At 43.2% G+C, this 45,680-nt stretch carries 26 protein-coding genes and 1 pseudogene; 2 read left to right on the forward strand and 25 right to left on the reverse strand.

All coding sequences use genetic code 11. From position 1 onward, the window contains the following. From Q0502_RS04230 to Q0502_RS04260, 7 genes are all read right to left on the reverse strand, one after another. Positions 1–584 (reverse strand): endo-1,4-beta-xylanase (locus tag Q0502_RS04230; protein WP_298647533.1); only part of this gene is annotated, 584 nt, incomplete at its 3' end. A gap of 105 nt (positions 585–689) precedes the next feature. Further along, positions 690–1,937 carry an MFS transporter gene (locus Q0502_RS04235; protein WP_298647536.1) on the reverse strand — a complete coding sequence of 416 codons (1,248 nt, stop codon included), beginning with the start codon at positions 1,935–1,937 and terminating at the stop codon, positions 690–692. Positions 1,938–1,994: 57 nt separating this feature from the next. After that, on the reverse strand, positions 1,995–2,975 hold the full coding sequence (locus tag Q0502_RS04240) for an Ig-like domain-containing protein (protein ID WP_298647539.1): 981 nt from the start codon (positions 2,973–2,975) through the stop codon (positions 1,995–1,997). Positions 2,976–3,181: 206 nt separating this feature from the next. After that, positions 3,182–4,099 carry a DUF1735 domain-containing protein gene (locus tag Q0502_RS04245; RefSeq protein WP_298647542.1) on the reverse strand — a complete coding sequence of 306 codons (918 nt, stop codon included), beginning with the start codon at positions 4,097–4,099 and terminating at the stop codon, positions 3,182–3,184. Positions 4,100–4,132: 33 nt separating this feature from the next. After that, entirely contained in the window at positions 4,133–6,178 is a 2,046-nt protein-coding gene (locus Q0502_RS04250) for a RagB/SusD family nutrient uptake outer membrane protein (RefSeq protein ID WP_298647544.1), read from the reverse strand. An 18-nt stretch (positions 6,179–6,196) separates the two neighbouring features. Further along, complete coding sequence (locus Q0502_RS04255) at positions 6,197–9,316, reverse strand: TonB-dependent receptor (RefSeq protein WP_298647547.1); 3,120 nt, start codon at positions 9,314–9,316, stop codon at positions 6,197–6,199. 33 nt (positions 9,317–9,349) lie between these two features. Further along, positions 9,350–10,654: an IPT/TIG domain-containing protein gene (locus Q0502_RS04260; protein WP_298647550.1), complete on the reverse strand. Its 1,305-nt coding sequence runs from the start codon at positions 10,652–10,654 to the stop codon at positions 9,350–9,352. A 578-nt stretch (positions 10,655–11,232) separates the two neighbouring features. Between Q0502_RS04260 and Q0502_RS04265 the strand changes: the two genes are divergently transcribed. Both Q0502_RS04265 and Q0502_RS04270 read left to right on the forward strand, forming a co-directional pair. After that, on the forward strand, positions 11,233–11,973 hold the full coding sequence (locus tag Q0502_RS04265; protein ID WP_298647553.1) for a helix-turn-helix domain-containing protein: 741 nt from the start codon (positions 11,233–11,235) through the stop codon (positions 11,971–11,973). Between the two features lie 73 nt (positions 11,974–12,046). Beyond that, on the forward strand, positions 12,047–12,145 hold the full coding sequence (locus Q0502_RS04270; RefSeq protein WP_298647598.1) for a hypothetical protein: 99 nt from the start codon (positions 12,047–12,049) through the stop codon (positions 12,143–12,145). Positions 12,146–12,220: 75 nt separating this feature from the next. Here Q0502_RS04270 and Q0502_RS04275 read toward each other — a convergent pair whose 3' ends face one another. The 18 genes and pseudogenes from Q0502_RS04275 to Q0502_RS04360 form a co-directional block, all read right to left on the reverse strand. After that, a complete protein-coding gene (locus Q0502_RS04275; RefSeq protein ID WP_298647556.1) occupies positions 12,221–13,375 on the reverse strand; it encodes an aldose epimerase family protein in 1,155 nt (384 codons plus the stop codon). 83 nt (positions 13,376–13,458) lie between these two features. After that, positions 13,459–15,477: a hypothetical protein gene (locus Q0502_RS04280; RefSeq protein WP_298647558.1), complete on the reverse strand. Its 2,019-nt coding sequence runs from the start codon at positions 15,475–15,477 to the stop codon at positions 13,459–13,461. Positions 15,478–15,564: 87 nt separating this feature from the next. Further along, positions 15,565–16,557, reverse strand: a complete 993-nt coding sequence (locus tag Q0502_RS04285; RefSeq protein ID WP_298647599.1) for a family 43 glycosylhydrolase — start codon at positions 16,555–16,557, stop codon at positions 15,565–15,567. An 86-nt stretch (positions 16,558–16,643) separates the two neighbouring features. Further along, positions 16,644–17,585, reverse strand: a complete 942-nt coding sequence (locus tag Q0502_RS04290; RefSeq protein ID WP_298647561.1) for a sialidase family protein — start codon at positions 17,583–17,585, stop codon at positions 16,644–16,646. A 191-nt stretch (positions 17,586–17,776) separates the two neighbouring features. After that, positions 17,777–19,588 carry a sugar-binding domain-containing protein gene (locus Q0502_RS04295; RefSeq protein WP_298647564.1) on the reverse strand — a complete coding sequence of 604 codons (1,812 nt, stop codon included), beginning with the start codon at positions 19,586–19,588 and terminating at the stop codon, positions 17,777–17,779. Between the two features lie 166 nt (positions 19,589–19,754). Continuing rightward, positions 19,755–23,771 carry a two-component regulator propeller domain-containing protein gene (locus tag Q0502_RS04300; protein ID WP_298647567.1) on the reverse strand — a complete coding sequence of 1,339 codons (4,017 nt, stop codon included), beginning with the start codon at positions 23,769–23,771 and terminating at the stop codon, positions 19,755–19,757. 415 nt (positions 23,772–24,186) lie between these two features. After that, the gene (locus tag Q0502_RS04305; RefSeq protein WP_298647570.1) at positions 24,187–24,861 is read right to left on the reverse strand and encodes a DUF3823 domain-containing protein; all 675 of its coding nucleotides are present in this window, start codon (positions 24,859–24,861) and stop codon (positions 24,187–24,189) included. A gap of 35 nt (positions 24,862–24,896) precedes the next feature. After that, positions 24,897–26,738 (reverse strand): RagB/SusD family nutrient uptake outer membrane protein, encoded by a 1,842-nt coding sequence (locus Q0502_RS04310; protein WP_298647573.1) that lies wholly within the window; start codon positions 26,736–26,738, stop codon positions 24,897–24,899. A 5-nt stretch (positions 26,739–26,743) separates the two neighbouring features. Then, entirely contained in the window at positions 26,744–29,854 is a 3,111-nt protein-coding gene (locus Q0502_RS04315; RefSeq protein WP_298647601.1) for a TonB-dependent receptor, read from the reverse strand. 566 nt (positions 29,855–30,420) lie between these two features. Next, positions 30,421–31,830 (reverse strand): sulfatase, encoded by a 1,410-nt coding sequence (locus tag Q0502_RS04320; protein WP_298647576.1) that lies wholly within the window; start codon positions 31,828–31,830, stop codon positions 30,421–30,423. 44 nt (positions 31,831–31,874) lie between these two features. Beyond that, the gene (locus tag Q0502_RS04325; protein WP_298647579.1) at positions 31,875–34,115 is read right to left on the reverse strand and encodes a sugar-binding domain-containing protein; all 2,241 of its coding nucleotides are present in this window, start codon (positions 34,113–34,115) and stop codon (positions 31,875–31,877) included. Positions 34,116–34,213: 98 nt separating this feature from the next. Beyond that, positions 34,214–35,638 (reverse strand): arylsulfatase, encoded by a 1,425-nt coding sequence (locus Q0502_RS04330; protein ID WP_298647582.1) that lies wholly within the window; start codon positions 35,636–35,638, stop codon positions 34,214–34,216. 104 nt (positions 35,639–35,742) lie between these two features. Further along, on the reverse strand, positions 35,743–37,428 hold the full coding sequence (locus Q0502_RS04335) for an arylsulfatase (protein WP_298647585.1): 1,686 nt from the start codon (positions 37,426–37,428) through the stop codon (positions 35,743–35,745). Beyond that, entirely contained in the window at positions 37,428–38,360 is a 933-nt protein-coding gene (locus Q0502_RS04340) for a DUF1735 domain-containing protein (RefSeq protein WP_298647588.1), read from the reverse strand. Before Q0502_RS04340 ends, Q0502_RS04335 begins: the two co-directional genes overlap by 1 nt. A 52-nt stretch (positions 38,361–38,412) precedes the next feature. Then, on the reverse strand, positions 38,413–40,215 hold the full coding sequence (locus tag Q0502_RS04345; protein ID WP_298647591.1) for a RagB/SusD family nutrient uptake outer membrane protein: 1,803 nt from the start codon (positions 40,213–40,215) through the stop codon (positions 38,413–38,415). Positions 40,216–40,230: 15 nt separating this feature from the next. Next, complete coding sequence (locus Q0502_RS04350) at positions 40,231–43,233, reverse strand: SusC/RagA family TonB-linked outer membrane protein (protein WP_298647593.1); 3,003 nt, start codon at positions 43,231–43,233, stop codon at positions 40,231–40,233. 33 nt (positions 43,234–43,266) lie between these two features. Continuing rightward, a complete protein-coding gene (locus Q0502_RS04355) occupies positions 43,267–45,042 on the reverse strand; it encodes a RagB/SusD family nutrient uptake outer membrane protein (RefSeq protein ID WP_298647596.1) in 1,776 nt (591 codons plus the stop codon). Positions 45,043–45,064: 22 nt separating this feature from the next. Further along, positions 45,065–45,680 (reverse strand): annotated as a pseudogene (locus tag Q0502_RS04360) (hypothetical protein); the annotation flags it as partial.

Consider the following 45,680-nt stretch of genomic DNA (forward strand, 5'->3'; position numbering starts at 1 on the left):
TCTGCATATTTTTCACTATCCAGATAATTATCCAAATCTCCATACTCCACGATCAGCTCATCCATTTTCGCCTTTTCTTCAGGAATCATACAGTTTTGTATGATCCAGTTCGGATTATGCCATTTTCGGTTTCCCCAGATAATCGGATGTCCATGGATACGTATACCTTTCTTCTCGCAGAATTCTATAACGGGATCCGATGCCGGACGCCGCCAATGTGGCTCTTTTTTCGGTTCCGCTATGTTGTTCCAATACGATTCTGTATCCCAATACTCTTCCTTGTAACGCGGACGATTAGGTTGCATTTCAAACGTTTTCCAATAAAATGCAACCGTAGCCGAATTGAAGAGTGTGCCGTATAATTCTTTATATCGGTCGTTATACTCTGTTTTCCCTAACTGGTTATAGTTGAAAATATGAGCTCCGAATATAAAATCATGCGAGATTTGTTCTATCTTCACTTCTGTACCCGGAGCGATATCCGTCAGTGTCAGTTCACCATCCGCTTTCCTGTGTTTTTCAATATCTCGGTCGATTTGTCTCTGTACCTCCGGATTCCATATTTTCCAATAGGCTTCACTCATAATTTTCCCTCTGTCTTCTTTTGCACTTTTTGGAAAAGATGTTTGTGCTTGTAAGAATGCACAAAATAATATCACAAATAATGTGCTCAATAGATTTTTCATTGTTTAATTGTTTATCGAATTTTCATTATAATAGTTCTTATTAAAGAAGAATTTCAATCCTATAAAAATAAGTATCGCTCCCAAAAGATAAAAGCCGGCCAAAAGCATAATTCCAGTTTCAAGGTTAGCTACGGTTTTAATTTGACCCAAAATAACAGGGGCCAATGCACCTACAATAAATGCAAACGCCAGCATAATACCCATTGATGAAGCCCGGTAACGAGGCTCAATTACGTCGAACAGAGCTGCAAACAGGTTGGAGTCATATATACCCCTGAATACCCCAAACAAACCCATAGCCACGTAACACCAAAGTTTACTATCGGCCAGACCTATCCAGTAAATAAAGGGGGCGCCGAGCAATAAGCCGATGATCTCTATTTCCATGCGTATCTGTTTCCGTTTGAGCGCCAACCGGTCTGAAATACGGGCACCAAGCATTACCCCGAAAAATGCAAAAAGAAAATGGTACAAAGTAGAGTGTAAACCGGCAGCAGATAACGACATATTGAACCCTTCATGAAGATAAGTGGGCATCCATGTAAGGTAACCGACATTGACAAAGCACATACACCCGAATGCCAGACTAAGGAAATAGACAGTTTTCCGGGAGAAAACCGCTTTAATAATCTCGGTAAAAGAAGGTTTCTCCTCGTTTTCATTCAATTCGTCTTTTGGCATTGGCGTATCCTTGACTCGCCAGAATACAACGAAAGCCCACAATATACCCACCAATCCGAACGATAAAAACGCCATACGCCAACCGTAATTTTCACCGATATACCCCGCGATAAAACCACTTGCGACAATCCCGACGTATAAGGACGTCTGATGAATGGACATCGCCATTGCCCTCGTTTTTTTGTGAAATTGCCCTATTAACGAAGTAGCTGCCGGATAATAAAAAGCCTCCCCTCCACCGGTTGTAATACTGCGAAACACGATCAATAAAACAATACCACCGGAAAAACCTGTAAATAAAGTACCGATACTAAATACCAGTAAGCTGAAAAAGATAATCCATTTACGACGGAACAAATCACCTGCAAATCCTGCTACCGGAACCAAGATCCCGTAAGCGAGAGTAAACAGTGTGGCAACTAGCCCGATTTGTACATCATCAAGCATGAAATCAGCCTTAATCAAGGGTATTACCACATTAAATATCTGTCGGTCGCCCTGATTCAGGAAATAGGCAACCCAAAGTATTATGATTAATTCCCATTTGTATGGAATTAGTCTTCTATTCACTTTCTGCTTTTTAACATTAACGACACCTTTTTGCATATTTAGCCGATCGTTTTTATATTATTCATACACTTTTGCGTTTACCCGCATTTCATACATCCTGACAATGCCGTCAAGGCTCCCTTTGGTGAAGTAGAGCCGTACTTTATTTGCCATCGTCGCCTCAAAAGTTCTGGAATAAACAGCATTGGCATTACCGATTTGAGAAAAAATATCCTCCCACTCACCATTTACCTCTTTCTGGAACTGAAAATCAATGCTTGGATAACCTGATTGTACCCAAAATTCAAGTGAGTGTATTTCATATTCAGCGCCCAGGTCTACCTCTATCCATTGAGGCCCACTATTCGTTGATTGACAAAGCCATCTGTTACTACTATCAGAGGTATTCAGAATACCATCAACTGCATTTTCCCCGACATACTGGGCAGCGTAAACACTACTGACCCTCACGGGTTTTTGCAAAGCGACATTCATATTTCTAAATACTTTTACCTCAATTGTCCTACTGATTTCACCACCTTTAACGGTAATATTAGCTACACCGGGTGAAACAGCTGTAATTTGTCCCATTAAATCCACCACAACAACATTCTCATTGTCTGACGACCAAAAGAACCGGCTAAAGTCATTGGCATTACCGGGGACCGGCAATGCTGCAAGTGTTGATTTACCGCCTATTGCTAATTCTATTGCCGATTCAGCAAATTCTATGTTTTCCAACCGTATTCTCTGACTTACCGCTACCGGAACCTTTATCTGGATGTCACTATAATAAGCGATAATATTAGTAGAACCCTCTCCCATCGCTTCTACCAAACCGGAAGAGTTTACTGTGGCTACCGTGGGGTCTTCGCTAACCCAATTGTAGATTACTTCAGTAGGACTGGCCGTTAACTGCATCTGATCACCCACGAGCATGTTCAACGATTGATGATTCACGTAAATAGATTGTTCCACTGCAGTGCGCTCATAGGGATCGCACCCCGAAAAGCAGCCGATCAGAAACAAATATGCAACAGTTTTTACTATTTTATTCATATGATTAAAATATTTATTTTCAAAGGTATCCTATGGAACTCGCTTTAACCATCTTCTTGTGTGAACTTTTTCGTTAAGCTAAATGAGTAGAGGATAAGCTTGCTTGGACTATACCATAGCGAGAAAAAGTCTAACTTTAGTGAAAATAATTATCATGCTCGTTTCATATTAAAATCTTTTATTCTGAGTAGTTAACTTTTAATTGATTACTGTTCATCCTCATTTTCAGGGTCGAACTGAAGCCGCAATTCCTCGCTCATCCGGTAAGTGTTATCACCTATTGTGAAATCGTAGCGGAGCAGGAACGTTTTGTAATACCGATACCCATCATAATTTACTTTAAAAATATTTGGATATTCAGGATCATCATCTATCTGATTTACTTGTATATCACCATAGGGAATAATATGCACCTTACCTTCTTCACTTATCTCCAAGACTAAAGCATATTTTTTATGCACCTCAATATCTGCTAAATAAGCTTCTGTCCCGGCCATTATACGCACCTTATTTCCACCGAGCGGATGCATGATCTTTGTTCCGAAAATAGACCTTTCCTGCTCTTTTCCTACCAGGTTATATGTAGTTCCATTGGCTTTAGCATAGAAGTTCTTTATACGAATTTCAAAAAGCACGTAGCTTTTTTCAGGATTGGCTTCATAGCTATCATGTAAATCGATTCTCAGCGGAATGAAGTAGGTAGAATCAGGGGAAAGTCCCTCGGGTCTAATTCGGATAGGTAATGAAGATTTGATTTCTCCTGCCGGTATCCTGAGATGATACGAATCAATATCGTATCTGCTTTTAGACAAAGCATGAGCATACTTATTGTATTCCACATCGAAATTGGTTTTATTATAAGCCTCGATAAGCAAGGGATCTTCTACTAAAGAGATATTAATGTCTTTTTTTGTCGGATTAGTACCCCCGCATGAGGCCGACAAATAACCTACTGATTCCGGTTCCCTTAAATCATAAAACTTCGAGTAAATGTTATCTGTCTCACTGATCAATGCAAATACATTTTTATACTGCTCCATTTCGAATATCTCATCGTTATCGCATGACAGCATACCCATTAGTAAAATGATTAAAACAACAAGGATATTATTAATATTTTTCATATTTTTATTTCTTGATTATTAACTTTAGTTTAGCTAGTCTCTCCAACCCGGGTTTTGATCGAGAGAAGGTAATCTTCGTACTTCGCTTAACGGTAACGGCAAGAACACCATCCGTTTATTGACCATACGTTCCCCTATTCGTGATGTATTGGGTACCACTCTCCTGTAAAAACCGTCCCTGGGACTCTCGATATTCATCCCTATGATCGTTTCGTTTTCAGTTTTCTCATAGATTCCCCAACGACGAACATCATAATAGCGTTGGTTTTCTCCTACAAACTCTATCATTCGTTCTTGTTCAAGTAGTTCCTGCACCTTAAAAGCATCTGCTAATTCACTGTCGGACAATCCCGGCATCCCGGATCGATGCCGTACCTGATTGAAAGCCCTCTTAATTTCGTCGGCATCGCGTTCTAAAATATAAGTTTGTCCTCCCAATTCAACAATATGACTTGTAGTGAGGTTATTGAGCGATTCTGCATACCAAAGTAGCACGTCGGCATAGCGGATCATTGCAAAGGCCTTGCTCATCGTCCTCGCGTTCGTGCCTTGCAAGGCATCACTCGGATGGATAAACTTCTTTAACACGTACCCGGTTACCGGAACCATTCGTCCCGTCTCGTTTCCGGTTTTACCATTGGGTGAATCGTAATAATATGTTATGGTTTGATTATAATTTCCCACCTGGGTGGACGAAGACATAGGCCAATAACACTCGCTGAAGCCTATAGAGGCATAGAACCGCATTTCACGATTAACATACATATTATACACGTCAGCGTTAAGACGGTAGCCCGAAAAAGTGTTCACACTCGTGGTAAAACCAGTTTCTGAATAGGGGTATTCAACACTGGAATTATAAATGTCCCGTCCATCGATCATCGAGTAGGCGTCAATCACTTTTTGGGTTATGGCAAGCGTGTTAAATCCCCCGTTCGATACAGGAAATACCAAACTGAAATCCAGATTACTTGCTGTTACATTACGCGCCCAAACATATTCAGGGTTGGCGGCAATGACCGACTCTCCGGTGAACATATCGGCGTAGGAATGAAAATGATCAATCCCGGCAGCGCCCCCCTCATCCCAACTCTTGTAATAGTCAGGGTCTGAGATCACTCCTGTTGGGAGTTCAGGTGTTAACGAATTAGCATCGATCGTATGCAGCCGGTAGAGTCCCATGTCCATCACTCTCTTCGCGGCGGCGGCCGCTAAGGCCCAACGGGCTTCGTCAGAGTTTTGCGATACGTAGGCCTCATTATCCACGGAGCGTTTCCAAGTACCAAAGTAAGTGCGAGCTGCATTTCCACCATTGAACAAAGGACTGGCATGAAGAAGTCTTAACTTTGCTATCAATCCGCAGGCAGCCCCCTTGGTGGGCCGTCCAAATTCCATCAGCGGCAAGCTTTCCGGTAACCAATCAGATATCTCTTCCAACTCGCTACAAATATAATCCACCGTTTCATCATATGTTCCACGAGGACGATCATAATATGATAACTCTTCATTGGAGTTGATCACCTCATCCCCCAATAGAATCGGAGGGCCCCAATCGAGCAGCAGCCGGCAATAAGCATATGCCCTGGTAAAACGTGTATTCCCGATAATCGAAAACCGGTCGATCGTGGTCATATCTTTCGCTTCGTCTATTCGATTCAGAATGGTATTGCACTTGCGGATGATTTTATAATATGTAGAATACCAGTCAGAGAAGGTTCCTAAATTATTTTCAGAAATTGAACCTAAGACAAAATCAAGCCCATGATACCCACTTGCAGTAGCTAATGTAAACGCTTCGTCAGTAGCTAAAGGACCAGGTGTGTAACCGCTTCGATATAAATTTGCTTCATTAGGAAACATACTGGCCGTTTGCCACATGTACGCTTCTATATACCGCTTCGACGCGAAAACAGAATCCAGCTTCAACTCGTCGGTAAAATAATTATCCACGCTAAGATAATTACATGAGGTTAAAACGGTTGTAAAAGTAAATATAAAGAATAAATTTCCGACAAGCAATGATTTGAATCTTCCGGTATAATTGGCCTTTTTGTTCGTGTAATTCATATTTAATGTCATATATTTAATTATTAAATGTTACATGTTGATATAAATCTGGATAGCATAAGTGGTTGGAATGGGATAGACTCTACCATTGTAGTGTGCTTGTTCAGGATCGAATAACTTCACTTTATCCCACACATATAGATTATTCCCCACCAATTGAAGATCGATCGATGAAACGTTAATAGCCTGTAACATCCGATGTTTGAAATTATAATTTAGTGTAACCTCCTGTAATCTCAGGTAACGGGAATCACCCTTCCAAAAATCGGACAATTGCGAGTTATTGTTATTGTATCCGTAATAAAGCCTGGGAAAACGAGTATCGGGATTTTCTGCCAAAGCCGGGTCAATGCCATTATTAATTGCATATTCTTTCGGTATCCAGCGATTTTTCGGATCATTTACTATCGATAAAACATTTCCTGAGTTGGATCCATGGAAAGGCACATACCCCATGCCATTATTATAGGTGTTACCTCCGTGTGTCACTGATTGTCCCACGTGAAAGAAATCGGTCTTACCGGTTCCTTTAAAGAGGACTCCTAAAGTAATGTCTTTATATTTTAATTCGCCTCCGAAACCATACATCAGCAGGGGGTAGGTGCTATATGAAAGAGGCACCCTGTCATCGGCGTCGATCATCCCATCTCCATTCACATCACGGTATTTAATATCCCCGGGCATCACGGTTCCAAAAGTTTGTATCGGACTGGTATCAATGTCGTGTTGGTCTTTAAACAGTCCCTCGGAAATATAACCCCGTATCACTCCATATGGATATCCGGATATTTCCTGGTAAGGGTACTTTGGATTCGCTTCCTCCCAGTTGCGTACATTATTACGCGAGTAGGTAAAGTTGCCTCTCATAGTAATCTTCATATCTTTACTTAAATCACGCGAATACTCAATGTTCCCGTCCGTTCCGTAGCTCGTCATCTTCCCGACATTACCGAAAGGCATTGTTACCAACCCAACATATGTCGGAACTTGTACACGTTGCTGGAAAATGCCATCCCGTCGGTCCTGAAAAACGTCCACGACGAATGATAGTCGGTTATTCAATAAACGGCCTTCAACACCTATATTGGCCTTCACTGCTTTTTCCCATTCTAGGTTATCCGCACCGATGACTGATTCGTTTACACCTTCCACGGAAGTGGACCCCCACACGCTCACGTTGCCGGTAGTCACCAGTGTCAGGTAAGGAAAACGCCGCGAGGTGAGCCGGTCGTTGCCCACCGACCCGTACGAGCCCCTAACCTTAAAAAAATTAAGCCATGGCATCATTTCCTTCACCCATTTGTATTCAGTAGGCACCCAACCCAACGCTATGGAAGGGAAAAATCCAAACTGACGCCCGGGCTGAAAGTTTTCCGAACCGGTGTAACCGAAGTTAAAATCTACCATATAGATATCACGATATCCATAAGTTAACCTGCTTGATAATCCCTGGTAGCGGATCGGGATTGAGTTCAGGTTAGTGGTACCGTCACTTGTACGTTTAAAATCACTCATGTAATAATATACCAGCCCGGACACACGATGACTTTCTCCAAATAGTTTTTCGTAGCTCAACGTGCTTTCAAAATGATATTTACGGCTTAAGTCGGTCGTTTTATCATAACCAGCCGGTCTCGAAGGAACTCTTAAAACCGTAATCAGTCGACCCTGGCTATCACGCCCGATGGCTTGGTACAATTCCGGTTGGATGGAACGGTTTTCATTGAACCAACTGACAATATCATAAGCGCCCTGGGCCCTGAATTTCAACCCTTCAAGCAACATTGATAGATTCTGATTAAGTGCCAAAGTGAACTTGCCATCAAATTTTTGATCCGTACGACGCCCCATGTTGTTTATCATCACTGAAGGAGACGTCATCGCATCGGTACCTACTGCAGGATACTGCCCGTTTGAATACATAACAGGTAAGGTGAGAGGATTTATTTGCGATTGTGCCTGCCAGATATAGTCGGTACTCGCTACTCCCGGTTGATTGTTGATAGACAGAAACCCGTCTGTTCCAAAATAAAGAATGGTGGAAGGGGACAGTTCAAGATCTATATTGGCCCGATAGGTATATGTATTGTAACCCACGTTAGAGCCATAAGCACTCGTATTGTCATATTTATAAGCAGCAGTTTCGCTACTTCCACCTAAACTAAGGAAGTATTTTGCAACTTTTGCTCCCCCCCGCGCGCTCACGTAATATGATTGCCTGAAAGAGACGGGATTGAGAGTTTCATCTTGCCAACTCACATCTGGGTAAATGTCGGGATCGGTACCATCACTAATGATGTCAAGTACCACCTTACTATATAGCGGATCTTCTCCACGCACTTCTAAAGCCTCATTCACTAAGTTTGCATAATCAGATGCACGGAGGTACTCGGGTAGGCGGTTCAAATGCGACATTGTATAATTGAGGCGTGCTGTGATATTAAGCCTATCTGCTTGCCCGCGTTTTGTTGTTATCAGAACTACCCCGTTAGCACCACGGACTCCGTATACTGCTGTTGCAGAAGCGTCTTTTAATACAGAAAAACTCTCTATATCAGCCGGATCGAGGGAATTCAGATCGCCTTCCAAACCGTCAATCAATACCAGAGCACTGCTACTGGCCCCAAAAGTACCTATACCTCGTATCCAGAATTCAGAAATATTTTTACCGGGTTCACCACTACTAAGCGTTGAAATTACTCCCGGCAGACGGCCTCCCAACAGGTTGGTTACTGAGGTTGTAGGTACCTGCAATTGTTCTACTTCCACGGAAGACACTGCTGCCAGAGATGAAATTTTCCGTTGAGTGGCACCAAAAGATGTGACTACCACTTCGTCCAGTTCAGTAGCTGTCTCATCGAAACGTATCTCCAAATCTTTTTTCTCCTCCAAAGCCAAGTATTCAATTTTTGTATAACCAATGAAAGTAAATACTATGACATCGCCACGCGAAACATTTATACTAAATTTCCCATCGCTGCCGGAAGTGGTTCCCACGCTAATCTGATCCCTTAAATATATAGTTGCACCCGGTAGTGCATCGCCTGTCTCATCATACACCGTACCGGCAATCGTGAATGTTCTTTCCTGTGCTGACAGACCAAAGCACAGGATAATTAAAAAGACCGTTACCCATATTTTTCGTTTCATATATTTACCTGATTTTATGTTTTTCATTGAAGTTTAATTAATCGACAACTTTCTTACTCTACAGTTTTCATGGTCTGCCACATATACTGTCCCATCTCGATTCACCGCTATTCCCGTAGGTGTATTAAAAAGGGCCTCTTCTTTTCCTCCGTCTTTCCATCCCGACGTACCGGGTATTCCCAACACTGTTTCCACCATATTCTCAGGGGTCAGACGACGGATACAATGATTACCACTGTCTGCCATGTAAATATTCCCATCATCATCGGATATCATCATTCTAACATCATAAAACTGAGCCTGTTCTATGGCACCATCGCGATGACCGGCAGCGGATATAGTGTTCAGTTTTTGAAACGTGTTATCCGGATCGGTAACATCGATGGTGAAAAGGGTGTTAGGCGAATAAGTAGATGTAGCACGCATCATGATGTATAGAATATTTGGTTCATTTGCCCTGAAAGTTATTCCATTTACTGCACCACTTAAAGGATAAATAAGCTCTGCCTCCCAATTCTGCGGATTAATTTTCATTACCCCTGTATTGAAAAAATGAGTGTAAATATGATCATCGGAAGGATTTGATGTTGACGCAGGATTGTAGGGATTAGTGGGTGTTTCCGCAGAATTTATCCATCTTGCCGTATAAAATTTGGGCGCCCAGAAATTTCTTGGGTCAAGCGTTACATACTGACCAATGGCATTTTCTGAGGAAAACAAGACCATACCGGTATTCAAATTAGCAGCGAGCACACCACATACAATATTTCGTTGTATTGTAACCATTTCATTCGTTTCTTCATTAATCCGCGCCAGATGATCTCCCCCGCCACTCACAAAAGCCCGATGAGCGACAAACAAATTACCATCGTCGTCCATGCAAATCCAATAAGGCTTTAACGTTGCAGAAGTCAGATCACCATCGTGGTAATCAAGTGTTCCGTTGCCTGCTACCGTCGTTACAGTAACGGATGATTTATACCGGAAAAATTTGTTTTCGTAGGTAATAGAATCAGAGCCAATTACCACTGAAATAGTACAAGTATCACCGGGCAGACGTGGTGCCGTCACATACATACGTTTACCGGTAGAACCGATAACCGGTGCTCGTTTTGAATTGAAGTACACCCTAATAATATCCGGATCAGAACCGAAGTTCTCCCCTGTCAACAATACCTTTTCCTGATACTTTCCAGAATCGGGATAGAAGGTGGTCAATTTTATGGGCTTTTCCGGATCGTATATTGATCCGGCAATTTCTTCGTTTTTGTTTTCACATGTAATAAAAACGAACATGCTGAGTAAGATTATAACAGCATTTTGAAAATAATTTTTCATAGAATCTTGCTTTAACTGTAATTATTTTAATATTTAGAAAGAGGCTATCACTATTACATATTTAATCGCTCTTATCACATATAAGCTCCTGTGCTCTCTAATAGGATTGTATTGATTCAACAACACGGTCTAACATCTACTAAAAGTGCCTTCATTTAATTAATATTGAATTGTAATTTATTATTACAAAATTACATTATTAATTTTCAATTTAGCAAATATTTTAAGTTAATAATATATAATAGAATTATTTTTACATATATCCTACACAAATAAGATTATCATTAGCTTATTATCAATAAATAAACTAAAGCAGTAAATCGGCGGTCTCCCTTTATTGGACAATGCATCATGTACTAACCTCTATTTTCCTTAAGGTCTTAACATCATCTTCAAGGTAGATAAAAAGCTAAGCAACAGGTTCTGTATCCTTACGATAACAATTGCAATTTGAATTTTGGACAATTAAATGTAAAACGTAAAAATCAAGCATAAATATTTTTAATAAAACATATTGAAGAAAACAGTAAGACTGATTAAATTTTGCATTAATTTTGCATTATAAAAATCAAAACCATATGATACAAGTAATACATAGAGCACTGAATATTCTTGAACTGTTGGCAGAGAACACCAAGAGCGATGTTAGTCTATCCGAAATTGCTGATACATTGCATTTAAACCATTCCACCTGCGCCAATATATTGAAAACGTTGGTCAACAGAGATTACGTTGAGCAAGTGAAATTCAAGGGAAACTACAGGTTAGGTTATATGGCTCACCAACTAGCAAACTCAAATCCATATGACACAAGATTGATCAATGTATCAAAATTACCGCTGGAAATACTTATGAACGAAATTAACGAAACAATCATTTTGTCCAAAATACAGAATGATAAACGGGTATTATTGAAAGAGATAAACTGCAACCATGAAGTCCAAGTTAAAACATCCAGTGAATCATCTGTCTACAAGGCCACTACTGGACGTGTTATATTAGCTCATTATTCACCAAAAGAATTTGAAGATTTTTTTCAACGAGTCGGATTACCATCGAAAGAGGAATGGCCAGAAGTAGAAACAAAATTGGATTTAGTTAAACTTTTAAATGATATAAGAAAGGACCAGTTTGCATTCTCTCATAACAATCATGTGATAGGGCTTGCAACCCCTATATATATAAACAACAAAATATATGCAAGTTTAGGCATCTACCTGCCCGACATACGTTTTGGAGCTTCGGAAAAAGTAAATATGATCAATGCCCTTAAACGAACGGCTAATACCATAAATAATGAACTGAAGCTAATACATTAAACAATGAGGTTTTTATATTTAAAAACCTAAAACAAGCCAGATAAGAGACAACGTCTTACCAGGATGACGATATATCTGTGTGGCACGAAAACCCAAATGCGAGATCTGCAGGCTCAGCCAATGGTGCAAGTATTATAAGAAAAATTTCGGGGCAGGGATCACCATCAACTAAGGAAAAAAGACAAACAAAAATTTCGGGCTACTATATAATGACAGTAGCCCGAAATCGATCTTTTGTCAATAATTGTTACTGTTGCACCGTGAATTTATAGATGCAGCGGCTCGTGTATTTCTCACCCGGATTCAGATAGGGAGAAGGCCAGTCGGGTTTGTTAGGCGAATCGGGATATTTCTGCGTTTCCAGACAGATAGCATTCCGCTTTCCGTAAACAGCTCCATACTTACCGGTTACCGTTCCATCGAGGAAATTTCCGGTATAGACCTGTACACCCGGTTCAATGGTATACACTTCCAGTTGAATGCCGGTAGCGGGTGAATAAACCGTAGCGGCCACCTGCGAAATATCACCGTTTGTATTCAGTACCCAGTTATGGTCGTAGCCATCGCCGTTTTTCAGCTGATCGAAATCATACTGGTCAATTCGCGCTCCCACGGCGGTAGGCGTTCTGAAATCCATTGGTGTACCTTCCACTTTTTCAATTTTTCCTGTCGTCATAAATGTATCGTCCACCGGCGTGTACTGATCCGCGTTGATCGTCAGCAGGTCATTGAGAATGGTGTTATTCGCGTCTCCCGACAGGTTGAAATAGGAGTGATTGGTCAGGTTGACCACCGTCTCCTTGTCCGTTTCGGCTTCATACTGCAGATCGATGGCATTATCATCTGTCAATGTCATCGTCACCTTCACACTCAGGTTACCGGGAAATCCGGCTTCTCCGTCTTTCGACAGATAGGTAAGTACCACCGATTGGTCGTTCGGCTGAACGGCATCAAAAACCTTCCGGTCGAATCCTTCCGGTCCGCCGTGTAGCGTATGTCCGAAATTGTTCTGGGGCAATTGATATTCCACCCCGTCCACCGTGATCTTTCCGTGGGCAATCCGGTTGCCGTAACGCCCGATAGTGGCTCCGAAATTGTTGTTGATATTGACATAGTCCTCTATGTTATCAAAGCCGAGTACCACATCCTGTAATTTACCATCCCTGTCGGGGACCATCACCGAGACAATCCGTCCGCCGTAGTTGGTTACGGTAACTTCTATCCCGTTCGTATTCTTCAGTACATAAAGGTCAACCGAGTCACCGTTTACCACTGTCTGAAAATCACTCTTCTTCAATCCCGAGAGAGTCGTTTGCTCCACGGGAGACTCTTTTTGCTTGTTGGTACATCCAGCCACGGCAATGATTGCCAGCAGCAGGATCAATTGATTAAGTCTCATCATTTTTCTAATTTATATTGAATAGATTTTTCCGGATCTGTCATTTTTTCACAAATTTACATGATTTTTTTTATCTACCTATAATTCTATTCCGATAAAAAAGATTCGGTCCTACCGGGAGAAAGCAATTCCCACAGGGATGCAACCGTCCACCCCGGAGCAAAAATATCGTTATAAAAACCTTTTCCATTCCTGCCGTAATCCCAATTGGTATGTTGCACCACTTCAGGATAATATCCCGTTTTAGCAATACCGCACATATGGCTGTCAAACGGCAACAGCTGGCGCATGGAGGAAGAGATGACTTTCACAAAATCCTGAAACCGAGGCTCATCGTATCTTTTAGAAAGCCAGTTCAGTACAGAGCCAAATTCGAAGATAAACACATCGATATGATTATTTTCTACCGAAACATTCCCCCATCCTCTGGTTTTCAAACCGATATCGCCGATCATCTGCCCTTGCGCAAACGGCACATCCCACATATAATACCATGAAAGGGCAAAGTAAGACGCCTTAAGACACAAATCGGAGTAGCGTTGTTGTTCATCACCTTTGGAGATCAATGCCAGATAATACATTGCCGTTGCAGCGTATAAAGACGCCTCCTTATCTTCGCAATTGGCATCCAGCGTGGACGAGAAATAGTCGGCTTTCGAAATTATTTCGTTCTCCAGATAATCAGCGGTCCTTTTAGCGGCATCCAGGTATTTTTTGTCGTTAAAATATTGATAAGCCATGACCAATGGTAACGTTACCGAAGGCGTACTACCACCACTCCCGTCCTCAATGGCAAGATCATCTTGAAACTTACGCGGAAAACTTCCGTCCGCATTTTGCAAAAATAAGATTTTTTCTAATAAAGTTTGTAATCTACCCTCCCATTCCGGATGTTTTCTGCCGTTATTTTTTTCATATTGAAGGAAATGAAACATAGCATATAGCCCCTCGGATTGGCGACGGATACTGAATACACCGGTTTCGGAATTATTATCGAAATTCACAAATTCACGGAAAAGGCCGTTGGGTGTGAAACCATGATTCAGGTAACTATCGAAAACGGCATAACTGTTGGACACCAATTCGGAACGATTATTCTGCCGCCCATATTCCAACGCGTTGAAAGCGTTGAGCAGGACTCTGCCGACGAAGCCCACCTCGGTACGTCCGAGACTCTCACAGGTAGCTACCACCATTCCTTCTCCTGAATTAAATTTCAGGGGATGATCGCTCACAAAACTCTGGGTGAAAAATCCGGTAAGTGTTTCTTTCACAAAATCATCACTAAATGGCGTATCCACAGGTTTTGGGCGCCAGATATCATAACTGTATTCCCATAATTGACGAATGAGTCCGGAGAAATCAGACGCTCTTCCCGATTGTAAGAGCCATGTTAATTTGATCGATTCTCCTTTTTCAAGAAATTGAAATGCTTCTACCGACGGTGCCAGCGTAAGTTTCCGAATATACGTTTTCGGTGTTTCATAATAGGGAAACCCAAAAGAGATGGTTGCACTGTTGTCCACATTTTCAAATCCGGTGTAGCCGATAGATGTTTTACCGGAAACAATCACTTCCCCATCTTTGTGGGTTGTAAGCGCCTCATCCTTAAAATCATCCATACGCATAACCGACAGATACTCCCCTGTTTTTTCATTGAAAACAGCGATCATCGGCACACTTAACCGGTCTTCACGCACCGTCCAGCTATCGGATGTATGAAAAGAAGGGGCTTCTTCGGGTGAACGCAGATTACGACGGTACCAAAAACCAGGCATGTAGAATTGGCAATCGCTATGAGAATAAGCAGTGTTGATCCGCTGCTTGAAGTTAAAATAAATATCCTCTTTGGCAGATATAACAACTTCTACCCTATTCTCTTTCATTGTCCGTGTAATGACAACCGGGATATCCTTATCCGCTTTCAATTGAGCCGGATGTTCTCCCCCTAATTCTTTCAAGGGATAGTTTACAGCCTTGTTTCCCGGTATTTTCAACGCTATTGAAGTATCAAAATTCCTATCCGGTATCTGAGCAGATAATTGTTTGCTGCTCAGTATACCCAAAGTAACAATACAGTATAAGGTGATTTTTTTGATTTGCATACGATTAATTTACTTGATATGAATTAATTGAATAAGATAGTAGATCATCAAATACCAAGATCTCATTCGATGGAAACTCTGTTATTTTTAAAATATGGGTTTTGAGGCCTCCAGGGACGGGCTGCCCCCTTCAATATAAGGCCAGTCATTCTCCCATCGTACCTGATCCATAACCAGTACCCGTCCTTTGGGGTTATCTACGGATACAGCATGATAAAAGATCCAATCCTGTCCTTTTGAGTCCTGCACAATCTCCGAATTATGCCCTGTACCCACAAATTTTTGATTTTTCTGAATTACCCTCTCATGACGGTTATCCATCATTGACCTGCCCTCCTTGTCAAGGTAAGGGCCAAAAAGATTATCTGAGCGGCCTACCACAGTAGTATAGGTACTGTTCAATCCTTCACAGCAGGATCCGATAGAGGCAAACATGTAATAATAACCGTTCCGTTTGTGTATATATACTCCTTCATAAGCTGTTCCCGCTACCTGTTGTTTTTCAGCCCCCGGTTTTAAGGAAAGGCCGTCATCCGACAGTTCAACGGCATAAATGCCGCGGAAACTACCCCAGAACAGGTATTTTTTTCCTTCTTCTTCGATATAGAACGGGTCAATGGAATTTTGCACGTTGATTTCGTTGCTGCGGAAAAGTTTACCATGATCGGTAAACGGCCCTTCGGGTTTATCGGCGCTGGCAACACCGATACCACATGTCCATTCCCCACCCCAGACCGACATGGAATAGTACAGTACATATTTTCCGCCGATCAAATTGATGTCGGGAGCCCACAGTCCGCCTTTGGGTTCGAACGTAGGCCGGGTTGCATCGGTAAATGCCCTACCGGTTAATTCCCAGTCCACCAGATTCTCAGAACGGTGAATAGGCATATTTCTGATATCTTCGGTCGCGAAGAGATAAAAATAACCGTCATCCGCCCGGATAAGGGTGGGATCGGGAAGACTGTAATTAATTACGGGATTTTTATAGGAGCCCTCATTATTACCGGGCCCATTCACTGCCGTTTCACTGCTTTTACATGAAGAAAACAGGGTAAGCAGAAAAAAAAGTTTTACTATATGAATCATCCTGTAGATTATATTAATTGATTAATGAATAAGACAGTAATAATCACCCATCTGATCTTATTCGATATAAACTTTTTTTATCTTTTAATAATTTTTCCTTTGATCATCCATATACCGATCTTATCGGAACTAAAATTTGTAGAGGCTAAAGCAGCGACAGTATTATTCCCCAAATCATAGAGCGCATTCCATTTGGCTTCTTTAGACAATGGTACATCAAAAGGCTGTGACGGATTTCCGAAATCAGAGGGACGATCACTCACCACAACCTCCATAGTAGATAATTCCCAGTCGGAAGTCCTGTTTTCCGTAGTCTGGTACGAAAGCAGAAAGAGATTTTTATCGGTACGAATCAGGTAAGGCGCCCCGGCATAGACCTCCCCGGCCAGAGGATATTTCAATGCCGAATAACGGTAAGGTGAATTTTCCAGAACAGGGTTTACCCACGCTTGTTCAATTGAACTCTGCACCAGATACGGTTTAAATTGCTGCGACAGGTTATCTTCAATGGCAACATATATCTTGTTACCGTCATGCACCGCGACCGGCATTCCGTCCCTTTTCCCTTTCCGGAAACAGACGGTGGTATGTTCTTCCGACCAGGAAGCGCCGTTATCGACGGAATAAATCATAGAGATCTCCTGTTCGTCGGAATCGCGATAAGGAGATTCATTGGCGAAATAAAGGTGCAACATCCCGTCGGGCAATATCAGGAAAGAAGGTTCCCAGCATCCGTCCCTGAAATAGGCGCCGGCCCGGTAAAGAATATTCGGTTCCGTCCATGTTGCTCCATCATCAGTACTTTTCTTTAGTGCGATAGAAAAAGGGTAAATCCCCTCTTTCTGCGGACGCAGATTACAAGCGAGAAGTATATCTCCGTTGGCAAGCCGGATTATTTCAGGATTGGCAATATTTACTTTTGTACTCTCACCTGTTTTTTCATCCGTATAGTTAAATCCTTCGTATGCCATTACAGGATCACTCCAGGTAATGCCTTCGTCAGCACTTCTTTTCAGCATCAGATCTCCTTTTCTATTCTCGTATACCGTTATAAGAGAGTTATCTTTTAATCTCCGCATACGGGGATAGCCACCCTGATCTGCAATGCAGATCAGGGTGCTTTCGTCCCATTCAATGAAATAATCCTGACTATTTTGTTTATTTCCGCTCTGGCAAGCAAGAAAAGAAAAAAATAGAAAAGGAAATAAAATCAATTGCCTAATATATTGCATATTTCCTGATTCACTTTTCTTACTCTCTCCTCCTCTACTTTCACCAGCTTCCTGTCATAGGTCAATAATCCGTTTACTTCGACTTCGACATCGGTAGTCTGGGTATAAACAGCGGCAGAGAATCCTTGGCGGATCAGTTGTTTCAGTTGCTCAGCATATTTGACATACTCATCGGTCACCTCTTTGGCACTGTTGAACTGTACATAGCCCCAGTTACGATCCGGTTCCCAGAGATGTTCTTTGTTAGCCCATCCGATTCCGCCGTATTCACCCAGTACAGTAGCACGCTGTGCATCATACAGATAGAGTTGGGGAGCGGGGTATTGATGCAGGTCAAGTATATCTCCCACGGGATAATGATTACCGCCACTGGCCGGATTCACTAAGCGGGAAGGATCATACTGCTTTGTCCAGTTGACAATCTCTACGGTTTTAAATTGTCCCCATGCTTCGTTGAAAGGCACCCAAACCCCTATCGATGGATAGGAATAAAGGTAATCCATGATCTCTTTCCACTCCTTGCGGAAATTAGCCTCCGATTCCGCAGAACGAACTCTTTCCACACCGTCAAAATATTTCCGCATTTGCCATTCAGGCCCCCTGTCGCCATTGGGCATATCCTGCCAAACAATGATCCCGTGACGATCACAATGGGTGTACCAGCGAGCCGGCTCCACCTTCACATGTTTACGGATCATATTGAATCCGAGTTCTTTGGTTTTCACTATATCATATTCCAATGCCTCATCGGTGGGTGCAGTGTATAGTCCATCAGGCCACCATCCCTGATCGAGGGGTCCGAACTGGAAAAGGTCCTTATTGTTTAACTGCAAGCGTACGATTCCTTTATCATCACGCTTCGTGGAATATTTACGCATAGCTGCATAGCTTTCCACCTTATCTAACTGCTTATTACCATCCCAAAGAGTAATTTCCAGATCATAAAGGTGCGGATTATCCGGCGACCAAAGTTTTACATTTTCAGGCATTGCTATTTCTACCGGCAGGTTGTTAATAGACTGTCCGGTAGCCACTACACGGGCACCTTCTTTTACTTTCACTTCTACTTTTGCCCCGGAAGTAGCCACATTCGCACTAGCCTGAACAGCCAGTATGTTTTTATCGATATCAGGGGTAATTTTGATATTTTCGATATATGTTTCGGGCACCGGCTCCAACCATACCGTCTGCCAGATCCCGGTCACCGGGGTATACCAGATACCTTCAGGCCTGTTCACCTGCTTTCCGCGGGGTTGGTATCCCTGATCCGTCGAGTCCCACACTTTCACTACCAGCGTGTTGTTACCGCTTGCCAAGGCAGGAGTAATATCAAAAGAGAAAGGAGTATAACCACCCGTATGCTGTCCTACTTTCACACCGTTCACCCAGACATCTGCTTTCCAGTCTACTGCCCCAAAATGAAGGAGTACTTTATTGTTTTTCCATTTGGAAGGCACGGTAAACTCGCGTTGGTACCACAACTCATTGTCGCTGCCAACCCGTTTTTGTACTCCCGAGAGGCTTGACTCTACCGCAAACGGCACCAGTATCTGTCCGTCGAAATTGTCCGGTTTTTGTTTCCCCACCGGCAGGATGGCATAATTCCACAATCCATTAAGATTTTGCCATTCGCCACGCTCCATAATAGGTCTTGGATAGTCGGCCAACACGTTATTTACATCAATTTGTGATGCCCACCGGGTTTTAATTTTATCTCCCGCCGGCTGCCACTGGGCAAAAAGAGAGCCGGTTGCCAACAGAAAAAAGAATACGATCAGATTTGTTCTCATACGTTTGACTTGTTAAAATATTTATGTGTATTATATTGAATAAAGATTGATTTAACAATTGTAAATTTCCCCTATATCTTCAGAAATCACGAAAATAGTTAATTTCAGCATGACAGTGCCGCACCAATTGTATCAAAATATATCAGTTTTATCTCACCCCTCTCTTTTATTCAAAATCTTTGGGTAAAATCCCGAATTGCTGTTGAAAACACTTGGTAAAATAGGAAGGTGAATTAAAACCGACCATATAACAAATTTCATTCACTTTGTATACTTTTTCTTTGAGTAACTGCGCAGCTTTTTTCAGACGCTCTACCCTGATATATTCGTTGGGTGTCAAATCCAGCACACCTTTTATTTTCCGGTAGAAACTGGCACGGCTCATATTGAATTGTTCCGCTATATCTTCGACAATAAAATCGGAGTTATCGAGATTTTCCTGTACGATGGCATGCAGTTTTTTGATAAACTCCTCATCCGACTTGCTCTGAACAATGCTACCGGCTCCTATAAACGGGTTTTGCAGAAACGTTTCACGCAGTTTTTCGCGACTTTCCAGTAAATTAGCAATCTGTGCCATCAACACCTCCAGCGAAAAAGGTTTATCTATATAAGCGTCGGCTCCTGTTTCAAATCCCTGTACTCTGGATTCCACATTCACTTTGGCAGTCAACAGTATGACCGGGATATGACTGAATTCAATATCTGATTTGACCCGTCCGGTAAATTCCAGACCATCCATATCCGGCATCATCACATCGCTTACGATAAGATTCACCGTTGTCTCACGAAGTATTTCCAGCGCCTGTATTCCATTCTTTGCGGTCACCACATGGTAGTGGGGCGACAGAAATTTCTCTTCAAACTGCAACAATTCCAGATCATCATCTACGAGCAATAATGTAGCGGCGGCTGTTGTTCTAGTGGTCTTTCCCTTACTTTTTTCCGCCTCTTTGTCTTTTTCCGGTTCCCCTGTCGTTTCTGCCAATACTTCATCCACTTCACCTGCCGGGAGTATAAGATGGAAACATATCCATTCACTCTCCTCCTCTGCTTCCAGCACCAAATCACCTTTATGTAATTCTGCCAACGATTTGGAGAGTGCCAGGCCGATCCCCGTTCCCGCCACCTTATGGTCTTTTTTCCTATCGACTTGTACAAACGGCTTAAAGATATCTTCCCGATATTTCTCAGGGATCTCTTCCCCGTCATTTACCGTAACCAAATGGAACTGTTTATACTGCTCGCCCGTTACCGTATACGCTTCCACCCGCACATAACTCTCACAATATTTGACAGCATTGTTCAACAGATTACTCAGGATTTTAAGGAAAGCTTCTTTATCCACTTTGATGAAGATATCCTTTTCAGGCAGAGTAAGTTCAAACTGTACTCCCCCTTGTTTAGCCAAAGGAGTAAACCGGAGGAAAGTGTCACGAATCAATTCCGACACATTTATCCTATGCAGGTTCAGGGAATAGGCATCCGACTCGGTTTTCCGAAAATCAAGCAGTTGGTTGGTAAGATTAAGCAAGCGGTCGGTATTCTTACTCATGATCTGGAGGTTCTCCTTCACCTCGTCCGATACCTGCCCGGTCATGATCACATGACTGAGCGGCGCTTTGATCAATGACAACGGTGTACGTATCTCGTGTGCCACATTGGTGAAAAAATCGATCTTCGAACGGTATAGTTCCCGCTCTTTCTGTTGCTCGAAATCTCTCATCCGTTCCTGTTCCCTCAACCGGTTGCGCAGGTAAAAAAAGCGTGTAAAAAAGAATATCCCCGTAAGTAGCAACAGGAAATAGAGAAGGTAAGCCCACCCGTTTAACCAGAAAGGGGGACGGATATCTATTGAAAGTCTTTTCACACTTTTGACGGGCTCATTTCCATCTTCACCTGCAAAACCCAGCAAAAGTTCATAATTTCCGGGTTTCAGGTTTGAATAAACAATAGTCTGTTGATCTGCTGCCTGAAGCCATTTTTTATCGAGCCCCTCCAACCGGTAAAAGACCCTGTCTGTATGCGAACCGGAGTAATTCAGCACAGCATACCGCAAACTAAGAGAATTCTGATGATGCGGTAAGCTCAGTCTATCTGTATATAAAATGCTCTGCTTTATAGGTGACCCGTTATCCGAAGGGGTCATCCTTACATTATTAATAAAAAGATCAGTGAGGACAAGAGGTGCAACCGACTGGGACTCTTTAAAAGTTGAAGGATTAAACCGTACAAAACCATCAAGCGATCCAAAATAAATATGGCCGTTCGATGTTTTATAACTTGATTGATAATTGAATTGATTTGTTTTTAATCCGTTGGTAACATGATAATTTTTAAAAGTACCCTTCTGCGGATCAAATTGGACAAGTCCTGAATTGGTGGACAACCAGAGGGTTCCTTCATCATCATCTACAATCTGGTACACCACGTCATTCGGTAAGCCATTCAAACTATTGAACGTTGAAAATGTTTCGGACTCTCTGTCAAAGAGACAAAAACCCCCTCCCTGCGAGGTGATCCACAATCTGCCTTTACTATCTTCAAAGACACTGGTTGCTTTATTATAAGGAAGGCTGTGTTCATCCGAAGCATTATGCTGAAAAATTTTCCAGTCGTTCGTGGCAGGATCGAATCTGTAAAGACCGTCTAAAAAAGTGGATATCCAAATCAACCCATAGCTATCCTCAAAAATATCCATTATGGACATCCCTTTCATCTCTTTTACCTGTCTGAAATGATCCTTTTCATAATCATAAGTATCCACCCCTGACAGCGTACCCACCCACAACAGTCCCTGCCTGTCCTTACACAATGCGAACGGACTGTTTTGACTGATCGTATTCGGGGTATCCGATTGTGTATAAGTTATCAATTCTCCGCTTTTTGTATTGTATCTGACCAATCCTTTGGAGTAGGAACCGATCCAGAGATAGTCCCCATCGCTCAACAAAGCATGTATATTGGTATATAACGACCTCAACGGTAGGGGTAACGGTTGAAAAGTGTCAGTTACAGGGTCAAACAGATTGAGTCCGCCATCTTCCGTCCCGATCCATATTTTACCGTCGGGCGCACTGCAAAATTCTCTGACCCGCCGGCCTTTCATATTATTTCTGTCGGCTATCGGATAAAACAGATCGAAGCTATTATACCGGTTTGCGTAATAATTCACTCCTCCAAAATATGTTCCTACCCAAATTCCTCCGTCCCGGTCCTTATAGATAGAATAAATAGCATTATCGGAGAGGGAATAAGGCATTGAGTTGTTGTGCCGCAAATTGGTCACCTCCTCTGTTTCGGTATCATAGATATAGATCCCCGACTCCGTACCGATCCAAAGGGTATTTGGATCAACTCTTCTTATACACCGGGCAAAAACAGGTTCCCCGCCGGCATCTTCACTTAATAAGATACGGTGTGTTCTATTAATCGTGTTAATGCCGATTACTCCTTTTTGCGATGTAGCCAACAACAGATAGTTATACCGGTCGGCTATCACATTCAGCACCTCTCCCACATGATAGAAAAGTTCCTTATCATCCACCAGGTGGAAAGGAGTAACTTCTCCTGTTTTCTTATCAATACGAAGGAATAGGGATGAATAAGGAAATACCCATACGCCTCTATTGTTATCGGGACACAAACTGACCATTTTTAATCCATCCTCTACCAATGGTATAGTGTAAAAATTAAGTACATCCCCGGCAATATTATAGTGATAAATCCCCTTACCTTCTACAGACATCCAGATATCGCCATCATGATCTGCGATCATTTCGGTAACAACACCGTCCACATAATCATCTTTAGGGGTTGTCTTGTTAAAACGATAAAATTTCTCTTGCAGTACATCATAAATATAGACACCATTCTCTGTTGCGACCCAGATATTATCATTTTTATCCTGCAATATACGGTGAAAAACATTGTCATTTAAATCACTTTCGGGTGAAAATTTAAACACCTTGAACGAGGTACCGTCAAATCTGTTCAGCCCGTCTTTCGTACCGAACCACATAAAACCCCGGTTATCCTGAAAGATAGAACGAACCGTATTTTGCGACAGACCGTTATTGATATTATAATGTGTGAATGTGTAGTCAGGGGAACCGGATAAACGGCTGCCACTAAAGAAGATCATGCCCCACAACAAGACAAAAAGAGTAAATAACCTTATCATTTTCATTTCAAAAAAATATAACACCGTCCATTCTTATCTATACCATTTCTCCAGCAACTGCCTCAACGGATATGACGCCGTTATATATATCCCCTATATTTCGAGGGCTAAAAATAATAAAAAAAAGGGGAATAGCCTTTGTAACCGGATTATTTTATCTTGTCGGCACTACTCCCTTTCTGCTCTCAAACGGTATTATTCGGTGAGATCCATATTCTAGACAGGGAGTGCCGATATCCTCAAACGCTTTCGCTATAGGGTGGAGAGATGAGGCTCGTTCGGTGTACCGAAACAATATTATTCACAGAACAAGTGCATATATCAGTCTATTCATTTTCATCTTTACAATTATTAAACAAACAAGAGGTTATAATTTTTTGGATTACAACCCCTCGTTTTTCGATTTAATTATATGCTATTTCAATTGAACAATTTTAGAATATATGGCCTGATCTGCCCCAATAGTTCTTACGCCTACTCTGGCAAAAAGGTATTTAGCTGAAGTAAATTCGTTATTACCCGCCATATCCATTGACAAGGTCAATGTGCCGGCCTGTAGGTCTTGAAAGTCCTTACGGGCAATATTTGACACATCGTCCACAAAAGCGGTCTTGCTTACCAATAAAGATACATAGTCTATTTCAGCTGTACTTACTATCTGCGTTACATCAAAGGTCGCATTCAATACTGAACCACTTAGCGTTAACGACTCATCGGATATGGTAAAATAAGGGGTTACTTTCACTTCCACATTGGTCGATCCTTGGAGGTTGATGACAACTGTATCACGCGCATTCACCCAGGGGCCATTCTGGTTTCGGGTTACCAATTTATATTCACCATCAAAGAGGGTCGCCTGAAAAGTGCCATCCTGCTTCACATACACCGGGATATGGTCTCTCAGTTCATATCCGTCCTGATAAAGCTGCAATTGTATTGCTTCTCCGGTTCCGCGTACTCCCAACGCTTCCCCGTCATAGGTTACTTTGCCCTGCAATACCGACTCGGGGGCATCATAATTATCAAAACCACAGGCGATAAGTATCATAGCCACCGTCGTAATTATTAAGAAGTATTTATAAAGTCTCATATTTATCATCTTTTACAAATTTACACTTAATACTATTATTGATAAGGGTTTTTTACCAATTTAGGATTATTATTAATCCATCCCTGATCAATAAAGTTATAATAATTTCTCATCTCAAAACGCCTTGGGTATGGCGACATGTGTGTGGGGAACTTATCAAAAACCCACTTACCCTGGTTGGGATTACCCGGATCATTGATCAGATAAGGGAATAAAGCCATCTGTTGGGCATACTGTTGGTTAACATACTCATTTTGACCGACTCCGTTCCAAAGTTGATGTGCCAGCCGCCAGCGTTTTAAATCCCAATAGCGATGATCTTCAAAAGCAAATTCTACCCTTCTCTCGCGGACTATATCATTAAAAGTCACGGCTGTAAGTTCTTGTATTCCGGCTCTATCGCGTACTGCGTTGATATATGTCAAAGCTTCCCCGGATTGCCCTAACTCGAATGCGGCTTCAGAAGCGATCAGATAAGCTTCTGCAATCCGGAATCGGGGAAACCACATTTCACTCCTGCGGCCGCGGGTAGAAGCTTTGGGCGTTTCATCCATAAATTTGCGGAAAAAGAAGCCTGATTTATTCACAAACTGGTTGTTTGTGGTTGTCGGACCATTCACAGATGTGATAAGGATATCGTTAGCATCTGTTTGACCCGGTTCACTGGTCCTTATTTTCCACTCCCCTCCTTCAAGATATTTCTGTCCGGCCTGCAACACGACGGTCGTACCTTTAAAATCGGCGCCGGGATAAATAACGGTACCCCATAAACGCGGATCTTTATTGGCAAAAGCGTCCTGGGGATTATCATAATAAATATAGTCCCCATTAGCCTCTTTCGTCCTGATTTGACCGTTCCGATCAGTAATATACTCAAAATCCTCCACCAGATTCAGTATAGGACCTGCATATGCGCGGTCAATATCTTCGGCATGAGAAGCAGGGATATTGGATTGTGTAAATCCGTTCGTTTGTCCGGGATATTTGTAGTCACGCGCCCAGATCACCTCTTTGTTATTATCTTTCACCGAAAGGGCTTCATAGAAATTACGTCCTCTGTCGTCGGGTTTAGTCAGTTGCAATTCATACTTGCCACTGGTTATAACCTCTTCAGCGGCCAAAAGCGCTGTCTCATAATAACCCTCTGCCAAATTGGCCGGAATACCTACTTCCTCACCGGCTGTCCGGATCGGAGCAGTCATTTTATTGTTATAATTTGCGATAGATCCGGCATAGACGGCAGCACGTGCTTTCAGCATCACTGCAGCCCATTTGGTGGCCCTTGCAGCATTCGTGGAAGGATCGGTCGGTAGGAAATTTTTAATGGCTTCACATTCGGAAATGATATAGTCATAGAGTTGAGCTTCGGTGGAGCGGGGATATTGCAGTGTGGTAACATCCATACCGGGGGTATATTCAAACACCTCGTCGCCAATAATAGGCATACCACCCATTCCACGGACCATATTAAAATAGAGCCAGGCCCTGACAAACCGGGCTTCACCGTCCAATTGAGCCCGGGTTTCGTCATCCAATACAGTTGATTCGTGTACTCCTTTCAGGAACTGGTTCAAATCACGGAGTAAAGTATAGTTATATACTCTCCAACGATCATTTTCGAAATCCTGACGGGTATCCGGGCCGCCGTCAGATCTGGAAGCCTCATCCAATATTGTGTATGTGTAAGAGTCATCTATATGTTGTCCCCAGGTTATTCTACCATAAAAGTTGGAAAGCACCGATTTTATCATTATAGGATCTCCGAATATCTGATCATCGGATAAGATGGTATCAGGTTCCCGTTCCAGGAAATCGGCGCAGTTATTGAACGAAAAAAGAATTATAGCCAAAGCTATAAATATATTTTTTATCTTCATAATTTTCAGAATTTGAGAGTTAAACCAACATTAATAATCCGCATAGTAGGATATGCCAAACCATTTGTATCCTGTATTTCCGGATCAACGCCAATTAAGTTGGTCAATCCGAACAGGTTTTGTCCTGCGAGATACAAACGCAGATCAGAGATGGAAGCTTTATTTACAATGGACTTGGGAACCGTGTAACCAAACTCGAGGTTCCTCACTTTGATATACCTCACATTTTTCTTCCAGAAAGTACTGTTCCAGTAGTTGCTATGGCTGCTATTACCGATTAACAACATGGGATATTTACCCGGGATGAGCTCACTATTGGCATCCCAGATATCTGCCAAATGCCAGGTATCTTCCATATAATACTGGGGATTATTTCCTCCGTCATGGAAGGGATTTCTCTGCTCCCATTCCTGATACCAGGTAGACATCGCTCCACCGGTCAAGTCAAATGCCAGATCAAACCCTTTCCATAAAAATGAAAAGTTGAATCCAAAGTTTAAAACAGGTGTTGAATCCTGGCGATAGCCTATGGGACGCTCATCCATCCCGTTAATCACACCGTCACCATTGATATCTTTGTATTTTATATCCCCCGGACGGAGGGTCCTGTTACCCTGGCGGTCGTTATCAATCGGCCATGAAGCAATCTCTTCCCAACTCTGGAATTGTCCGTCGGCCTCCAACCCCCAGTTAAGATATCCAAAACGTTGATTGATTGAATTCCGGTACACATTCCATGAGTTGCTGAAACGTGGTTTATACTGTTCCCAATCATAGAAACGGGAATAGGTCACATTCGCACCCACGGAATAAGTCAAATCGCTTACTTTATCCCTCCAATTAGCGACAAAATCGTATCCCTTATGCATATCCGAATTCAGATTTTCACTCGGCAAACTGAATCCTACTTCCGATGGTAATAAAATATCATACCTTGAAGCAGGTAACCCTGTACGCATACGGCGGAAAAAGTCGAAAGACCCGGACAGTTTTCCATTAAAGAAGCTGGCATCCAATCCCACATCCAGGATCCTGGCCTTAATCCATGATAGTGTTGTAACGGGAAGTCCACGAGGTTGCGTACCGATCGTATAGGCTCCGTCAATCACCGAGGAAGCAATGCCGACCCAGTCGCCATCCGCATTTCTGTATCGCTTATAGTTATATCCGCTCATATAATCAAAGGGATTATAACCGTGGATATCATCATCTCCCAATAATCCATAAGAAGCTCTCAGTTTCAGATCACTGAACACATTGGCCATCTTGGTGTCGCGCCAGAAATTCTCTTCTGAAATTCTCCATCCTACAGAGCCCGAAGGGAAGAAACCCCAACGATGATTCGGCGGGAATTGCCAGGAGCCATCATAGCGTCCGGATAGTTCCACCAGATACTTATTGGCAAAGTCATAGTTGATCCGTCCCATATAACCCACCCGGGCTTGGGTATTATTACCCGTATCATCATAAGTATCCATGGTTTCGTAATCGATCAGATGTAAAGCGTTGGAAACAGGAATCGAATGTACCCATGTAGTGGGTGTATCACGTTTGATCGTTTCCACGCCAAATACTGCGGCAATATTGTGATCAGCGATACTTTTGTTGTAAGATAGCTGGATGTTGGAGGTTATCTCTTCATTGAAACCTTGCCGTCTTTCCCGCCATGGATTGGTATTTTCGAACATCACCGGATAAGTATCTGTTTTTTCATCATAATCATACAGTTTATAGGTATATTCCTGATTATCCAATTTTTGATTTGCCAAATAATAGCTTACCAAAGCGCGGGCCTTTAATCCATCCATTATTTCATATTCAGCATCAAAATTCAATTGTACAACCCTCCATGTCTCCTCATATTTTCCGGATAGATCATACGTCAACCAGGCAAAGTTGGTTCCTGCTTCTGTGGAAGTCATGGTCGGGTAAAGCGGGTTATCGTTCGCGAACGGCCGTCGGGTGGGCAGGTTACGGAACGTACCAAAACGGGGTAACCAATAATCATCAACACCCGGCACCCCGGGGTTCACACGCCTTTCGATGCGTCCATTCATACCCCCACCAATTTTGAAACGGTCCGTGATATTGGCATTCACATTCATTTGCACGTTGGTACGGTTGAATCCCCCATAATTTACAATGATAGCATCTTGATTCAGATTTCCTACACTCAGGTAATAATTAATCTTATCTGATCCACCGGCTACATTCGCATTAATATATGTTTGGGGTGACACTTCCCAAATATAGTCATACCAATCAAAAGGCACGTATCCTTTTTCGGTGCCCTGCTGCCATTTCTGGTAATCTTCCCTATTGTACCTGTAATTGGTTACTCCCTGGACAGTTTCCGATTGTATATAATTTTTAATATAGGTAGTAGCGGTTGCCGGCTTTGGAAAATCATACAGGCTCTGCATTCCGTAATAAGCATTCAAAGTCACCGTATTCTTGGTATTACGTGTTCCTTTTTTGGTAGTTACTACCACCACCCCGTTGGCAGCACGAACACCATAAATCGATGCGGAAGCATCTTTCAAAACAGATATTGTTTCAATATCGTTAAAATCGATGTTATTAAACTGGCCTTCATCCGACTGTATCCCATCTATTACGAACAATGGCGTTCCCATATTTCGTATTTGAATAGTGGTGGACGAACCGGGGCGACCATCGGCCTGACGTGAATTGATACCGGCAATCTTGCCGACTAAGGCGCCCGATGAAGTGGAAGCCTGAGACCTGCTGATATCCTCCGAGCCAATCACAGAGATTGCCGATGTCAGCGATTCCTTCCTCTGGGCCAACCCGAATCCGGTCACAACCACCTCACTCAAGACTTCCGAATCTTCCTGGAGAGTAATGCTCAAAGTACGTCTTCCGTTGACATTCACAAGTTGTGTCGTCATTCCCACATATGAAACCTCCAGTATAGCATCCGGAGCAATATTGGACAGCGTAAAATTGCCGTCTATATCGGTAACAGTACCCACAGACAATCCCTGTACCTGGAGTGTCACTCCTATAAGGGGTTCACCGTAGGTATCCACCACAGTACCACTCACATTAATATTTTGAGCAGATACCCCAAAGCATAATATCCCAAAACACATAGATAATATGCCTTTCATCAAATTAAATGATTTTTTCTTTCTCATTCCTTCATTTGTTTAGATTATAAAACATAATAATTTAAGTGCATTCAACTTTGCACTTTTCCCAAAACAATAAAAACAATTGGCAACTTTCCCGAATTCCTTAGAATTAAAAACTGGATTTTTATATTTAACGGTTTGGTATATTTTATATAACAATCTAATGATCAAACTAATTTGCGGCAATTTAAAAAAATAACGAAAATCCGCTCTTTTGATTGTTATATTATCACAAATATCATTTTTCTTTTATAGAATGAATGCTATTTTCATCTCAAAAAATAATAAAAATTAATCATCCCTCCACCTTTCCATATTTAATAAAATGATTATCTGATTCTTGCCTTATCACCTTTTTTACTGTTTGTTTTCCTGGGGAATGAAATACCTGGGCCGCTCTCAAATAAAAGGTGATATCTCACATCGTGATATATTCACCCTCTTAGAGCCTCAGCACTGCTTCCAATAGTTTTTACTACCGATCAGTTCCCTCGTTTTTATCAATAACCTGCATATTGACTATCCTATTGAACCCAATATTTTTTCTTATGAGCAGATTGAGTATCTACCGGAATCCCCGGGTCCTTTTGTTCTCTTCTCCATTTTGTAAGCTCTTTGTTCAGTTTTTTCCTGATCCTGGCATATTCCCGATTATTGGCCAGATTATTGAATTGATTCGGGTCATTTTTGACAGAATAGAGTTCTTCGGCGGGCCGGTTATAAAAACGATCGACCAGAAAACGTTCCCTTTCACTTCTTTTTGCCGCATTCTTCCACGACTGCCACCAACCTTCGTTATGGGCCGCCGCTTCTAAATGCTTTTCAAAATAGGTACTATCAGGGAGTAAATTTTGGATATAATGATATTCATTACTGATTATCGTCCTTATAGGATAGGGTTTCCCTTCCGGTACATTATTGTGCATACAATACACATATTCGCGGTGTTCATTTTTTTTACCGAGTAAAACCTTTAGAAAACTTTTGCCCGACAAGTTCTTCTTTGCCTTTCCTCCGGCAATGTCTATGAGTGTCGGAGTAATATCGGCATATTGTACCAGCGCATCTGTTTTTGAGTCGCTGTCAATCACTCCTGCCCATTTAACGATCAGTCCCGTATGTACGCCTAAATCCCAATTGGTCCATTTTCCCCCGCTGAATTGCCAGCCCTGTTCAGTAGAAAGCATAACTATCGTATTTTCGGCCAACCCCGTAGCTTCTAAAGTTTTAAGGATTTCTCCCACTTGCCGGTCAAAATAGGTTACTTCCGCCAAATAGCGGGAATAAGCTTCGCGCACTTCCGGCGTATCGCCCAAAGTGGGAGGCAGGATCAGTTTATCGGGCGGATATGCGGAGGCATCGCCCAAAGTCCAGGGTGCATGCGGATTTGTGGAACATACGAAAAGACAAAAAGGTTGATCGTTATCCTGCTCCATAAACAATTTTATACCGGAAACATCTTCTTTTTTCTCTTTGGCAAATACGCAATTTTCTTCAAATCCCGGGACGTTGATATAAGGAAAAACCTCTGCCGGTTCTATATGTTTTTTCCCGGACACTCCCACCCTGTACCCCAAGTCTGTCAGGTAATGAAAAACACTTTTAGTGCCGGGCCTCGATTGAGAGTGATTCCATGCACATCCGCTTTCCAAAGCATACAATCCCGTATATAATTCATGCCGGCAAGGCACCGACATGGACATTCCTACATACGCCCTGTTGAACATCATTCCTTCACCAGCCAATTTATCTATATTGGGAGTCCGGGCGTTTTTACCACCATAGCATCCTATTTCATTATAGGTGCAATCGTCGGCCATTATAAATAAAATATTCGGCCGGTTATTTTTCCCGTTCCCGGTAGCGGAAAACAATAAAAGAACATTACTGAAATACCCTAACAGCGTTAAAAAAGTTAAACTAATCTTTTTCATACGAATACCCATATTTCCGATGCATGTTTTAGACAAACTTACTATTAATAGCCAAATAATCCATAATCAAATTCAGCATTCTGTTCATACGGCCCGCATTCAACGGCCAAAATGTTTTCCCCTTTCTTTAATAAAGGTATGAACTCGCTTATATTCACATCTTCATAATGTCTCCTGCTATTGATCTTCTTATCTATGACCACCGTACCGTTTAAGTACACTTTCATATCGCCAAATGACTGGATATGGAAATAAATCCCCTCCGGCATCTCATCGATTGAAAAGCGGCTTATCGAGTAAGCGGTTTCACCTTTTTTTATAGTTACCGGCGCAGTTGTTTTCTGAAATAACTCCGCATGTGCACCTTTTTGCCAGTCACCGGCCGGTTTTGAAGTAGAGGCATACAGTTGCTGACTCTTCACTTCCGAGTCCGATACAATTTTCTTTATTGCTCTTGTTTCCGTTCCATACAAGGGAGAATGTAAAATCCTTAATAAGCCCGGATCTATTTTGACAACTTTTCTGTCGTACGTCATCAATCCGTTGACCTCTCCTTCCACATCGGTAGTCTGTGTATATACCGCAGCCGACAACCCGTTGTATCTTAAGGGATATAGATTATGCATCAGTTTTGTGTACTCTTTTATCAACTCTGCACCGCTAGTATAAGTACGGTACCCCCAGTTTCGCATGGAGGGGTCCCACAGATGATCCTCGACAGGAAGGCCTAATCCGCCGAATTCACCGAGCACGACTACCCGTCCCGGATTTTGTTCCGCAGGTTCCATACCCGGCCCGGGATACTGATGCACATCGATCATATGGCCGCATTCGCGATCTGTCCATCCGCTGACACCATCTATCAATCGGGTTTTATCATAGTTCATACTCCAGTCCACAACCCGTTTTGTATCGTATTGTCCCCATCCTTCATTGAAAATCACCCAGGTAACAATACTCGGGAAGAATTTCAACTGATCCATCATGGTCTTCAATTCATGCTCCCATTGTACTGCCGATTCACGAGGGCGGTCCCAATCGTGTGCGGCATTCCAGTTTACATGCTGTTCCGACCTCTTGGCTGTCTCAAAGCCTGAGACCATATCCTGCCAGACAAGTAACCCAAGTGAGTCGGCATAGTAATAATAGAGCCATGGTTCCACTTTTATATGTTTTCGCAGCATATTGAATCCCATATCCTTCAGCACCTCCATATCATACCGCATGGCTTCTGCGGAAGGCGGGGTAAGCAACCCGTCCGGCCACCATCCCTGGTCGAGTGTTCCATACTGAAACAGGGTCTTATTATTTAACTGTATTCTCTGGAATCCCTGCTCATCTTTCACCATCGAGATCTTACGCATCGCGAAATATGAATCGATCTCATCACATACCCTGTTATTTTTCCGTAGCGATACTTCCAACCGGTAAAGAGCAGGTGATTCAGGTGTCCAGAGTTTTGGTTCCGGAATATCCAATACAATTTCTCCTGAAACAGGATAATTTTTATCAAGCATTATCTGACCGGCATCAAATACCTTTATATTCAGGGTTTCCCCGCCTTTTGTTCCTGAGAGTTCAGTATGGAGGGTAACCTGTCCTTTATCAATATCGGCAACAGGATATATTGAATTTATATGGATCTTATCTACAGGTTCAAGCCATACCGTTTGCCATATTCCGCTGACCGGCGTGTACCATATCCCCCGGGGATCAAGGACCTGTTTTCCCCTTGCCTGGCTATCCATATCCGTCGGGTCCCAAACCGACAGGACAATTTCCTGTTCTCCTTTTTTCAGGTATTTCGTAATATCGTATGAAAAGGCCGTTGAACCTCCTTTGTGCGTACCTACCGGTTTCCCATTAACCCAAACCGTTGTTTCCCAATCTACTGCCTGAAAATGCAATAGTATATTCTGTCCGTCCCAGTTTTTCGGCAGTTCAAAAGTTTTCCGGTACCATAACTTCTGATCAGGCAAAAGGCTTTTACCTACCCCCGACAAAGCGGACTCAACGGCAAACGGGACCAGTATTTTCCCCTGGAAATCACCCGGCTGTGCCGATTCCCTGGGAACAACAGCATAATCCCATAAACCGTTTAAATTTTTCCATTCTCCTCTTTTTAATTGCGGACGCGGGTATTCGCTCCATGCATTTTCAGGAGAAACTTTTTCTCCCCAGCTTGTCATTATTTTACCTTTTACCGGTTGGTAAGGTTGGGCTTTCAGAAGAATACCCATTCCAAAAAACATTCCCAACAAAATTAAAGCAACTTTCTTATACATTATCAATAATTTATAAATGAATTTATTTTAACAACATGATACCGGATCTTACTTTCACCCCGAGGATAAATTCTGATTATATGATCCTGCTAATTTATCTAATTTCCGGTTACTTTCCACTCTTCAGGCGCCACAAAACCATCGCGACCCATCCCATAATCGGGTAATGGGCGCGGAGGTTGAATGGTATCGTATGTTTTCACAAAAGACCGGAACTCCTCTGCTTTTTCTTTATAAGTATCCATCAGATTATTTTGCTCAGAAGGATCGGCATCTATTTTAAAAAGCATATCGGACTTCATTTCCATTGCAGGATTATGTCCTTTTTCAATAAATTTCCATTCATTTGAAACCACAGCTCCCAGGCCCAGATACAGGTTTCTCTCAATAACCGCCTTCTCTCCGGTTAATACGGGCAACATACTCATACCGTCAAATTCAGCTGTGGATTGCAATCCCAAAACATCTAACAGGGTGGGCATTACATCCACATAACCCGTTACCTGATCAATAGTTCTTTCTCCCTGTAATCCGGCAGGCCAGCTTAACAGCGCGGGAACACGCACTCCACCCTCGAATTCCAGAAATTTCCTTCCTCTCAGTTCCCCGCTGGAACCGTTATCCGTACCGTTATCACTGAAAAACAGGAAAATAGTATTCTCAAACTCATCCATATCTTTCAATGTCCGGATGATCTGCCCTATCCCCCTGTCCATACAGGTGACCATTGCAGCAAAAGTCTGTTCTTTATTATTTCCACGCCCGGTTTTATCACCTTGTCCAAAACGGGGTTCAGAGGGGTCAAATCCATATAGTTCCAAATCTTCATCTTTTGCCTGCAAAGGGGTATGGGGTGCGTTATAGGCCACATATATAAAGAAGGGATCTTTTTCACCGGAATAATCTTTGATGCACCGGACGGCATGTTCCGTTATCAGATCGGTACTATAACCTTTATCATATGAACTTTCCCAGTCATCATGCCAATCCAACTCTCCTTCCCTTTCCAGTGAAAAGAAATCAATGGCACCGTTTAAATGACCATAAAAATGAGTAAATCCTCTATTAAGGGGATAATACTTTTTTCTGGAATGTCCCAAATGCCATTTACCGATAATAGCACGATGCTTATAGCCGACTTTCTCCAACTCCTGGGGTAAAAATATCTCATCAGGCTCAATGCCGTAATCGCGCCAGGGAGGAATCACTACATGCCGTACTCCCATCCTGTTCGGATATCTGCCGGTTAACAGACCGGCCCGGGTAGGGGTCGATACCGGTGCCACGTAAAACCGGTTCAGCCTGACGGCCGTCTCCGCCAACCTATCCAGATTGGGGGTTTGAATATGGCTGCCGTGATAGCCGACATCTCCCCACCCTAAATCATCTGCCAGCACGATGACAATGTTGGGACGTTTACCGGTCTCGGTGACATCTCCGGAACATCCGAATGTGACTGTAGAAAGAATCAAAGCAGAGGTGGAAAATTTCCAGGTACCCTCCGAATGGACATTTAATTTCATTGGTTCCGTTAATTACTTATATTTCGAAAATATTATATTTAACCTGCGTCTGATTCAGATTTCTTTAATCCAGGAGATTCAATAACAGCAAGCACATCATTATTCTAATTACTTCGTAATTTCTGATTATCCTCTCTTCGTTTTTGCCAGATATGCTCTTCTTTTTTTCTACTTTCACGGGCGCGGACATCATATCCACGGGCATCCAAGGGAAATACCTGAATCCGGTTTGCCCACACCATCCATTGGGCAAACATTTTTTTAGTCAATTCAGGGTATTGTTCCGAAAGATCGTTTGACTCCGAACGGTCAGCCTCCATATCGTATAATTCCAATTTCCCGATGGAAGGATCATTCCCCTCTTTTGTTTTCGCGACTAATTTCCACTTTCCGTCCCGCATACCGATATTGGCCTCATGCTCCCAATAGATGGGATTTCTCCGGTTATCGACCAGTTGAAATGTGGGCAGCAAACTCTGACCCTCTAATGGCTGGATTTTTTTGTTTTTTCCCATCAACTTACCATAATCCACATCGCCCAATTCGACAATCGTTGCCATTATGTCTACAAGATGAGCCGGCTTTTGGTATAACTTGCCATGATATTCATTACTGATACCCCGGGGCCAGTGGACCACCAGAGGGGTAGCTATCCCCCCTTCATGGATCCAGTGTTTAAACATTTGAAAAGGGGTATTGCTGGCATTTGCCCAGGCTAGTCCGTAGGATTCAAAAGAGGCATCCGTGCTTCCTATTTCTCCGGTTTTATCATCATGGGATATCATTTCTGCGCAGCCTCCATTATCCGACAAAAACAGGATGACCGTATTTTCCAGTTGACCGGTTCTTTCCAATTCAGCAATAATGCGGCCTATTCCCTGATCCATATTATCAATTTGAGCGGCATATACCTCCATACGTCGGGCCAGTTCAGGCCTTACTCTTTTCGGTATAGTATACCAGGCCGCCGCATCTTTATGGCGTTCAGGCAAAACCGTATTTTCCGGAATTATACCCATTTCCTTCATACGCTCATACCTCTCTTTACGTAATGCATCCCAGCCTTTATCATATTTCCCCTTATATTTGGCAATATCTTTTTCAAGGGCATGCAGAGGCCAATGAGGTGCAGTGTAGGCGACATATAAAAAGAAAGGTTGTCCGTCCTTTTTTATTTGATTTTCACGGATAAAACCAACTGCCGAATCACTTATAGCATCGGTATAATAAAATGGTTGTTCGGGTTTAATAATTTCATTACCGACAGTCAGGCCACGAGGTGTGAAGAAGCTGCCACCCCCGGGTATAGTTCCAAAGAAGTTATCGAATCCCCGCTGTAACGGCCAATTATGTTTGTCTGCACTTTGGGTTTCATCGTAATCGCGTGTCAAATGCCATTTTCCGCTCATATAGGTGGCGTACCCTGCTGTCTTTAAGACTTCAGCAATGGTTAAACAACGATCGTTCAACTCCCCCTGATATTGGGGTGTACCTAAATGGGCTACTGTCATCCAACCCATCCCTGCCTGATGAGGATATAATCCGGTCATCAGGGATGCCCGCGTAGGACAGCTCCTGGCAGCGTTGTAAAAATGGGTATATCTGATCCCATGATTAGCCAGGCGGTTGATATTGGGCGTTTCGATCTCTCCTCCGTAACACCCGATATCAGAATAACCCATATCATCCGCCATAATAAGGATTACATTGGGTCTGTCAACTGACTGGGTTACCGCCTGTAAAGGAAATACGCCTGCTATTGCTGCCGGTAGAAAAGTTTTGAATTTCATTATCGCCATTCATTAATATACAGTCCGTTGCTTTGTACGTCACGAATCCTGTTCCGGAAAACGAGCTCTTCGGATACTGCGCATACCGTACCGTCAGGCAAAGTATAAGTATAGGACAGGTGAAAAGTTCTGTTTTCCGCATCGTAGGTACAGTTGCCGTCAGGATGCACCTCAACGGGTGAATCGGGATGAGGCGAAATTGTTACCGCGCCACCGCCGCTCGTCGGGACATCCAGTAAAAAGATATAATCTTTTGCAGGATCGTCATTATTCTTTGTATCTGCAAGCACAGCGAAAGAGGTAGGCCCGTATGTCTGTAGAAAGCGGATACTATTGGTTTCTGTCGGAATGTTTTTGTAATTCACAATGCCATCTGCGACTCCGTCTTTCGTCTTAGTGACACTTCCTGAATAATTGTAATATCCGTGCTGTTTGGCATAGTAGCTGAGAGAGATGCGGATATGGTTGGTGGCTTCAGGAATTGAATCCACATCGGACGATGAAATAATCCGGAGCGGTAATACGTATTCACCCGTCAGCGATTTAGGATCATTCAGAAAGGCCGTGGAATCTATTATAACGGGCAGATAACCTTTTAGTTCGCCTTTGGGTACTACAATTTGCGAGGCATGACCCAAGGTGTAATACGATGAGGGCAGCACTGATTGATTGGCTGCGGTTACCAGCGAGGGGTCTATTACATATTCCACAATACGGTCTTTCTTATTGTCAATCATTCCGGCAAACGTAATGCCAGCATTGATTTGCAATCCTTCTCCAACGACTACGTTACGATTGTAGTCCTGATAGACGAACAACACCGTAGTGTAGGGGTAAAGGTCTTCCGGATCTTCAAAACTGCATGATGCCAGACATACAATGGCAAAAGTTACAGCAATACCGTGAAGTACTGAAAAATAAAGATTTTTCATATTTCTCATCTGTTTATATTTATTCAATTTTCAAATAATTCAACTTACAAACTTATTCCCATCCCGCGTTTTGTACCAGCGAGGCATTATATAATTCCATATAGGGAATTGGTTGCCATGGCGACCTGAAATCCCGCTTTTCAAGAAGAATACGTTCATAAGAGAAAGTCCCATCATTGTTTTTGGTTATTCTTGACCCATATACCTCTGCATTGAGCGCATCAGGCTTCCCGTCGGATATCCAGCGGCGCAGGTCGTAATAGCGATGCCCTTCAAAACTCAGATCCAACCGTCTCTCGTTGCGGATATACTCTCTAAATTTATCCCGGTCATTTCCAATGACATTATTCAGATATTGGTTACCAGCACCGTATTTCAGATGTATTTTTTCGAGTACCGCTTTGGCCGTAAAACCGAACCCTCGAGGGTCGCCAGTCACTCCCCATGCTTCATTAGCTGCTTCCGCGAAGTTGAGGTATAATTCCGGTTTACCCAGGATAATGCGGGTCCGCTGTGTAGCCGCCGCTGTTGCCCCTGGTATGAGCGACACCGTTTTCGGACGCAATAACTTACGCAGGTAATACGAAGTACGGGAGGTATTCCGTAAGGGATTGTAAGCATCGGCACCATTGGTATGGCTTTCCACGGTATAATAATTGCCCGGTCCCATTTTGGAACCATTAAAAGCGACATACAGTACCAATCGCGGGTCCCTGTTGGTATACGGATTTTTTTCATCATATACCACACTTTCAGTGATTGGATAACCGTCTTTATCGGGAAAGGCATCCACAAAATTCTGAGAAGGATTGTTAAGCGCAGAACCGTACATACCCGGAGGATAATTCTCGTTTTCGTACTGTTTGTTGCCGGTCCAGACAGCAGCCCGGAAAAACAGGTCCCGCCCGTTATCGTTCCAGTCCTTGTTCTGTAACTGAATGAAATAATATGCATTACCGACATCTTCCGTGGCACTCGAGGCAGGCGCATTCACCAGATTCTGGAAACCTCCTCCTACCGACCTGATGGCTTCGCCCGCGGCAATAGCGGCTTCTTCCCACAATTGGAGGTCGTTAGCGGGATTAAACGCCGGGCTGGCTGCATACAGCAACACCCTTGCTTTCAACGCCCGTGCACTGATGCCCGAAGCCCGTCCATTCATACTGGCGCCGGTTACACGATCGGTTCCTTTATATTCCACCGGCAGGTATTTGATCGCGGTGTCGCAGTCATTGACGATGGCCTTCACACAATCGGCATACGAGGCGCGTGGAAGTTTCAGGTCGTCGGTCACCTCCAGCACGCGGTCACCTACCAGCGGAACACCCAGTATTTGGTTATCCTCTGTTGCTCCCCCGAAATTTTTTAATAATTCAGAATAATAGTAAGCGCGCAGAAAAAAAGCTTCACCATAGAGTCTCCGAAATTCCCGCACATTATCAATACTGTCCTGCTGAGTAGCAATCTTGTAGAAACGTACGGGCGTAGGAACAGCAGCTTCGGGATCGAGTTTCATCTGCGAAAGGAATTGGTTCAGGCGGCGGATCTGCCGGTAACCGTCCACCCAATTGTCCAATGGATTGAGATCCGGGCTCAGTGCACCCGTAGCACAAAGATAATAATCACCTGAAAGATTACGGGAGACTGAATTGTCGGTCATATTGTCCATAGCAATATCGAAATTGTCCGTCAACGCATCATAGGCGTCCATTAGCGGTCCGCAAAAATAGGCAGCATTGGCAAACACATCTTCTTCATCCATCGTATTGTCCGTTTGAGGTTCCAAAAAGTCGGAACAGGAACACAAACAGACCATCGTTACCCATAACACTGATAAATATCTATTTTTCATCATTTTATTTTTAAAGTATTAAAAAGCCACGGATACTCCTCCGGTTATTGTTTTACCCAGGGGAAAATTACCGACCCCGGCCTCCAGATTTTCAGGATCAAGATCCTTGATTTTCGAAATGGTAAAAAGGTTGGCACCTCTGACAAACACTTTCACCTTACCGATATTGATTTTTTCCGTCAGCATGTAAGGCAGAGTATAACCTAATTCCACGTTCCTCAGTTTGAAATAACTTCCGTCCACCACCCAATAGTCGGAGGTGATGAAATTGTTATTCCGGTATTGTGGACTAAGCACCGGATGCGGATTTCCGTTGGGCAATCCGTCAATCAATACATTAGAGTATTTGCGCATACCGTAAATCTGATAATACTTGTTGTCCAATATACGGTCGAAACCGCCCAGTCCGTAACCCAACACATCCAGGTTAATGCCTTTATATTCTATCCTGAAAGTAATACCATATTGCATGGAGGGCGTAGTGTTCGCGATTACTTCACGGTCACCGTTGTCCACCCTGCCATCTTTGTTGGTGTCGGCATATTTGAGGTCTCCTACGTTCACCAGGCCAAACCCCTGTTTCGGCGAATTACTGATATCCGCGGCATCAGCAAAAACACCGGCATATCGTTGTCCAAGAACATCTCCCACTTTTCTGATTTTTCGCAATCCCTTTAATTCCTCAGGGTAATCGGGTTCGGCTTCGATGAGTATTTTGCTTGTCCCATAACAGAGATTGGCGCCCAGCGAGAATTGAAAGTCTCCAATTCTTCTTTCATACATTGCTTCGGCTTCCCATCCAGCGCTTTTATATCTCTTGTAGTTTTGCATCATCAGCACGGCGTTTTTACCGCTGACACCCGGCGTTATATCGGAAAGGCTGGACAGTACTCCATCGAGTGTTTTGGTAAAATAGCCCACCGATGCCCTGAGCGAACGAAACAACAGAAAATCGATACCGGCATTCAATTCATATGTTTTTTGAAAACCTACGTTTGGATTTCCTGTCTGGATTTCCCTGGCAATGTTGTTGAAGCCCGATACGCCACCATAGGACCCGCCGGGTTCCCACACGTCACGGTAAAGGTAAGCGGAAAACAACCCTTCAGAGGTATAAGAGGTAGAACCCAGTATACCGTAGGAAGCCCTTAATTTTAAATAATCCAGCCATGGAATTTCACGCATGAACGGTTCCTCATTCATAATCCATCCTGCGCCGAAGGTGGGGAAAACGCCAAATCGTTTTGAAGGGGCAAACGAACCGACTCCTACACGGTTTAAACTGACTTCGGCTGTATACCGATTATCATACATATAATTTACCAGTCCGCCCAGATTCTGCCGTTTAAGATCCTGCGACAGCGAGTTATATTCTTTCCGCTGCTGGAAGTAGACCAGCAGTGAATTAATATCATGCTTTCCGAACGCCCTGTTGTAAGTAGCCACCACATTGAAAGCATAGTTCCGGTTAGTGGTTGCGCCGCTCCGTGACATGCTGGTGGCCCGAGTTTCCTGTCCCCATGAAGAATAGGAAACCGGACTCTCAGGATTACCGGTAGCTCTCGGCTCCCATACCACGTAAGTTGCACCCTGCGTGGAGGTGAAATAATTATACATATCAAAGGTGAACATAGGACGCACGGATAACCCTTTTACCCATTTATCCAAATCAATATTCAACGTGAAATCGCTCTGAAGATAGGAATATTCACGTTCGGCATAACCGCCATTCATTAAAGCACCATAAGGATTGTTACGGTTGATGGAGGTACCGCCTAATACATATTCTTTGTCAGGTTGCCCTATATTTTCACCGGGAATAAAAATGGGAAATTCATTCGGGCGGGTATCCGACAGCATATTGAAAAAATTCTGGGTCGATAGATTGGGCCACGATTTATTCTGCAGGGCGGCATTGAATCCGGCAGAGAAAGTGATAAAATTCAAAATCGTGTTATCGACGTTACCTCTAATGGTATATACCCTGTCGCGGTTGGGATATTGGGTATATTTTTCCAGTCCGCCATTGGTCTGATAACCTACATGCGTGAAAAACTTCGTTTTCTCATTTCCTCCGGAGTACTGCATATTGGCCCGCGTAATGGGCATCTGCCGGTTGAGGAACATGTCATAATAATCCACGTTAGGATAAAGAATCGGATCCTCGCCTGTCCTGTATTTTTCTATGTCATGGAATACAGGATCCATTCCGTTAGCCACTGCTGCCGCATTGTACATAGTGGCATAATCGTACGCATCCAGATATTCAGGCAGACGGGACGGTTGCTGCACACCCGTTTGAACATTAACGCGAGCGCTGTTCTCGAAGGCTTTTCCCCTGCGTGTGCGAATCATCAGTATACCGCTGATATCGATACCTCCATAGAGTGATTTCAGCGAGGCATCTTTTAACAGTTCCACACTTTCCACCGTTTCCGGTTCAATATAGTCCAATGAACGTTCCACCCCATCCACCATGATCAACAGGTTGCCTTGTTGACTCCTGAACCAGGTGTTGGCATTAGTGAAACCGGGCACCAACGTGTTGTCCATGGTGAACAGTCCATTGAGTCTTCCACCGAGGGAATTAAGGAAAAACATGGTGGGGTTGCTTTCCAGATCCTTGCCGTCTACTTTAGACCAGGCTCCCACGGTGCGGCGTTCGGTTGTTTTTCCAAAGAGAGTATAAAGAACATCAGATTCACCGTTGAAATCCAGTTCTTTCCTGAGCATAATCTTTCCGGCGTTGTCGACGGATACGATCTCGGTCACGTAACCTTTGGCCGACACTTTCAACATATCATCCGGAGGCAATTGCAACGTAATCCGGCCGTTTTCTCCGGTTGTGTATATATTCCGCTTTTTCGCGGACGAAACAATGGCAAAAGGTATGGCGTTACCCGATTCGTCACTGATTTCCATCTCCACGGCAGCGTAAGATTTATTTTTTTGGGCAACAGCGGGTATCATCCCTACCGTGATGAGAAAGAAGAGAATTAATAATATTTTCAATACATTCATTTTCTTACAATTTTATTAGATAAGATATACATACTACCAACCCGGATTCTGTTTAAAATTAGGTCCGATACGGGTGTCATCGAGTTTAATAACAAACAGATTGTGTCGGTTTTCGTAAACCCGTCTCATAACCAGTTGTTTTTCGAACCTGAATCCAGTTGGGTAGATGGCAGCATTGTAACCGGCTGCCAATTTGGTAATTTTCATCATCCAAATGTCCCTGTTTTCGGGTTGCGTTCCGATGAGCCAACGCCGCAGATCGAAAAGACGATGCTCTTCGAAACATAATTCCACGCGACGTTCATTGCGGACTCTTGTCCTGAAATCATTCTGATTCATGAATTTGCCGTGCACATCGGGCATTTTGGCCCGGGAACGCACCACGTTGACCGCTCCGGCGGCAGAATACCGGCTCTGCCCGTGTTTTGTATCGGGAGCGCCCCAGGCTTCGTTCGCAGCTTCTGCAAAGTTCAGGTATACCTCGGCCAGACGGATGTAGGACCATACCTGCGGCAGTGTGGCATTCCATGTCTTGCCCATCCATTTCCGGGCATAATAACCGGTTTGGGTATAACCCATATCGGGGATACCCTGGGCGGTAATTTTACAGTCAGGACTGCCCGTTATGCCCTTTCCTTCTTCTTCCTGCCATATACTCAGCGTCCGGTTCATCACCGTGGCGTTGTTGTACAGGATATTGAAATAGAAACGCGGATCACGGCCTTTATAAGGATTCTGTTCCACATGCCCTGAGGCGGGATCGCCAACAGGCAATCCGGTAGATTGCATTTCGAAACAATCCACCAATTGCTGACTGGCAGCTACCCCGTATTTTCCCGACAAGGTGCCGGGGGGGCGGACAGTGTTGGTATAGGCATCGGAGCCCCAGTTAATTTGCGCCCGTCGTCCCAAAATGATTTCGGTAAGATATTTAGTGGGATCATTGTCCTTGAAGAGGTAATGATAACCGTCATCACCATTGAGGGATGCCCCCCATTCCACCAACGAATAACCGGCATCTTCAGCTGCTTTTATCGCTTCGTCGGAAGCGATGGCAGCTTCTTCCCAAAGGTTTACACCGTTACCGTTCTCATTACGGGCCTGGTCACTGGCAGCGTAAAGCAGGATACGCGATTTGAGGGATAGTGCGGCTATCCGTGTAGGATGTTGAAATTCGGACTCGGGAATAACGTCTTGCAGGAACATGGCCGCCGAGTCGCAGTCCTCTGCTGCCAGCATATAAGTTTCCTGCATGGAGAGTCGCGGAAAGTCCATATCAGCAGAAGCGTCAATAGGCGCAAAAAGATAAGGCATTCCACCCCAGCGGCGTGTCAGATCCATATAGGCGAAAGCCCTGTAAAAGTAACACATTCCCAGTATTTTATTTCTGCTTTTTTCACCTCCCGGATAATGGCTGATATTCCGGATACCGGTGTTGGCCACGCGGATATGCTTCCATATCTGTTCCCATGTGGTGTTGTTGGCCATGGGCGCATCGCCGTTGGTACGCAGGGAATAATAATTGCCCTGCTGCGCCTGTACAGAAGGCACACCCGAGAAAGTGGGCGTTGAGATTGAGTTGTCGGTAATGTCATCCCAACTACCGAAAGGTTTTACCCCATTCTGCAAGTGGAGAAAAAACGGGTTGATGACTAAATACTCACAATAGTTCAGGTAATTGGTGGAGTCCTTAAACACTTTATCAAAATCGTACCCGTCAGCCTCGGGCATCTTATCCAGATAATCGCTCTCGCATGCCGTGATGATTAACATCAATACAGCAAGCATCGCCATATATTGTCCTTTCATAAAATTCTTGATTTATATTTGTTTAGAAAGAAATTTGTATTCCCAGTGAAAATCTCCTCAGGAGAGGATAATATCCATACACCAGCCGTCCATTGCTTCCGTCGCTTCCTTCCGGATCTGCCAGCGGATAATTGGGGGCCCATGTAAAAATATTATTCCCCCGGAGATAGACAGACATTTTTTCCAGGCTCATCTCATTTACCCATCCTTTTGGCAGCGTGTAGGTCAACCCTATCGATTTTAACCGGATGTAGGAAGCATCAAACATATTGGTACTTCTGGTCGCTCCGTCACTTATATTGTTGTGTGTACGGTTGGCATCGAAATGGTAGGCGGGAAAAAAGGCGTTACGATTATCAGGAGTCCAGGCGTCCATCTGATATTCGAAAATATGATTTGTCAACCGGTGGAGCGGCCATGAGTATGCATCTATCACCACCTTACTGAAATGACTGACACCCTGGAAAAGAAAATCGAAATCGAAATTACGGAAACTGAAACCGCCACCCAAACTGTAATTATATAACGGGTAATAGGTAGAATAACCCATTGCCACCCTGTCATTCTCATCAATCACTCCGTCGCCGTTGAAATCTACCCACTGGGAATCGCCCAGTCCCATCAATCCTCCACCGAAA

It is taken from the genome of uncultured Proteiniphilum sp. (assembly GCF_937873925.1).
Lineage (GTDB): Bacteria > Bacteroidota > Bacteroidia > Bacteroidales > Dysgonomonadaceae > Proteiniphilum.

What these genes read in the sequence shown, in the direction of transcription:
- Q0502_RS04330 (WP_298647582.1), bottom strand. Translation starts at nt 35,638, where the DNA reads ATGAAATTAAATGTCCATTCGGAGGGTACCTGGAAATTTTCCACCTCT.
- Q0502_RS04310 (WP_298647573.1), bottom strand. Translation starts at nt 26,738, where the DNA reads ATGAAGATAAAAAATATATTTATAGCTTTGGCTATAATTCTTTTTTCG.
- Q0502_RS04295 (WP_298647564.1), bottom strand. Translation starts at nt 19,588, where the DNA reads ATGAGAACAAATCTGATCGTATTCTTTTTTCTGTTGGCAACCGGCTCT.
- Q0502_RS04315 (WP_298647601.1), bottom strand. Translation starts at nt 29,854, where the DNA reads ATGTGTTTTGGGATATTATGCTTTGGGGTATCTGCTCAAAATATTAAT.
- Q0502_RS04340 (WP_298647588.1), bottom strand. Translation starts at nt 38,360, where the DNA reads ATGAAAAATCTTTATTTTTCAGTACTTCACGGTATTGCTGTAACTTTT.
- Q0502_RS04350 (WP_298647593.1), bottom strand. Translation starts at nt 43,233, where the DNA reads ATGAATGTATTGAAAATATTATTAATTCTCTTCTTTCTCATCACGGTA.
- Q0502_RS04250 (WP_298647544.1), bottom strand. Translation starts at nt 6,178, where the DNA reads ATGACATTAAATATGAATTACACGAACAAAAAGGCCAATTATACCGGA.
- Q0502_RS04260 (WP_298647550.1), bottom strand. Translation starts at nt 10,654, where the DNA reads ATGAAAAATTATTTTCAAAATGCTGTTATAATCTTACTCAGCATGTTC.
- Q0502_RS04280 (WP_298647558.1), bottom strand. Translation starts at nt 15,477, where the DNA reads ATGCAAATCAAAAAAATCACCTTATACTGTATTGTTACTTTGGGTATA.
- Q0502_RS04300 (WP_298647567.1), bottom strand. Translation starts at nt 23,771, where the DNA reads ATGATAAGGTTATTTACTCTTTTTGTCTTGTTGTGGGGCATGATCTTC.
- Q0502_RS04265 (WP_298647553.1), top strand. Translation starts at nt 11,233, where the DNA reads ATGATACAAGTAATACATAGAGCACTGAATATTCTTGAACTGTTGGCA.
- Q0502_RS04275 (WP_298647556.1), bottom strand. Translation starts at nt 13,375, where the DNA reads ATGATGAGACTTAATCAATTGATCCTGCTGCTGGCAATCATTGCCGTG.
- Q0502_RS04305 (WP_298647570.1), bottom strand. Translation starts at nt 24,861, where the DNA reads ATGAGACTTTATAAATACTTCTTAATAATTACGACGGTGGCTATGATA.
- Q0502_RS04325 (WP_298647579.1), bottom strand. Translation starts at nt 34,115, where the DNA reads ATGTATAAGAAAGTTGCTTTAATTTTGTTGGGAATGTTTTTTGGAATG.
- Q0502_RS04240 (WP_298647539.1), bottom strand. Translation starts at nt 2,975, where the DNA reads ATGAATAAAATAGTAAAAACTGTTGCATATTTGTTTCTGATCGGCTGC.
- Q0502_RS04335 (WP_298647585.1), bottom strand. Translation starts at nt 37,428, where the DNA reads ATGAAATTCAAAACTTTTCTACCGGCAGCAATAGCAGGCGTATTTCCT.
- Q0502_RS04320 (WP_298647576.1), bottom strand. Translation starts at nt 31,830, where the DNA reads ATGAAAAAGATTAGTTTAACTTTTTTAACGCTGTTAGGGTATTTCAGT.
- Q0502_RS04255 (WP_298647547.1), bottom strand. Translation starts at nt 9,316, where the DNA reads ATGAAACGAAAAATATGGGTAACGGTCTTTTTAATTATCCTGTGCTTT.
- Q0502_RS04355 (WP_298647596.1), bottom strand. Translation starts at nt 45,042, where the DNA reads ATGAAAGGACAATATATGGCGATGCTTGCTGTATTGATGTTAATCATC.
- Q0502_RS04290 (WP_298647561.1), bottom strand. Translation starts at nt 17,585, where the DNA reads ATGCTGAAAAGAAGTGCTGACGAAGGCATTACCTGGAGTGATCCTGTA.
- Q0502_RS04345 (WP_298647591.1), bottom strand. Translation starts at nt 40,215, where the DNA reads ATGATGAAAAATAGATATTTATCAGTGTTATGGGTAACGATGGTCTGT.
- Q0502_RS04245 (WP_298647542.1), bottom strand. Translation starts at nt 4,099, where the DNA reads ATGAAAAATATTAATAATATCCTTGTTGTTTTAATCATTTTACTAATG.